Here is a 40,622-nt window from a genome sequence, read left to right as displayed (position 1 = left end):
GGGTTTCCGCGGCGTCCCGCGTCCCCTGTCGTCAAGCATGAGCGCCCCGGCGGATCTCCGCGCGGGGCCGGTGGCGCAGCCCGATCGGAGCGGGGACCCCTGCCCCGGCGGCGCGGCCCCGGCACGGGGCTTGCCCCTGGAAACAGGACTGGCTTTCGCGCCCGTTCTGAGGGATCACGCGGGGTCGCTTGTCTCGCGTGAGCCCCGCCCGAGCACCGCCCCGAGGCCATCGTGTCGCGTCCCGAATCGTCTTCGAACCGCCTGTCCGGATTGCTGCCCGCCTTGGGCCGCAAGACCCTGGTGATGGGCATCCTCAACGTCACGCCCGATTCCTTCTCCGATGGCGGCCTGTTCGACGCGGCGCCGGCCGCCCTCGCCCAGGCCGAGGCCCTGGTGGCGGAGGGGGCCGACCTCGTCGATATCGGCGGGGAATCGACCCGGCCCGGCCATGTCCCGGTCCCGGCGGAGGAGGAGCAGGCCCGGGTCCTGCCCGTGATCGCGGCGCTCGCCGGCCGCCTCTCCGTCCCGATCTCCATCGACACCTACAAGGCCTCGACCGCCGCGGTGGCGCTGAAGGCGGGCGCGGCCATCGTCAACGACGTCTGGGGCCTGCAGCGCGAGCCCGACATCGCCCGGGTCGCCGCCGCCCACGGCGCGCCGGTGATGATCATGCACAACCGCGAGACCATCGACGGCACCCTCGACATCGTCGCCGACATGCTGCGCTTCTTCGAGCGCTCGCTCACCATCGCCCGGCAGGCCGGCATCCCGGATACCGACATCGTGCTCGATCCCGGCATCGGCTTCGGCAAGAGCTGGGCGCAGCATCTGGAGGCCCTGCGGCGCCTGCCCGAGATCCGGGCCCTCGGCTTCCCCCTCCTCGTCGGCGTCTCCCGCAAGAGCCTGCTCGGGCGCCTGCATAATGCGGAGACCGCGCCGAAGGACCGGCTGATCGGCTCGCTCTCGGCCCATGTGCTCGCCGCGACGCTCGGCGCCGACATCGTGCGCGTCCACGACGTGCGCCAGCACGTGGAGGCCCTGCGGGTGGCGGATGCGGTGATGCGCCCGGAGGCCCGCCCGTGAGCGACCGCATCCTCGTCCACCGCATCGCGGTCTTCGCCTATCACGGCCTGCTGGAGGAGGAGGCGCGGATCGGCCAGCGCTTCTACCTCTCCCTGGAGGGGCGCCTCGACCTGTCGCAGGCCGGGCGCAGCGACGCCATGGCGCACAGCGTCAGCTATGCCGACCTGACCGAGATCGCCGTGCGGATCGCCACCACCCGCCGCTTCGCCCTGATCGAGGCCCTGGCCGAGGCGGTCGCGGCGGAGATCCTCGACCGCTTCCCCCGGATCGACGAGATCCGGGTCCGGGTCGACAAGCCGGCCGCGCCGGTGCCGGCGGTGATCGATGGAGTCAGCGTCGAGGTCCGGCGCCTTCGGGAGACACGGGGATGAGCCGCGCCTATCTCGGCCTCGGCAGCAATATCGGCGACAAGGCCGCGCTGATCGCGGCCGCCGTGGACAAGCTCGCCGCCGCCCCCGGCATCCGGGTCGTGGCCCGCTCCGGCGATTACCGCACCCCGCCCTGGGGCGAGACCGACCAGGACTGGTTCCTCAACGCGGCCCTTGGCATCGACACCGACCTGACGCCTCACGACCTGCTCGAGACCTGCCTGCGCATCGAGGCGGCCCTTGGCCGGGTGCGCGAGCGGCGCTGGGGACCGCGGCTGATCGATATCGACGTGCTGTATTTCGAGGGCGCGGAGGTCTCGGACGAGCGCCTCGTCCTGCCGCACCGCTACGTGCGCGAGCGCGCCTTCGTGCTGGTGCCGCTCGCCGAGATCGCCCCCGACCTGGTGATCGGCGGCGAGAGCGTGACGCAGGCCCTGGACAAGCTCGACCGCACCGGGATCGAGCGGGCCGAATAGGGGCGGCTTCCCGCCCCTATTTCGGGCCGTCCTCGAGGAGCTTGTTCTCCTCCTGGTCGAGGAGCGGCACGTCGTAATCGCGCAGGACCTTCTCGATATCCGCCCGGCGCTTGCGCAGGACGGTGTTGAGGCTGCGCTTCCACTCGTTCTCCTCGTGGCGCACCCCCATGGAGACGCGGAAGGCGAGCGGCGGCCGGTCGGGCTCGTGCAGGAGGGGCACCACCTCCATCGCGGTCCCGCTCTGCCGGGCGAGCCAGCCCGCGGCGGGCCCCCACAGGATCGCGGCGTCGAGCTTCTTGGCGGCGAGGTCGGCGATCACCTCCGCGGCCACCGTCTGGAATGTGCGGTCCGCCCCGAAGGCGTAGGGCGCGTAGGCATGGGTGTTCCCGGTCAGTCCGAGTGCGCCCAGCCGGTCCGTCGGCGGGGTACCGCCGATGATGCCGATCTGCTTGCCCTTGAGCTTGGGATCGTCGAGCCGGTCGACGCCGGACAGGTCGCCCTTCCGGGAGACCAGCACATAGGCCGAGCGGTAATAGGGATTGGTCGGCTGGACGATCTCGCCGCCGGAGGTGCCGATGATGACGTCGCACAGGCCGCTGCCCAGGGTGTTGCGGACGAAGCCCGGCCCCTGCGTCAGCCAGTAATAGCGCACCTTCACCTTGAGCTCGTCGGCGACGATCTCGGCGATCTTGTTCTCGAAGCCATCCCCCTTGCGCTCGGAGAAGGGCATGTTGCCGGGATCGCTGCAGACACGGAGGACATCCGTGGTGACGAGATCCGGCAGATTCTGCGCGAGCGCCTCGCGCGCCCCTGCCGAGATCAGCAGGAGCGCGGCGAGGGCCGCGGCGAAGGGGCTCTGGCGCGACATCAGCCGCCCAGGCACTCCTTCTCGGTCTTCTTGGCGGCTTCCGGCTTGTCTTCCTTGTCGCTCGGGCGGACGCGGCCCATAGCGCCGGCGGCGCGGGCTTTCAGGTAGACGTAGAGGTCGTCCGCGTAGCACATGACGTTCTTGTTGTCGCCGAAGGCGGGCATCACCTTCTGCTCGGCGGCGTTCACGTCCTGCTTGCCGCCGGCGAGGATGCCGATGAACTCCTCGTAGGAGAGGTGCTTCAGCGAGTCCTTGAGGGCCGGGGCGTAGGTCGAACCCATGCCGTCCGGGCCGTGGCAGACGTGGCACTCGGCGTGATAGCGGCGGTAGCCGGAATAGGCGTACCAGTCGACCTTCTTGCCCTCGTTGGTGACGTGGAAGGTCGGGTGGCCGTCCTTGTCGAAGTACTTGCCGTCATCAACCTTCACCGCGGCATCCTGCTTCAGGAGCTTCTCGTCCGGCTCGGCGCTCTTGTCATTGGGGTTCAGCGAGTTGGCGAGGGCCGCATCGGGCTTCGCATCCTCGGCCTGCACGGCGACAGAGGAGACCGTCCCGAGCGCCAGGGCGGCGACGAAAACCTGGAGCGCGGACTTCTTCATATTGAACAACGACGTCTCTCCCCGAGAGGTTGATGTTGATATTGCGCCGCAACAAGGTGCGGCGGGGTTCCCTCTAATAAGCGGGACATAATCATAAAGATGCCGGCGCGGAAACCCGCGCCGGCACCATTTGGTCGATGGCTGCTATGCGACTTAGTTGTTCGGCAGCGAGAAGACGGTCAGCTGGCCGCCGAGGTTGGTGTAGCTCGACAGGGCCGCGTAGCCGCCCACCGCGCCGAGGCCGGCATTCGGGTCGGTCAGGCCGGCCGCGAGGCCGATGCCCGCCCAGCCGCCGACGCCCGACAGGACGGCGATGTGCTGCTTGCCCTTGTGCTCGTAGGTCATCACGTTGCCGATGATGCCCGACGGGGTCTTGAACTTGTAGAGTTCCTTACCCGTCTTCGAGTCGACGGCCTTCAGGTAGCCCTCGAGGGTACCGTAGAAGACCACGTCGCCCGCCGTCGCCAGCGCGCCGTCCCAGGCGGAGAACTGCTCGGGGTTCGACCACTTGATCTTCCCGTTCACGCCGTCCCAGGCGATGAAGTTGCCCATGCCGCCATGGCTGTTCGGCGCGGGGTACATCGACAGGGTGGCGCCGACATAGGGTTGGCCCGGGGTGTAGCTCACCCGGAAGGGCTCGTAGTCCATGCAGACGTGGTTCGTCGGCACGTAGAACAGCTGCGTCTTCGGCGAGTAGGCCGCAGGCTGCTGGTCCTTGGAGCCGAGCGCCGCCGGGCAGATGCCCTTCGAGTTCACGTCCTCGCCGTTCTGCTCGGTCGAGTACTTCGACACGACCAGCGGACGGCCGTAGGTCTTGGAGCCCTTGTCCATGTCGACCTTGGTGGCCCAGTTCACCGCCGGGTCGTACTTCTCGGCGACGAGCAGCTCGCCGGTGGCACGATCGAGGGTGTAGCCGAAGCCGTTGCGGTCGAAGTGGGTCAGGAGCGGACGCTCCTTGCCGTCAACCTTCTGATCCGTGAGGATCATCTCGTTGATGCCGTCATAGTCCCACTCGTCGTGGGGGGTCATCTGGTAGACCCACTTGGCCAAGCCCGTATCCGGGTTACGCGCCCAGATGGTCATCGACCACTTGTTGTCGCCCGGACGCTGCTTGGGGTTCCAGGTCGAGGGGTTGCCCGAGCCGTAGTAGAACAGGTCGAGCTTCGGATCGTAGGAGAACCAGCCCCAGGTGCAACCGCCGCCGGTCTTCCACTGATCGCCTTCCCAGGTCTTCAGCGAAGAGTCCTTGCCGATCGGCTTGCCGAGGGCAGTGGTCTTCTCGGGGTCGACGAGGAGCTGGTCGTCCGGGCCTTCGGAGTAGCCGCGCCACACCTTCTTGCCGGACTTCAGGTCGTAGGCGGTGACGTGGCACTGCACGCCGAACTCGCCGCCGGAGATGCCGACGATGACCTTGTCCTTCACCGGGAGCACGGTGGCGGTGTTGGTCTCGCCCTTGGACGGGTCGCCGTTCTTGACCGACCAGTTGACCTTGCCGGTCTTGGCGTCAAGCGAGACCAGGGTGGTGTCCGCCTGATGCAGCAGGATGGCGCCGTCGGCATAGGCCAGGCCGCGGTTGACCGTGTCGCAGCACATGACCGGGATCACGGACGGATCCTGCTTCGGCTCGTACTTCCACACGATCTTGGCGCCCTGGTCGAGGTCGAGGGCGTAGACGATGTTCGGGAAGGGGGTGTGGACGTACATGATGTTGCCGACGACGAGCGGGGAGCCCTCGTGGCCGCGCAGCACGCCGGTGGAGAAGGTCCAGGCGACCTGGAGGTTCTTCACATTGCTGGCGTTGATCTGGTCAAGCTTGGAATAGCGGGTGTTGGCGTAGTCGACCGTCTGAAGCGCCTGTTCCGCCGGGTTGGCGATGGACTTCAGCACGCTTTCGTTGGCGAGGGCCGGGCCAGCAGCCGCAAGCCCCGCACCGAGTGCGAGGAGATGTACCGCTCTCATGGATTCCTCCGGCAGGTCTTTGACAGCAAGCCGCAAGTAAACTCGCGAATTGCTGCTGACCTGCTGTTTGCGACAGGGATTGAAATTCGCTTCAGAAACTCACGACACGCAGAAAGTCGCTCGTTAGGCTCTTGAGCCTCCCGTTCGTCCCCCATCGTTTCGGGTCGAGACCGCCATCCCTCGCGGCCTCCTCAGTCCGAAGCTTGAATGAACTCTAAGAAAATTTCGGGCGCCGTCAACTCGCTTCCTCAAGCTCAGGAGCCGGTTCCATCAAGTCGAAACGCGGTCAAAACGGGACGCCTCTTTGCGCTGCTTCGCACACGAAGTTATTGCATCGCACAATTACGAGATCGTGAGCGAAATTCCATTTGCCGCACCTTGGCCCCGACTCATGTTCAGGCCGCATGTCGAGCCGGATAACATCCGGTCCTCCATGTCTCTGGCGCCGCCTCCGAAGGTGAGAACCCGTGCAGGACGATCATTCCTCGAATGAGGGGCGTGGTGCGTTGCGGTATTGCGAGGACGCGCGCTCAAAACGGCTGGATGTCCGGAGGTCGGATTCCTCGTTTCCGGAGCTTATGGGGGATGCGTTCTCTCGCCGCACAAGCCTTCCGTAGAAACTACGGAGAGCGGCGCAAGGGACGGAAATTCGGGAGAAAGCCCCGTTCAACCCGCGATGATGCCGGGGAATCGGAGGGAGAGATCGGCCCGGGTCTCCTCGGCCCAGCTCCGGGAGCGCTCGTGCCGGAGCAGGTCCAGGGACACTGTGCCGAGAAGATGCGCCGGACGCGCCGAGACGAGGAGCAGCCGGTCGGCGATGGCGATCGCCTCGTCCACGTTGTGGGTCACCATCAGCACGCTCGTGCCGGCACGGGTCACCGTGTCGACGACGATCCTCCGCAGGGCGGCGGCGGCGGTGTCGTCCAAGGAGACGAAGGGCTCGTCGAGCACGAGCAGGCGAGGGTTCAGGGCAAGGGCTCGGGCCAGCGCCACCCGGCGCTGCATGCCGAGGGAGAGCGCGCCGGGATAGCGGTCGCGCCAGGGCGCGAGCCCGAGGGCCTCGAACAGCGCATCGAGGTCGCGTCCGCGCTCCGCCCGCGGCAGGCCGAGGCGTACGTTCTGCTCCACGCTGCGCCAGGGCAGGAGCCGCGGATCCTGGAACACCATAGCGATGCCGAGCGCCGCCGGATCCGGCATAACGCTGCCCGCGTAATCCCGGTCGAGGCCGAGCAGGATGCGCAGGGTCGTCGTCTTGCCGGCCCCCGAGGGGCCGATCAGGCAGGCGATCTCCCCGGCATGGATCGCGAAGGTCAGGTCGCGCACCGCCTCGACGGCCTGGGTGCGGGCGCGCCGGTAGACCTTCTCGGCGATCGCCACAGTCAGGAGCGGCGCATCCCGGTCCGTCCGCAGGGGAGCCACCTCAGCGCCAGCGGCGGACATGGGCATCGAGGGGCTGGAGGATCAGGGTGTCGATGGCGAGCATCACCGTCATGAAGACGAGGCTGTAGCCGATGACCGCGGTCACATCGAAGAGCTGGAAGTAATAGTTGATGGCGAAGCCGACCCCGTTCGGGCGTCCGAGCAGTTCGACCACCAGCACGATCTTCCAGGCGAGCGAGATGCCGGAGCGCGCCGCCGCGACCGCGAAGGGCTGGAGCTGCGGGACCAGCACATGGGCAATCCAGGTGCGCCGGTCGAAGCGGTAGGTCCGGGCCATCTCCTCGAGGCCCGGATCGAGGCCCCGGGCGCCCTCGCGCATGATCACCGCCACGTTCGGCAGCTTGTTGAGCGCCACCGCCACGATGGCCGCGGTCTCGGTCAGCCCGAGCCAGACATAGGCGAGCACGGTGATGACGAGGGCCGGGGTGTTCAGGACCACGAGGAGCGGCGTGTCGAGCAGCCGGTCGGCGGCCCGCGAGCGCCCGAGTGCGATGCCGAGCAGCACGCCGAGGCTCATGGCGATGACGAAGGAGACGCCGACCCGGGCGAGGGTGACCCCGACATTGAAGAAAAGCTGGCCCGTCTCGGCCTCGCGCAGCACGAAGGCGGCCACCGCCTCCGGCGAGGGCAGGGTGCGCACCTGCGCATAGACGGCCGCGCCCTGCCAGAGGGCGAGCAGCACCGCGAGAGAAGCAAGGCGAGCGAGGAGGGCCATCCGGTGCGGGGCGGCTCGGCCGGATTCAGCCGTTGCCGGAGGCGTCGAGGTAGAGATGGTCCGGCAAGGACTTGGCGCCGCCCGTGAGGGCATCGCCTCCGAGGCGCGCCAGCGTCGCGAAGATGCGCTCGCCGTCGGCCCGCTCGGCGGGAACCGGCCGGCGCGGGATGCCGTCGAGGAAATTGCGCTTCAGGGACGCGAAGGTCGCCGTGTCCTCGGCGGCCATCAGCGGGCGCACGATCTCCCAGGCCTCCGGCTCGTTGGCGAGCAGCTCCTTGGCGGCCATGGAGGCCCGGGCGAAGCCCTGCACCGCCTCCCGGCGCTCGGCCACCGCCTGCTGCTCGAACAGGTAGCCGATCAGCGCCACCGGCCCCTGCGCCCCGAAGGCGCGCATGATGTCGTCGGCGCTGACGAGGCGGCGGAAGCCCTTGGCCTCGAGGCGGGCGCAATATTGCCAGTAGAGCAGGGCGGCATCGAGCTCGCCGGTCTCGAGCTTCTGGGTGAGGAGCGGGGGCGCGCCGAAGGCGAGCTGCGCGGCGGTCTCGATGTCGATGTCGCCGGTCTCCTTGCCCTGGGCCTTCAGGAGGATCCAGTTCTTGTCGAGGGCGCCCCCGGCCACGCCGAGCTTCCGGCCCGCGAGATCCTTGAGGGACTTGATCGGGCTGTCGGCGGGCACCATCAGCGCGCCCTCGGTGGTGGAATAGGGCACGAAGCGCACCCCCCTCCCCTCGCTCCGCAGGCGCGCGGCCCAGATCAGGTCGCCGACGATGGTGTCGAGCTGCTTGCCCTGGAAGGCGATGCGGGCGGCGTCGTTCCCGGCGAGCTTGACGATCTCGAGGGTGAAGCCGTTGGCCTCGTCGAGCTTGCGCGCCTTGATCACGGCCGCTTCCCAGGAGGCCGTGCCGAAGGGCAGGACCCCGAGCCGGATCGTGTCGGAGGCCGCGCGGGCGGGGCGCAGGCCCGGCAGGGACAGCAACGCCGCCGTCGCGATGAGACCGCGCCGTGACAGCATGGCCGGAACCTCCCCTGTGCCTTGTCGGCGGCCTTGTCCTCGCTCGCGCGAACCGGCACCACCCTTCAAGAGCTTCTTATAAGACGCGGTTCCCCGGCGTCCACCGGGGCAAGCTGCCCTCCCCTGCGGCACGGCGGCCTTGCGGGCCAGTCCGCCCGCGTTAGCTCGCCCTCGAAACGGGACCTGAAGGAGGATGCGATGAGCGAGGCACGCAAGACCGTCATCGACGACGCGACCGTGGAGGCGCGGCTGAAGAGCGAACTGCCGACCTGGCGGCTGGAGGACGGCTGGATCCGCCGCACCTACAAGACGGCGGGCTGGAAGGGCACGCTGATGATCATCAACACGGTGGGCCACCTCGCCGAGGCAGCCTTCCACCATCCCGACATCACCGCCTCCTATGCCTGGGTCGAGGTCCGGCTCGTCAACCACGCCGCCAAGGGCATCACCGAATCGGATTTCGCCCTGGCCAAGAAGATCGAGGAGGTGGTGATGTGGCAGCCGGGCCGGGAGGACGGTCCTCTGCAGGGAACGCCGGACGATCCGCGCTTCGCCTATATCAAGTACGAGAAGTGAGCCTGAAGCCTTTGCCGTGACGTGTGCGCTCACGCCGAGCCGGTGTCCGGTCGGCGGAGAGCGCTCCAGGGCGCTCACTGCGGCTCCTTCACCCGCCGGCACTCGGTTTTGAGGTAGCTCGTCTTGCCGACCTCGTCGCGCAGGTCGGTGCGGGCAATGATCTCCTGCCAGCCGCTGGTGCAGCCGAGCTCGTTGGCGACCCGCACCTTGCGGACCTCGCTCGCCCGGTCGTCGGTGCATTCCCCCTGTGGGATGCCGTTGGCGCAGACGAGGACCACGGCGATGAAGGCGTTCATGGGGGTTCCGGGCTCCCGGCCTGTGACTCCGATGGAGGCTTCTACGCGCGGGGCCCCGCCGGGGTTTCCGGCCGTGGATTCGTCCCGCGATCGGGCAGGTCGACAAGGGTCCGGTTAACGATCCCGCAAGCTTCCGTTCGCGGTCGCGGTCGCCCGCGTGCTAGTCAAGTCTTGGCGAAGATGTGCGCAAGATCTGCGTAGATGACGTAGACGAGCCGCCCGGTTCTAGGCGGGCGCCACCTTCGGTCAGGGGCACGATCGGGGGCGGACATGGCGTCGGGCGGTGCGGAGACGGGCGGGCAGACGGGCCGGCTCCTGGAGCTCGACGCCCTGCGCGGCGTGGCCGCGCTCCTGGTGCTCGTGCTCCACTACACCGCCGGCTTCGACAACGAGGTCGGCTGGCACGGCCATCCGCCGCTGTTCCGCCTGTCCTCGGGCCATCTCGGCATCGCCCTGTTCTTCGTGATCAGCGGCTTCGTGATCGCGATGACCCTGGAGCGCTCGCGGAACGGGCTCGACTTCGCCGTAGGCCGCTTCGCCCGCCTCTACCCGACCTTCTGGACCTGCGCCCTGATCACCACGGGCGCGATCCTGGTCACGGGCTTCAACCCGTTCCACCTGACGGTCCCCGGCTTCGCCGCGACGCTGACCATGCTGAACGGGCTCACCGACCTGCCCTTCGTCGACCCGTCCTACTGGACGCTGACGCGGGAGCTCCTGTTCTACGCCTTCCTGGCCACGGCCTATTTCACCCTGGGGCCGCGCGCGCTCACCGGCGTGGTCTTCGCCTGGATGGTCGTCACCGCGCTCTACAACGTCTTCGTGATGGACGAGAACATCTATGCCTGCCGCACGGCGGCGGGCTGCGGCGGCATCCTGCTCAACGCCACCTTCGCCCATCTCTTCGCCCTCGGGGTGATGGGCTACAAGATCCACCGCGGCGAGCGCACGCCCTTCGTCTGGATCACCCTCGCCGCCGCGGCGGCTTCCGGCAGCGTCTATCTCTGGCCGCTGAGCGGCTTCCAGCCGATGAACGCGGTCAAGAGCGTGCTCTATCTCGGCCTCGTCCTGCTCGCCGCGGAGGGCCTCCTCCGCGTGCTGCGCTGGCGCGTGCTCGTGTTCTTCGGGACGATCTCCTACGCCCTCTACCTGCTGCATCAGGTGATCGGCTACGCGCTGATCGGCGCCCTGGTCGCCCGCGGGCTCGATCCGAACCTCGCGATCCTGGCCGCCTTCGCCCTCGCCACGGCGCTCGCCGCCGCGGTCTGCTTCGGCGTGGAGCGGCCGGCGCAGCGGGCGATCCGCCGGGCCTATGCCGTCTTCCGGGCCCGCGGACCCTCGGCCGCCCTCGCCCCGGTCGCGCAGGCCGGGCGCTCCTGATCGCGGTCGGGACCCTGGCCGGGCTCAGCCGAGGGTGAGGATCCGCTCGGCGGAGAAGGTCTTTCCCTCGACCGGGTTGGCGACCCAGCGGCAGCGGCCGATGGCGAGGTCGTGGCCGGCATGGAAATGGCCGGAGATCCAGAGGTCGGGCCGCTTCGCGTCGGGGAGATCGTCGAGGAGCGTCGTGGCGTAGAAGGCCGGCACCCACCAGGGCACTCCGGGCGCGTCCCGGAACGCGTCCGCCGCCAGGGGGCTCGCGGGATGATGGGTGACGACCACGGTGGGGCCGGCGAAGGGCGCGTCCAATGCGGCGAGCAGCGCCGCCTTGTCGGCCTCGTGCGCCCGCATCGCATCCTGCGGCGACCAGGGCGTGCCGTCCCCGTTGCGGATCGAGCCCCGGTATTCCCGCGAGCCGGTGACCGGATCGGTCATCCGCGCCGCCGCAAAGGCGACCGGGTCGGCCGGGCGGTCCGGCGTGGCCTCGGTGAGCCAGCGGCCGGCGAGCGACCAGTCGCTCCACAGGGTCGCGCCGAGGAAGCGCACCCCCGCGATCTCCACCCGCGCGCCCGACTGGAGCAGGTGCAGGGCCGCGCCCTCCCCCCTCAGCCGGGCGACCTCCGCCTCGAGGGCCGCCATCAGTTCGGGGGCGGTGCGGGGATCGCCGGTCGGCGCGTAGCGCTCGTGGTTGCCCGGCACCAGCACCACCGGCCGGCCCGCGGCGAGGTCGAGCACCGCCGCGAGCCCCTGTTCCGGATGCCCCTCCCAGAGGTCGCCGGCGCAGACCAGCATGTCGAAGGCCGCCGCGTCGGGGCGCGGGATCAGGTCGAGCCGGCGGCGTTCCAGATGCAGGTCGGAGAGGGGGAAGAGGCGAAGCACGGAATCGGGTCTCTCGTCGTCAGGCGCGCAGGTCGTCCGCCGCGGCCCGCCGTTCGGCCCGGGCGGCCTTGAGGATGTCGGCGGCGGAATCGGCGTTGAGGAGGGCGATGCCGAGGCCTGCCACGAGGTCGGGCCAGGGCGACAGGGTCGCGGCGGTGATCAGCCCGGCGGCGACGATGCCGAGATTGGCTGCGACGTCGTTGCGGGCGGAGAGCCAGGCGGCGCGGGTCAGGCTGCCGGCGCCCTCCCGGTGGCGGGCGAGCATCAGGGCGCAGGTGAGGTTGACCGCGAGCGCCCCGAGGCCGGTCAGGGTGAGCGGCACCGCGGCCGGGGCGGTGAAATCCGAGAACTTTTCCCAGGCGGCCCAGGCCGTGGCGAGACCCGGCACCAGCAGCACCCCGGCCAGCGCCGTGCCGAGGCGCGCCCGGTTGCGTGCGCTCCAGCCCAGGCCCGCGAAGATCAGCAGGTTGATCGCCGCGTCCTCCAGGAAGTCGAGGCTGTCGGCCAAGAGCGCGATCGAGCCGATGGCGAGCGCGACCCCGATCTCGACGCAGAAGGCGGCGAGGTTCAGGCCGGCCACCCGGGCGACGACCGGGCGCAGGCTCGGCGGAATCGGGCGTCTGGACACGGGCACGATCTCCGGAGGGCGGGCCGGATGCTGATGGCGTGTGCCGCGCGTGCTGTCGAGGTCGGGGATCGGCGCGGCGAAGGCGGGATCCGGCCCCTCGCCCGCACCCGGTCCGCATCGGGCGCCCTGTATATCGTATACGCGGACACACGGGCTGGATTTGCGCGCGCGCCTGTGCAAGGCGAAAGCTTCGCCGCGCGCCCCCGTGCGGCCGCGAGCGAGAAGAATCGAGGGGGAGGCGAGAGATGCTGCCCGAGCTGCGCGTTCTGTATTTCGAGGATCTGGAAGTCGGGCTGACGGAGATCCTGAAGAAGGAGATCTCCTCCTCCGACGTGGTGGGCTTCGCCGAGATCACCGGCGACCGCAACCCGATCCACCTCTCCGAGCATTTCGCGGCCCGCACCCCCTTCGGCACCCGCATCGCCCACGGCCTCTACACGGCGGGCCTGATCTCGGCGGTGCTCGGCACCCGCCTGCCCGGCCCGGGCGCCGTCTACATCTCGCAGACCCTGAACTTCCGCGCGCCCGTGCGCATCGGCGACACCGTCGAGGTGAAGGTCGAGGTCGCCGAGCTGATCCCCGAGCGCCGCCGCGCCCGCCTCACCTGCACCTGCTCGGTGGGCGACGAGGTCGTGCTCGACGGCGAGGCCCTGGTGAAGGTGCCCAAGAAGGAAGAGGCCGACCCGCTCGCCATGCGCATGGGCGGCGGCCGCGCCTGACGCGGCCCCGGACGCCCCTTCGGATCAGGCCCGGCCGCCGATGCGCCGGGCCGCCTCGAAGCGGTTGAGGAAGCGGGGCTCCTTCTCCGGGGCGATGCGGATGGCGAGGTGGATCCGCCCGCTCTCCTCCGCCCGCCGGTCGAGCACCTCGGCGTTCTCGTAGAGCCAGTTGAGCGCCGCCCCATCCTCCGGCGGCAAGGTGAGGGCGAAGGTCGAGCGCGCCTGCGCGATCCGCCCCTCGATCCGGGCGGAGAGCGCGTCGAGCCCTTCCCCCGTCAGCGCCGAGACGAGGACCGGGCCGGGCTGGCCGTCCCGGGCCTGGCCGGTGAGATTGAGGAGCCGGGTGCGCTCCTGCGCGTCGAGCAGGTCGGCCTTGTTCCAGACCTCGATGATCCGGTCGGCATTGGCGGCGATGCCGAGTTCGCGCAGCACGCCCTCCACGTCCTCGGCCTGGGCCTCCGAATCGACGTGGCTCACGTCGCGGACATGGAGCAGGATGTCGGCCTCGATCACGTCCTCCAGGGTCGCCCGGAAGGCGGCGATCAGCGAGGTCGGCAGGTCGGAGATGAAGCCGACGGTGTCGGACAGGATCACCGTCTCGCCATGCGGAAGCTTCGTCGCCCGCGCCGTCGGGTCGAGGGTGGCGAAGAGCATGTCCTGCGCCTTCACCTGCGCCTTGGTGAGCGCGTTGAACAGCGTCGACTTGCCTGCGTTCGTGTAGCCGACCAGCGCCACGATCGGATAGGGCACCCGCGCCCGGCTCTGCCGGTGCAGGCCGCGGGTACGGGTGACCGCGTCGAGGTCGCGCTCGATCCGGGTCATCCGCTCCTGGATCATGCGGCGGTCGGCCTCGATCTGGGTCTCGCCGGGGCCGCCGAGGAAGCCGAAGCCGCCGCGCTGACGCTCCAGGTGGGTCCAGGAGCGCACGAGCCGCGACTTCTGGTAGGCGAGATGGGCGTGCTCGACCTGAAGCGTACCCTCACGGGTCGAGGCGCGGCGCCCGAAGATCTCCAGGATCAGCCCGGTGCGGTCGATGACCTTGGCGCCCCAGGCCTTCTCCAGGTTGCGCTGCTGGACCGGCGAGAGGGCGCAATCCATCACGACGAGGCCGATCTCCTCCGCCTTGACGAGGCCGGCGAGCTCCTCGACGCGGCCCTTGCCGAGATAGGTCGAGGGCCGGATGCGCGGCAGCTGGACGGCGCTGGCCTGGACCACGTCGAGGTCGATGGCCGCGGCAAGCCCCACCGCCTCGTCGAGCCGCGCTTCGCCGGAGCGCGTGGGCTCGGTGCCGTCCGCGGCGGCCCGCTGCGCCGCGCGGCTGAGATAGGGGCCGACGACGAGGGTCCGGGTCGAGGCGGCGATCTCGCCTTCCGGTGCGGCCTGCGCCTGCAGCCGCGCCTCGCCGGGGAGCAATGGTTCCGTCATGACGTCCTCGTGACACCCTTCGGCATATGGGGCCCGGGGCGCGGTTCCGCAGCCTCATGCGTTGAAAACCCGCCATGCCATCGCCGGAACGCCGAGTCGATGCCGGGCGCGCCCCGGATCCCGAGAGGGCGGGAGGGACCGCTGCCATTCGCCGCCCTGGGCAGGGGCGGCGGGATTGGCTATGTCGCGCTTCGCGGCCCGGGAGGGCCGGGAAGGCCGCGAGGGAGGCGGCGGGAAGCGTGAACGACCGCCGCGAGACCGACCGCATCGAAGCCGAGCTGCATCGCCAGTCCTCGAGCTCCGATCCCTTCGCCGCTGCCGTGCGGGCGACGCGAATGCCGATGCTCGTCACCGATCCGAGCCGGCCCGACAACCCGATCGTCTTCGTCAACGACGCCTTCACCAAGCTGACCGGCTACACGCGCGCGGAGATCCTCGGGCGCAATTGCCGCTTCCTGCAGGGACCGGAGACCGACCCGCGGGACGTTGCCCGGATCCGCGACGCGGTCGAGCGGCGGGTGCCGATCGAGATCGACCTCCTCAACCACAAGAAGAGCGGTGAGGTCTTCTGGAACCGGCTCCTGATCTCGCCGGTCTTCGACGAGGATGGGGTGCTGACCTACTTCTTCGCCTCGCAGTTCGACGTCACCCTGGAGCGCGACCGCCTGGTGCGCCTGCAGAACGACCGCGACGCCCTGGAGCAGGAGGTCGAGCGGCGCACGGGCGAGCTGACCCGCAGCGAGGGCCGGCTGCGCTTCATCCTGGAGGCGGGGCGCTTCGGCACCTGGACCCTCGACCTCGCGGACCGGCGGCTCGTCACCTCCGACCTCTGCCGCGAGAGCTTCGGCCGCCACGCCACCGATCCCTTCACTTACGACGATCTCGTCGCCGCGGTCGTTCCCGAGGACCGGGAGCGGATGCAGGCGGCGATGCACCGCTCGATCGCCCGCAAGGCCGATTACGACATCGAGTACCGCGTCCGCACGCCCGCGGGCGAAGTCCGCTGGCTGCAGATGCGGGGTCAGACCGCCTACCGGGCGGATGGCGAGCCCCTGAGCATGGCCGGCGTCTCCCTCGACGTGACGGAGCGCAAGCGTGGCGAGGAGCATCGCGCCCTGCTCGCGGCCGAGCTGAACCACCGGGTCAAGAACTCGATGGCGACGATGCAGTCCATCGCCCACCAGACGCTGCAGAACGCGGCCTCGCTGGAGGAGGCCCGCAAGACCCTGGACGCCCGCCTGCATTCCCTCGCCTCGGCACACGACGTCCTGACCCGGGAGAGCTGGGAGGGGGCGACCCTCGCCGAGATCGTGGACGGCGCCCTGCAACCGTTCCGGGTGCCCTCCGGTCGCCGCTTCAAGACCGGCGGCCCGGACGTGCGGCTGCCGCCGCGGCTGGCGCTCGCTTTCGTGATGGCCCTGCACGAGCTCGCCACCAACGCGGTGAAATACGGCGCCCTCTCCAACGAGGAGGGCCGGGTGATTTTGAACTGGGAGGTGGACGGCGTCGCCGAGCCACGGCTCCTGGTGCGCTGGGAGGAGATCGGCGGTCCGCCGGTGACGCCCCCGAGTCGCCGCGGCTTCGGCAGCCGGCTGATCGAGCGGGTCCTGGCGGCCGAGCTCGAAGGCAGCGCCCGTCTCGACTACCGGAGGCAAGGCCTGGTGCTCACCGTCGACGCGCCGATGCCCCGGCTCAAGCGCGGCGAGGCCGATCACGGCTGAGCGCCCCCGGAGCTGCGGGGCGCAAACACCTTCGTCGGCCCGGCTGCGGAACCAATTGCGTCGCAGCCCTCACAGCCTGTATAGCGTTGTCTTCCCCATTCAGCGTGAGACGGTTCGCTTGGGTCCGGCCGAGGCCGGAGACGGCGCCCCTTCGCCCCGGCAAGGCGTTTCCGCCACGCGAGAGAGATTCGGAGTCCGCGCCATGTCCCAGGGTCCCCTGATGCCGAAGGCGACGGCCGTGTGGCTGGTCGAGAACACCTCCCTCGCCTTCGAGCAGATCGCCGATTTCTGCAAGCTGCACCCCCTCGAGGTGAAGGGTATCGCCGACGGCGAGGTCGCGGCCGGCATCAAGGGACTCGATCCGGTCACCACCGGTCAGCTGACCCGCGAGGAGATCGAGAAGGCGCAGAAGTCGCCGCATTACCGGCTCAAGATCGCCGTCTCCAAGGTGAAGCTGCCGGAGGTGAAGCGCACCACCAAGGGGCCGCGCTACACCCCCCTGTCCCGCCGCCAGGACCGGCCGAACGCCATCCTCTGGCTGCTGCGCAACCACCCCGAGCTCAAGGACGCACAGATCATCCGGCTCGTCGGCACCACCAAGGCGACGATCCAGCAGATCCGCGACCGCACCCACTGGAATTCCGGCTCCCTGCAGCCGATGGATCCGGTGACCCTCGGCCTGTGCTCGCAGATCGACCTCGATTTCGAGGTCCAGCGGGCCGCCAAGGACCGGCCCGCGGTCAAGCCCGGCGAGGGCGGTGCCACGCTCCTGCCCACCGAGGTCTCCACGGCGCCCGCAGCCGAGACTGAGCAGGGCGAGGAGAGCGAGGACGATCTCAACGCCGATGCGGTCTTCGCCAAGCTCAAGGGCATGCAGCGCGTCGACGAGGACGACGAGGACTGATTTCTTAAGCCCTCGGTTCCGACGGGGAGCGAGGCGGGGGCTCCCGCTGCGGGTGCCGGCGAAGATGCCGGCATGGATGTCGCGCCGGGCCGGCCGGCGTTCCGGCCGCTCGGCGGATCAATGGATCAGCCAGACGTGGAAGCCCCCGCTGCGGCCGAGCGCGCGCGCCTGCGCGCCTATCTCCTGCTCACCTTCACCGCCTTCCTCTGGGGCTGCAACGCCGTGGCCGGCCGCTGGGCGGTCGGGCAGGTCTCGCCCCAGGCGCTGACGACCCTGCGCTGGGCGATCGGCTTCGCGGTGCTCGCGCTGTTCGCGGGGCGGCGGGCGGTCTCGGAACGGCAGGCCCTGGCCCGGCGCTGGCGGTACGTCCTCGCCATGGGCGCGGTCGGCTATACCGCCTTCGCGAGCCTGTTCTATCTCGCCGGCAACTACACCAGCGCCGTCAACGTGGCGCTGTTCCAGGGGGCCATCCCGGTCCTCGTCCTCGTCATGAATTTCCTCGCGCGCGGGGTGCCGGTCGGCCTCGGCCAGTCGCTCGGCGTCTGCGTGACGCTGGCCGGGGCGGCCGTCGCCGCCACCCACGGGGATTGGAACGTGCTCAGGACCCTGTCCTTCAACCAGGGCGACCTGATCATGCTCGTGGCCTGCCTGTTCTATGCCGGCTACACCGTGGCGCTCGCGGCCCGGCCGAAGGTCGACGGCGTCGCCTTCTTCACCGCCATGGCGGCGGCGGCCTTCCTGACCTCCCTGCCGCCCCTCGCCGCCGAATGGGCGCTCGGCCGCCTGATCTGGCCGACGCCCTGGGGCTGGGCCATCGTCGCCTTCGTGGCGGTCGGGCCGACCCTCGTCGCCCAGCTGTTCTTCATGCGCGGCGTCGAGCTGATCGGGCCGAACCGCGCCGGCCTGTTCGTGAACCTCGTCCCCGTCTTCGGTGCCCTGCTCGCCGTGCTCGTCGCCCGCGAGCCCTTCGGACCGGGCGAGGCCCTGGCGCTCGCCCTCGTGCTCGGCGGCATCCTCATCGCGGAGCGCACCGGCCGCAGGAAGGCCTGACCGCGGGCCGGGCACATCCGGGCCTCCGGGGCGTTGTCCGCGGTCGGTTCCGGCAGAGGCGGATATGGGACAGGGCGCGCGGCAAGAGATCGGGGCGATGCGGGAGGGGGGAGGCGGTCGCCTGCGGCCGTGGCCCGTGGCAGGCGCCCTCGGCCTGCTGCCGCTCGCGGCGGCGGGGGCCTGGATCGCCTGGAGCCATCTCGCGAAAAACCGGCCCCGGCCGCTGCATCCGGCCCTGTCCGGCCGGCTCACCCGCTTGCACAGCCGGGTCGGCCGCCTCGGGCTCTATGCCGCGGACACGCAGCCCGGCTGCCCGCTCCTCCTGATCCATTCGGTCAACGCGGCGGCGAGCGCCTACGAGGTCCGGCCGCTCTACGAGCATTACCGCCGGGAGCGTCCGGTCTACGCCCTCGACCTGCCGGGCTTCGGCTTCTCCGAGCGCGCGAACCGGATTTACACGCCCCGGCTGATGGTGGATGCGATCCGGATCGCCGCCACCGAGATCTCCGGCCGCCACGGCGGCATCCCCCTCGACGCGATCGCCCTATCCCTTTCCTGCGCCTATCTCGCCCGGGCCGCCCTGGAGAGCCCGGGCCTGTTCGCGACGCTGGGCCTGATCAGCCCCGTGGGCTTCGACGAGCGCCTGTCCGGAGAGGGACCGCCCGACGCGGATCGCGGCCGCCGCATCGCCCGGGAGCTCGCCGCCTTCCCGCTCTGGGGACGGCCGCTCTTCGACGCCCTCGTGAGTCCGCCGAGCATGCGCTTCTTCCTGGAGAAGACCTGGGGCTCGCGGGATATCGACGAGGGGCTGTTCGCCTACGACCAGCTCACCGCCCATCAGCCGGGCGCCGAGCACGCGCCGTTCTCCTTCCTGTCGGGCTATCTCTTTCCCGACGACACCACCCGTCTCTACGAGAGCCTGAAACTGCCGGTCTGGATGCTGCGCGGGGCTCGGGGCGACTTCGTCGATTACCGTCGGATCAGCGCCGTGGCGGGCCGGCCGAACTGGACGCTGGAGCGGCTGCCGACCGGCGCCCTGCCGCATTTCGAGGCGCTCGGCGCGGTGGTGCGCGCCTACGACGCCTTCTCGGAAAAGGTGCGGCCGTCCTGAAGTTCTATGTCAGGTTGTGTACCGAGATGACTTGATCCCCGGACATGTCCCGGCGCAAGGTCCGCCGAACAATTCCGCGGGAGACGGGATCACTTGATGTTCGAACGCGCCAGTGAGCGTATTCGGCGCTGGCTCGACGCCGTCGGACACCTGCAACTGCTGGCGATCCTCGCGTTTCTCGGGCCGGCCCTGGTGCTGGCCGTCGTCACGCTGCAATCCCGCACGCTTCTTCTGCAGAGCGCGGCAGACCGGGCCGGCCGACTCGCCGACCTGCTGGCGCAGCATGCGACGACGACCTTCGATACCTACAACCTCACCTTCAACCGTGTCGAAGACTATCTCAGGGACGCGCCCAGGCCCCTGGAAGAAGCGCCGCTTCACCGGCTGCTGAGTCAGCTCGACGGCGAGGTCCGCAGCACGGATGCGCTGGTCTATTACGATCCGTCCTGGAACACGGCGGCCCACAGCCGCTTCATGCCCACCGCCCGCACCTATGTCGGCGACCGCGATTACATCCGGATGGTCGAGGCGCAGAGCGCGGGCGGCGAGACGCTGCTGTCGGGCAAGCAGGGGCTCGTGGTCAGTCGGCCGTTCCGCAGCCGTATCACCGGTGCGGTCATTCTGGTCGCGGCGCGGGGCCTGCACGATGCGTCCGGCCGTCTGCAGGGCGGCCTCGGGGTGGTGCTGTCGCAGAGCGTCTACCAGGACTTCTACCGCACCGCGGCGCTCTCGAAGAGCGACCGCGTGGCCCTGATCCGCGCCGACGGACGGGTGCTCGCCCAGATCCCGCCCGCGCCGGCCGCGCCCGAGCCGAGCTACGCGGCGGCGCCGGCCGTGAACGGGCTGGCCGCCTCCTTCGAGCGTCCCCTGCCCCTCATCGACGGCACGGCCGACACGGTGTCGGACGCCGACGGGATCCGGCGCATCGCCGGGCTGCGGCGGGTCGAGGGCTACCCGGCCTATGTCGAGGTCGGTCTGGCGGTGGAGGGCCTGCTCGCGCATTGGCGCCGCGGCGTGGCGGTGAACGCCGTCATCGCGGCCCTGACCAGCCTGGCGCTCTTCGCCCTGGCCCGCCTGGCGCTGGCCAAGACCCGGGCCGAGGCCGAGGCGCAGCGGCTGCTCCTGGCGGAGGCCGAGGAGCGGGCCAAGGCCGAGGCCGCCCTGCGCCAGGCCCAGAAGATGGAGGCCCTTGGGCAGCTCACCGGCGGCATCGCCCACGACTTCAACACCGTGCTCAACGTCGTCCTGGTGAATCTCGAGAATGCCCGGCGCTGGCTCGACGACGGAAGGGCGAAGGAGCCGGGCCGGCTCGACGGCTACGTTCTGGCCGCGACGCAGGGGGCGGAGCGGGGCGTCGCCCTGACCCGGCGCCTGCTCGGCTTCGCCCATCCCCAGGCGATGGAGGCGGGTCCGGTCATGGTCTCGCGCCTCGTCTTCGGCGTGCTGGAGCTGCTGGGCCAGGCCGCGGGCAGCGGCGTGCGCATCACCCTCGACTGCCCGCGCTCTCTGCCCCCGGCCCTCGCCGACGCCAATGCCCTGGAGACGGCGCTCCTCAATCTCGTGGTCAATGCCCGCGACGCCATGCCGAACGGGGGACGGGTCCACATCGCCGCCCGGGCCGAGACCGTGAAGCCGGGCGCCCTCGCCGCGATCCGGCCCGGCCGCTACGTCGTCGTCGGCGTGGAGGATACCGGGCGCGGCATGGATGCGGAGGCGGTGGCGCGGGCGACCGAGCCCTTCTTCACCACGAAGCCGCCGGGAATGGGCTCGGGCCTCGGCCTCGCCATGGTCGACCGCTTCGCCCGGCAATCCGGCGGCCTGCTCGGCCTCACCAGCCGCCCCGGCCACGGCACCCTCGTTGAGATCTGGCTGCCCGCCGCCGAGGTCCCGGCGCCTCAGCCGGTGGTGACGTCGTAGCGCAGCCGCGGCGCGACGACCCGCCGCTTGCGATTGCTGCCGCTGCGGCGGGCCGGTACCTTCGCCTGGAACCGGAACGGGGAAGATGGCGACCTACACAGCCGACATCGCCTGGGCGCTCGCCGAGGGCGAGGATTTCTTGGCTGGCCGCTACGGCCGCGGCCACAGCCTCGGCTTCGATGGCGGCGTGAGCGTGCCCGGCTCCGCCTCCCCGCACGTGGTCGGAAAATGGGCGGATCCGAAGGCGGTCGATCCGGAGGAGATGCTGGTGGCGGCCCTGTCGAGCTGCCACATGCTGAGCTTCCTCCATGTCGCGCGCCTCGCCGGCTACATGGTCACGGCCTATCGCGACCATGCCGTGGGCACGATGGCGGAGATCGCGCCGGGCCGGCAGGCGGTGACGCGGGTGGTGCTCCATCCCGCGATCGCCTGGACAGGCGCCCCACCGGACGCGAAGACCCTCGACCACCTGCATCACGAGGCGCATGCGGTCTGCTTCATCGCCAATTCGGTGAAGACCGAGGTGATGGTGGCGCCCGCCTCCGAAGCTCTTCCGCCCGAGGACGACAACCGATGACCGAGCTGACCCTCGCCGCCGCGCAGACCCTGGTCGCGGAGGCCCTGCGCACGGCCCGCGCGCGCGACCTCAAGCCGCTCGCAGTCGTGGTCTACGATGCCCGCGGCGCCCTCAAATGCCTGGCCGCGGAGGACGGCACCTCCCTGCGCCGCACCGAAATCGCCCGGGGCAAGGCCAATGGCGCCCTCGCCCTCGGCCTCGGCTCCCGAGCTCTGCACAAGCGGGCCGAGGAGCAGGCCTATTTCCTCACCGCGCTCGGCGAGATCGTCGGGCCGGACGGCATCGTGCCCGTGCCCGGCGGCGTGCTGATCCGCGACGGGCAGGGCCGGCTCCTCGGGGCGGTGGGCGTGTCCGGCGACACCTCCGACAACGACGAGATCTGCGCGCTGGCCGGCATCGCCGCGGCGGGCTTCTCCGGCGATACCGGCGCCTGATGGCGCTCGACCGGCGCCGCCTGCTCGCCGGGGCGGCCTGCTGGCCTGCCCTGCCCCGTGCCGCCGGCGCCGCCTCGACCACCCTCTACCGGCGCGGCAACGACGCGGATCCCGAGACGCTCGACCCGCACAAGTCCTCGACGGTGGCGGAGGCGCATCTCCTGCGCGACCTCTACGAGGGCCTGCTGACCTACGACAATCTCGGCCGGATCGTGCCCGGCGCCGCCGAACGCTGGGCGGTGTCCGAGGACCGGCTCACCTACACCTTCCGCCTGCGCGCGGACGGGCGCTGGTCGAACGGCGATCCCGTGGTCGCCGAGGATTTCGTCTTCGCCCTGCGCCGTATCCTCTCCCCCGCCACGGGGGCGAAATACGCCGAGGTGCTCTATCCCCTCCTCGAAGCCCCCGCGGTGAATCGCGGCGAGAAGCCTGTCGAAGCCCTCGGCGTCGCCGCCCCCGATCCCGCCACCGTCGTGGTGCGGCTCGGCGAGCCGGTGCCCTACCTGCTCGAGCTCCTCACCCACCAGACCACTCTGCCGGTGCATCGCCCCTCCCTCGCCCGCTACGGCGACGCCTTCACCCGGCCGGGCAACCTCGTCTCGAACGGTCCCTACGCGCTGCGGGACATGGTGCCCAACGACCGGATCACCCTGGTGGCGAATCCCCATCACCGGGATGCGGGGGCGCTGGCGATCCGCGAGGTCGCCTTCATCCCGACGCCGGATCTCGGGGCAGCGGTGCGCCGCTACGCCGCCGGCGAGATCGATTCCCTGTCCGATCTGCCCGGCGACCAGATGGCCTCGCTCAAGCGCCGCTTCGGCGACGCGGTGAAGCTCGGGCCGGCCCTCGGCGTGCTCTCCATCGCCGTCAACACGCGCAAGAAGCCCTTCGACGACCCCAGGGTGCGCCGGGCCCTCGCCCTCGTCATCGACCGCGAGTTCCTGGCGGAGGCGGTCTGGGGCGAGACCATGGCCCCGGCCTACTCCCTCTGCCCGCCCGGCCTCGACCATTACCGCACGCCCCCGGAGCTGCCCGGGCGGGAGACGCTACCCATCGACCGGGAGGAGGAGGCGCGCCGCCTCCTCGCGGAAGCCGGCTTCGGGGAGAGAAACCCCCTCGACCTCGAGTACCGGTTCAACGTCACGGACAACAACCGCAACACCGCGGTGGCGCTGGCCGATTTCTGGCGGGGCCTGGGGATCCGGACGCGCTTCACCGCTACCGACGCGAAGACCCATTTCGCCTATCTGCGCGACGGCGGCGATTTCGATCTCGCCCGGATCTCCTGGTACGCCGACTATTCCGATCCGCAGAACTTCCTGTTCCTGCTGCGCACCGGCAATGACGGGCTCAATCCCGGCCGCTGGTCGAATGCCGATTACGACCGGCTGCTGGCGGAGGGGGCGGCCGAGCGCGACGTGGGCCGGCGCGCGGACCTGCTTTTCGCCGCGGAGCGGATCGCCCTTGCCGAGCTGCCCTGGATCCCGCTCCTGCATTACCGCTCGAAGGCGCTGATCCCGGCCCGCCTGCACGGCTTCCATCAGAACCTGCGCAACGCCGCGCCCACCCGCTACCTGTCGCTGACTCCGTGACCGGCTTCCTGCTGCGCCGCCTCGCGCAAGGCGTTCCGACCTTCCTGATCGTCGTCGCGGCCGCCTTCTTCATGATCCGCCTCGCCCCCGGCGGCCCCTTCGACCTGGAGCGGCCCCTGCCCCAGGCAGCGATGGAGAATCTGCGGCGCGTCTACGGCCTCGACGCACCCCTGCCCGAGCAGTTCTTCTGCTACCTCGCCGCCCTGGCGCAGGGGGATTTCGGCCCCTCCTTCTCCTTCCGCGACCTGACCGTGGCCGATCTCTTCGCCCGCGGCCTGCCCGTCTCGATGACGCTCGGCGCCCTGGCCCTGGCGCTGTCTCTGTCTCTGGGGATCGCCCTCGGCAGCCTCGCGGCCCTGCAGCGCGGCCGGTTCGCCGACCGGGGCGTCGGCCTCCTGGTGGCGCTCGGGTTGGCGGCCCCGAGCTTCGTCGTGGCGCCGCTCCTCCAGATCCTGTTCGGCCTCACCCTGCGCTGGCTTCCCGTCGGCGGCTGGGAGGGCGGGGCGCCGGCAAACCTCGTCCTGCCGGTGCTGACGCTCGCCCTGCCCCAGGCGGCGGTCTTCGCCCGGCTGACCCGCGGCGCCCTCGTCGAGGCCCTGGCCGAGCCGCATGTGCGCACCCAGCGTGCCATGGGCCTGCCGCCCCTGCAGGTGCTGCGCCATGCCCTGCGGGCGGCCCTGCTGCCGGTCCTGGCCCTGCTGGGGCCATTGGCGGCGGCCCTGCTCACCGGCTCCGTGGTGGTCGAGACCATCTTCGGCCTGCCGGGAATCGGCCGCTACTTCGTCGACGGGGCCCTGAACCGCGACTACACCCTGGTGATGGGTACGGTGGTGCTGGTGGCGGGCCTCGTCATCCTCCTCAACATCGCCACCGATCTCCTCGCCGCCTGGCTCGATCCCCGCCAGAGGCGCGTGCCGTGAGAACCGCCCCCGCCGTCCTGATCGCGATCGCGCTTGCCTGCCTGCTCGGCCCCTTCCTCACCGGGCACGCGCCGGAGCGGATCTACCCGGACCTCGTGCGCATCGGCCCCGGCCTCGCGTCGCATCCGACACGGGAGGAGATCCACCCGGCCATCGACCGCCTCGCCTTCCGCATGCGCCTGCCCCTGGACGATGTGTCCGTGGCCGGTGGCCGGGTCCGCCTGACCATCGCCGCGGACAAGTCCGTGGATGCGCGCAGCCTCGTCTATCTGTCCCGCTCCGCCCTGTTCGGGCCGCCGGAAGTGGTGGAGCGCCGCGCGGACGGCACGCCCCGCGTGGTCGAGGCCGGGATCGCGCGGCTCTCCTTCCCCCTCGGCACCGACACGGTGGGGCGCGATCTCCTGACCCGCTGCCTCGTGGCCGGGCGGATCTCCCTCCTGATCGGCCTCGTGGCCGCCGCGGCCTCCCTGCTGATCGGCGTCGCCTACGGCGCGGTCTCCGGCATGGCTGGCGGCGGGGTGGACGCGGCGATGATGCGCGTCGTCGACGCCCTCTATTCCCTGCCCTTCGTGTTCTTCGTGATCCTGCTGCTCGTGTTCTTCCGGGCCGGGCTCTGGCTCGTGCTCGCGGCGGTGGCGGCGGTGGAATGGCTCGACATGGCGCGCATCGTGCGCGGCCAGACCCTCTCCCTCAAGAATCGCGACTACGTGCGGGCGGCCCGGGCGCTCGGCCTGTCGGCGCCGGCCATCCTGGCCCGCCACGTGGTGCCGAACGCGCTGGGCCCCATTCTGGCGGCCGCGGCCCTCACCGTGCCGCGGGTGATCCTGCTCGAGAGCTTCCTGTCCTTCCTCGGGCTGGGGGTGCAGGAGCCGGCGACCTCCTGGGGCGTGCTGATCGCCGAGGGCGCCCGGTCCATCGAGGCCGCGCCCTGGATGCTCGCCGCCCCGGCCGGTTTCCTCGTCGTGACGCTGCTCGCCCTCAACGCCCTGGGCGAGGCCCTGGAGGCGGCTTTGCCCGGCCGACATCGGCGCGCAGGCCCGATGCCGGCCGGCATCAACTCCCCGTGAGATCCCGGACCTATCCCGAATTGTTTTTCCGCGTTCAGCTTCAGGGACATAGCCTTCGTGTCGCGGCTCTTCCGCCGCGCCGTGGGACTCGACTCATGAAACGTCTCATCCTCGCCGCCTCGCTCGCCTCGCTCTGCGCGAGCCTGCCCGGCGCCGCCTTCGCGCTTAGCACGAAGGAGTGTTCCACCAAGTATCAGGCGGCCAAGCAGGCCGGCACCCTGAACGGCCAGAGCTGGAACGACTTCCGCAAGGCGCAATGCGGCGACACGGCCGCGGCCGCGCCGGCCACCACCGCCCCGGCGCCGACGACGCCCGCGCCGACCGCGACGGCGGCGCCCGCTCCGGCCGCCAAACCTGCGGCCCCTACCGCGGCCGCGACGCCACCCGCCGCCAGCGGGGCCGCCCTATTTCCCAAGGCGGTGGACCCGAAATACGCCAAGGACTCTCCTGGCAAGGCCCGGCAGCAGACCTGCCTGGACCAGTACAAGGCCAACAAGGCCTCCAGCGGCACCGCCAATGGCGGCATGAACTGGATCCAGAAGGGCGGTGGTTACTTCTCGGAGTGCAACAAGCGCCTGAAGGTCTGAGCCCGTCCCCGCCCCGTCAGGGCGCCCATTGCCAGAACACCGAGCCGGTGAAGGCGAAGACCGGCTCGCCGTGCTGGTTGCACGCGGTGTTGTGGTGGGTGGCGAGGCCCCAGCCGGGGCGGGAGGCCGAGGCGCGCTTGTCCACGAGCCGGCTGGAATAGCGGATCGTGTCGCCCGCATAGACGGGCTTGAGCCAGCGCAGGTCCTTGAAGCCCGGCGAGGGGCCGAGCTGGGGCACCGGTCCGGTCTGCGCGGTGAGCGCCATGTCCCGCCGCCAGGTCGTGAGAAGCCGCTTCATCCAGACGGCGGCCGTGTGCCAGCCCGAGGCGCAGAGGCCGCCGAAATGCGTCTGCGCGGCGGCTTCCGGATCGAGGTGGAAGGCCTGCGGATCGTAGGCGCGGGCGAAGGCGACGATCGTGTCCGGCTCGAAGCGATGGGCGCCGAGGTCGCGGGCCACGCCGAGTTCCGCTTCCCCGAGGAAGGGCACCGGCACCGCGTCCTCCGGCTCGGCCGGGGGCGCGGTGCCGGTTTCGAGAAGGGGAGCCAGGGGCGGCAGCGGCGCGGCGCCCCGCCGGGGGAAGATCACCGTGAAGGTCTGACTCATCACGGCCTCGTCCCGGCCGTTGAGCAGGGTCATCGCGAAGCGGACGAAGCCGCGATCCGGTCGCGAGCCGGAGGTGCGCGTGTCCTCGACGACGATCCGCGCCCGCAGGGAATCGTCCGGCAGCACGGGCTTGAGCCAGCGCAGCTCCGAGACGCCCGGCGAGCCCATGGAGGTGGCACCGCGGAAAGCGTCCCGCTGCAGGAGGCGCATGCCGAGGCTCGCGGTCTGCCAGCCGGAGGCGATCAGGGTGCCGACGAAGGTCTTCCGGGCCGCCGCCTCGTCGAGATGGAAGGGCTGCGGGTCGAACGCCTGCGCGAAGGCGATCATCGCCTCGCGGGAGACCGTGAGGGGCGCTCCCTCGATCACCTGCCCGCGGATGAAATCCTCGAAGGTGATCGTCTCGGCGCCCATTCCGGTTTCCCTTGTGCTTGCCGTCAGTTGGCGAAGCGGAAATGCAGCACGTCGCCGTCCTGCACGACGTAATCCTTGCCCTCGAGCCGCAGTTTGCCGGCGTCGCGGGCCCCGGCCTCGCCGTTCAGCGTCGTGTAGTCCTTGAAGGCGATGGTCTCGGCGCGGATGAAGCCCTTCTCGAAATCCGAATGGATCACGCCGGCCGCGCCGGGGGCGCGGGTGCCCTTGACGATGGTCCAGGCCCGGGCCTCCTTCGGCCCCACGGTGAAGTAGGTGACGAGGCCGAGCAGGTCGTAGCCCGCCCGGATCACCCGGTTGAGGCCCGGCTCGGTCAAGCCCACCGCCTCCAGGAACTCGCCCTGGTCGGCCTTGGGCATCACCGCGATCTCGCTCTCGATCTTGGCCGAGACCACCACCGCCACCGCGCCCTCGGCCTTGGCCCGGGCGAAGACCGCCTCCGACTGGGCGTTGCCCTTGTCGGCGTCGCCCTCGTCCACGTTGCAGACATAGAGCACGGGCTTGGCCGTCATCAGGCCGAGCTGGCGGAACAGGAACTCTTCCTCGGCCTTGCGCTCCACGAGGCGCGCCGGCTTGCCGTCGCGCAGCAGGGGCAGGGCGCGGTTGACGAGGTCGAGGAATTCCTTGGCCTCCTTGTCGGAGCCCTTGGCCTTCTTCTCCAGGGCCACGACCCGCTTCTCGAGGCTCTCCAGATCGGCGAGCATCAGCTCGGTCTCGATCGTCTCGATATCGGCGATCGGGTCGACCTTGCCCTCGACATGGGTGACATCGCTGTCCGTGAAGCAGCGCACCACATGGGCGATGGCGTCGACCTCGCGGATATTGGCGAGGAACTGGTTGCCGAGCCCCTCCCCTTTCGAGGCGCCGCGCACGAGGCCGGCAATGTCGACGAAGGTGAGCCGCGTTGGGATGATCTCCTTCGAGCCGGCGATCCGCGCGAGCTCGTCGAGGCGCGGGTCGGGCACCGCGACCTCGCCCACGTTCGGCTCGATCGTGCAGAACGGGTAATTGGCGGCCTGCGCCGCGGCCGTCTGCGTCAGCGCGTTGAAGAGCGTCGACTTGCCGACATTCGGCAGGCCGACGATGCCGCACTTGAAGCCCATGGTGGTATCCGAAATCCGTGAGAGCTGTCGCCGCCCGGGTCGTCCGGGCGGGCGGGTCAGAGCAGGTTGCGTTCCTTGGCGAGCGCCACGAGGTCGTGCTGCGGGCGCGCGCCGATATGCTGGATCACCTCAGCCGCGGCCAGGGTGCCGAGCCGGGCGCTGGTCACGTAGTCGAGCCCCCGGGCATGGCCGGCCAGGAAGCCCGCCGCGAACAGATCGCCCGCCCCCGTCGTATCGACGAGCTCGTGGACGGGAGAAGCCTCGACCGCGCGGACCTCGCCGCCCTTGACGACGAGGGCGCCCTCCTCCGAACGGGTGACGAGGCCGAGCAGGTGCCGGCCGTTGGCGTCGCGCTCCTCGCGCAGCGCCGCGACGGCGGCCTCGGCATCCTCGGTGCGGTACAGGCTCTTCAATTCGCTCATATTGGCGAACAGGATGTCGATGCTGCCGTCCCGGATCAGGCCGAGGAACTCGTCCCGGTAACGGTCGACGCAGAAGGCGTCGGAGAGGGTGAGGGCCACGGCGTTGCCGGCACCGTGGGCGATCTGCACCGCCTTGCGGAAGGCGTCCTTGGCCGCCGGCGGATCCCACAGGTAGCCTTCGAGGTAGGTCACCCGGGCGCTGCGCACGGTGGCCTCGTCCACGTCCTCCGGCGAGAGCTTCTGGCAGGCCCCGAGATAGGTGTTCATGGTGCGCTCGCCATCCGGCGTCACCAGGATGAAGCAGCGGGCGGTGGCCGGCCCGTCGGCGGCGTGCGCGACCGCGAAGCGGACACCGGTGGCCTTGAGGTCGTGGGCGAAGAGGCCGCCGAGCTCGTCGTCGCGGACCTTCCCGATAAAGCCGGTCTTGGCTCCGAGAAGCGCCGCGCCGACCGCGGTGTTGGCCCCCGAGCCGCCCGACACGATGGTCGCGGGACCCATGACTTCGAACAGAGCCTCGGCCCGTGCCTCGTCGATCAGCTGCATCGCGCCCTTGTGCACGCCCTGCTTCGCGAGGAAGTCTTCGTCGGTGCGCGCGATCAGGTCGACGATGGCGTTGCCGAGCACGAGGAGGTCGAGGGAATCGGGCATCGGGCCATCCTGTTCGGGGTGGAAGACCCCGGCCCTGTGGCATCGCCTCCCGGAAGCGTCAAGCGAAGCGGCCCGGTGGGATTTTCGCGGTGCGCGAAGCGGTCTTCCGCCCGGACAGGGAATTCGTCGATGCGCAGGCGCGCGCCGCCGCGCTATTGTAGCGTTCCGATCTCGCAGCGGGCGTAGTCGGCGCTCGCCTTCACATAGGCATTGAGCTTCTCGACATAGGCCTGCGCAAGGGGGCGGAAGGCCTCGATCTGGACGTTGTAGGCCTTGATCGCGTCGTTGTAGCTGTAGGCCTCCCAGCCGGGGCATCCGTCCTTCGCGGAGAGGCAGGCGGGTTTCTGCGGAAGAGCGGGTTTGGGGGGTCTGCCCTCGACCGGGGGCGGGGCCGGCGGCGTGCAGGCGGCGCGGGCGCCGCTCTCCGCCGCCATCAGCGCCAGGATCGCTGCGACCGCCGCCGCGCCTCTCGTCCGTCCCCGCATCCCCGTCCCTTCCCGCTCGTTCCGTCCGGTCTCAAGAGCCGGGACTTGTGGCGGGATTCAGGTTCGGTGCGGGCCGCGCCCGATTTCGGTGCGCCGGCACCTTCCGTCCGCGCCAGGCCGCGAGCAGGCTCGCCGCGAGGCCGAAGCCGAACACCCACCAGGCTGGGCTGACCTTGTAGGAGAAGTCCCCGTTGGCTTCGAGGACGAGGCTTGCCGGCACGCCGCTCTTGAGGGCGTACCAAGCCGCCTCGAGGCCCGCGGTGAGGAGGCCCGCCGCCGCCGCGAGCCCGAACAGGACAGGGCCACCCGTCGTCCAGCCCAGGCGCTGGAGCAGCCGGTAGCCCATCAGCAGGGCGAAGACGCCGGTGGCGAAGACGGGATCGGTCACGTCGAGCTTGGCCTGCAGGAAGTGATGCACGAGCCCGAGGACGGCGATGGCGTAGACGAGCCGGTGCAGACTGTTCCAGCGCCGGCCCAAGCGCCGGATCATGCCGTCGGTCGAGGTCACGCCCAGCACGATCAACCCGACGAAGGCGAGAAAGCCGATCGTCAGGTAGACGCGCAGGGCGATCTCCGCCGCAACCGTGCCGAGGGCGAAGTTCTGATCGGCGGCGTAGAGCGTGAGGTGGATCAGGGCATAGGCGAGAACCGAGAGCCCGAGCATGCGCCGCACCAGGATCAGGCGCGGCCAATCGCCGATCCGGCGCAGCGGCGAGACCGCGAGCGTGATCAGCAGCAGGCGCACCGCCCATTTGCCGGTCTCGTAGATCAGCGCGGTGAGCGGCTTCGCCCCGAGCGCGTCCGCGTAGAAGGCCCCGGCGAGGTAGAGGCCCGGGGCGAGCAGCAGGAGGAAGGTGACGAGCTTCAGGGGCGAGAGCCGCCCGGCGCGGTCGAGCCAGGGAAGGGCGAGGACGTGTTGCGCAGGCATGCGGAATCCGCTGGTGGTGTCGGAGAAGGATGTAGGCGCGGCCTTCGGCGAGGATGAGGCAGTGTCGGGCGGCGGCTGCGTCGCAGGGCGAAGGCCCCGAACGGGTCTTCGTCCGCCGGCTTTCCGGGTTACGGGCCCCTCCCGAAAAGTTTGGAGCCTGCGCGGCTGCCGGGGGGCGTCGTTAACGCAGCGCCCGCAAATCTGCTCTACATCGCGCCCATGCCCGCACAGAACGACAGCGCCGTCGCAAGCCTGACCGAAGAGGAGGCCCGCGCCCGCCATGCCGCGCTCTCCGAACGGATCGAACGCGCCAACCACCTCTATTACAACGAGGACGCGCCCGAGCTGACGGACGCGGAATACGACGCCCTGCGCCGGGCGCTCGAGGCGATCGAGGCCGGCTTCCCCGAACTGACCGGCACGACCGAGGCGAGCGCCGGGGTCGGCGCCAAGCCCTCGGGACGGTTCGAGAAGGTACGGCACGCCGTGCCGATGCTCTCCCTCGGCAATGCCTTCGCCGACGAGGAGGTGGAGGAATTCGTCGCCCGGGTGCGGCGCTTCCTCAACCTGCCCGCGGACGCCCCTGCCGCCTTCACCGCGGAGCCGAAGATCGATGGCCTGTCCCTCTCGCTGCGCTACGAGGGCGGCCGCCTCGTCACCGCGGCGACCCGAGGTGACGGCGAGGTCGGCGAGAACGTCACCGCCAATGCGCGCACCGTGGAGGATATCCCGGAAACGCTCTCCGGCGAGGGCTGGCCGGAAGTGCTGGAGGTGCGCGGCGAGGTCTATCTCTCGCATGCCGATTTCGCGCGCATCAACGAGCGCCAGGAAGCTGACGGGCTGCCGACCTTCGCCAATCCACGCAACGCTGCGGCCGGCTCGCTGCGCCAGAAGGATCCGGCGATCACGGCCTCGCGGCCGCTGCGCTTCTTCGCCTATGCCTGGGGGGAGGTCTCGGAACCGGTGGCCGAGACGCAATCCGGCGTGTTGGAGCGGTTCCGGGCCTTCGGCCTGCCGGTGAACCCGCTGACCGTGCTCTGCGCGGATGCCGAGGCGATGCTCGCCCATTACCGCCAGATCGAGGCGCAGCGGGCCAGCCTCGGCTACGACATCGACGGCGTCGTCTACAAGGTCGACGACCTCGCCTTTCAGAAGCGGCTCGGCTTCGTCAGCCGGGCTCCGCGCTGGGCGCTCGCCCACAAATTCCCCGCCCAGGAAGCCACGACGGTGCTGGAGGCGATCGACATCCAGGTCGGCCGCACCGGCTCGCTCAATCCGCTCGCGCGGCTCCGGCCCGTGACCGTGGGGGGCGTCGTCGTGTCGAACGCGACGCTGCACAACGAGGGCTACGTGCAGGGGGTGGGCGGCGACGGCGAGCCGATCCGCGAGGGGCGTGACATCCGCGTCGGCGACACGGTGATCGTGGTGCGCGCGGGCGACGTCATCCCGAAGGTGATGGACGTGCTGCTCGACAGGCGGCCGCCCGAGGCCGTGCCCTTCGTCTTCCCCGAGACCTGCCCGGCCTGCGGCAGCAAGGCGGTCCGGGAGTTCAATCCCCGCACCAAGAAGCTCGACGCGGTGCGCCGCTGCACCGGCGGCCTGATCTGCCCGGCCCAGGGGGTGGAGCGCCTGAAGCACTTCGTCTCGCGCAACGGGTTCGACCTGGAGGGCTTCGGCCAGACCTATATCGAGGTGCTGTTCGAGGCCGGCCTCGTGAAGCAGCCGGCCGATCTGTTCCGCCTCACCTTCGAGCCCCTGAAGGCGGCGATCGTCGCACGGCGCGAGGCTCTGTCCGCGCAGCGCCGCGCGGAGGGAGAGCCGCCGCCGAAGAAGCCCACCAAGAAGAAGGGCGAGGAGGAGGACAAGGCGATCAAGAACCTGCTCGCCTCCCTGGATGCGCGCCGCACGATCCCCCTCAACCGCTTCCTGTTCGCCCTCGGCATTCCTCAGATCGGCGAATCGACCGCGAAGGCCCTGGCCAAGCGCTTTCCTGACATGACCGCGATGATGGAGGCGGTCGCGGCGGCAGGACGGGCGCGGGCCGGGGAGGACTGGCTGGCGCTCTCGGCGATCCCGCGGATCGGCCCCGGCACCCGCGACAAGCTGCTCGCCGCCGAGCCGAATGCCGGCGAGGTGCTCGGGGGCCTGTCTCCGGGCGCGCGCCTGTTCGGCCGCCTCACCCCGTCGCAGGCGGAGGCCGTGCTCGCCCATTACGGCGACCGGGAGACGGCGGAGGCGGCCCTCCTTCGGGCGGCCGGCCAGCAGCCCGGGGAGGCCTATCACTGGCTCGCCGATGACGGCGAGATCGGGCCGGTGGCGACCGATTCGCTGATCGCCTTCTTCTCCGAGCCGCACAACGACGCGGCCGTACGCGCCCTGCTCGCCGAGGTTGCGACGCAGCCGATGGAGAGCGCCGGCACGGCGACCGCCTTCGCCGGCAAGACCGTGGTCTTCACGGGCAGCCTGGAGCGCATGACCCGCAACGAGGCCAAGGCGACGGCGGAGCGCCTCGGCGCCAAAGTCTCGGGCTCGGTCTCGGCCAAGACCGATCTCGTGGTGGCGGGGCCCGGCGCCGGGTCCAAGCTGAAGGACGCCGAGAAGCACGGCGTCCGCGTGGTCAGCGAGGAGGCCTGGCTGGCGATGATCGAGGGCGCCTGAGGCGCGGGGCCGGAGGTGGGATCCGGCCCCGCGGTGCCGTGGTTCAGCAGGCCAGGCGGGCGAGCCGGGCCGCCTGCACGATCGCCCCGGTGTCACGCACCGTTCCCCGGTGCCAGCCGGCCTTTCCCCGCTCGATCAGGGCGGCCGGCCGGGAGATTTCCAGGAGGATGTTGGAGCCGGCGATCAGCGTGCCGTCGCGGTCGCGCAAGGGGGTCGGATAGGGCATGAAGACGGCCCGGCTTCCGTCCGGCCGCTCCAGGATCGCCTGAACGCCGCGCACCGGCCGCTCCTCCCGAAGGGCGAGGGCCATCGGGCAGCGGTCATGCGGCAGGGGAGCGCCCTCGGTGTCGTAGAGCTTCCAGGCGCCACACCAGCGGGCCTTGCCCAGGACGGGCCGGTAGCCCCACAGGGCGGCAGCGGCATCGTTGTAGAAGGTCAGCCAGCCCTCGGCGTCGGTGGTGTAGAGGGCGGCAGGAATCTGCCGGAACAATTCGGCCCGAGAGGGCTCGTAGTTCCAATCCGAATCCGGTGCGTCGAAATCGTAATCGAGGCCTTCGAGGTCCATCGCTGCTCCCCACGACGGCGGGCATCGGTCAATGCCCGTCAAAGCATTCCGAGTGCCCCCCTCTGTCGTGGGTTTCCAGCGAACCGCCCTGCCCCGAAGGGCCGACCGACTTACCGGTGGGCGTGTGCGACGCCCGAACTCCAGATCGTCCAACCGTTGCGAGATTGTGCCGAAGCGGCTCCCGGGGGCGGTCGCTGCCTCGACGCCATGAACGGCAGATGCCGAACTGGGCTCTCCCGCACGGCCTTGTTGCGGACGGAGCTAGAATGCACGTTGCGCGACAGTGATCAAGCGGAAATGGCCATCAAATCGAATTGATGCCAGATCAGCCTGAAGCCATCTGCTGTCTTCGCCCGAAGACTGGATTGTTTCTTAATTTACATCACTGTTTTGCGGCTGCTCAACCGCTCTTTGCGTCGCAACAATAGCGTGATTTGCCGGCGAATCGTGCCGCGCTCGAATATCATTTCTCGGTGACCATTGATGTATGATGGAATCGTTCGCGGCGGGGCAGGCGCTCTCGGACCGATCGAGCCGCGGCAGGCCCTCGCGTCTTGCGGCGCAGCCGGCCCCTCCCCTATTTTCGCGCCATGAGCGCCGTCGCGATCGACTTCGAGACCGCCAACGAGCGGCGCGACAGCGCCTGCGCGGTTGGCCTTGCCTGGATCGAGCACGGCCGGGTGGTGCGGCGGGAAACGCGCCTGATCCGGCCGCCGGAGCTGCGCTTCGCGCCGGGCAACATCCGCATCCACGGCATCCTGCCGGCCGATGTGCGCGACGCCCCGGCCTTTCCGGAGGCGATCGCCCCTTTTCTCGACGACCTGCGCGGACGGCTCCTGCTGGCCCATAACGCGCCCTTCGACATGGGCGTGCTGCGCGCCTCCCTCGCCGCCTGGGGACAGCCGGTGCCGGCCTTCGCCTCGCTCTGCACCCTGCAGGTGGCCCGGCGGGTGTTTCCCGATCCGGCCGGATGCGGCCTCTCCAAGGTCGCCGCCCGCCTCGGCATCCGCTTCGAGCACCACGATGCCGGGGAAGACGCCTATGCCTGCGCCGAGATCGCCCTTGCCGCCCTGCGCGAGACGGGCCTCGACGACCTGCGGACCCTGGCCAAGAGGCTGGCGCTGCCCATCGTCACCCAGGCGCCGGGCTACCACCCCAACCTGGAGGCCGCCGCCTCGACCGCCTCCCGCGCGCTGCTGGCGACGCGCGAGCGCAAGGCCGCGCCCGACGATGCTCTCCGCTTCACGATGCGCGGCAGCACGGGCAACCGCTACGAGGTGGTGCTGGAGGAGCATGCCCTCGGCCCCTATCTGCGCTGCTCCTGCCAGGCCGGGCGCAACCGCCGCCGCTGCCGCCATGTCGACGCCGTGGTCGAGGGCGACGTGACCGATCTGCTCTCCGGCAATTTCGCCGATGTCGAGCGCCTGCGTCGGCGCCTCGACGGGGCCGAGGTCGGCCCCGTGCGGGCGCGGCGGGTGGCGGCGGCCTAGGGCCGCTGCGCGCACCGCCTCAGACGTGGATCGCCCGCTTGTCGACGGCGAGGGCGGCTTCCTTCACTGCCTCGGTCAGGGTCGGATGGGCGTGGCAGGTGCGGGCGATGTCCTCAGCGGAGGCGGCGAATTCCATCGCCACCGCGACCTCGGCGATGAGGTTGCCCGCATCGGCGCCGACGATGTGCACGCCGAGGACGCGGTCGCTCTCTGCATCCGCCAGGATCTTCACGAAGCCGTCCGTGGTGCCGTTGGCCTTGGCCCGGCCGTTGGCGGTGAAGGGGAACTTGCCGGCCTTGTAGGTGATCCCGTCCTTCTTCAGCTCCTCCTCGGTGCGCCCGACCGAGGCGACCTCGGGGAAGGTGTAGACCACGTTCGGGATCACCCCGTAATTCACGTGGCCCGACTGCCCGGCCAGGATCTCGGCGACCGCCACGCCCTCGTCCTCGGCCTTATGGGCGAGCATCGGCCCGGCGATCACGTCGCCGATCGCGTAGATGCCGGTGATGTTGGTGGCGTAGTGCTCGTCGGTCTGGATGCGGCCCTTGTTGTCGACCTGCACGCCGACATTCTCCAGCCCGAGGCCCTCGGTGTAGGGTACGCGGCCGATCGAGACGAGGACCACGTCCGCCTCCAGCGTCTCGGCCTCGCCGCCCTGGGCCGGTTCCACGGTGACGCGGGCGCCTTTCTCGGTTGTCTCGACGCCGGTCACCTTGGTCGAGAGTTTGAAGGCCATGCCCTGCTTGGCCAGGATCCGCTGGAACTGCTTGCCGACTTCGCCGTCCATGCCCGGCAGCACCCGGTCGAGATACTCGACCACCGTCACCTCGGCGCCGAGCCGGCGCCAGACGGAGCCGAGCTCCAGGCCGATCACGCCGGCGCCGATGACGAGGAGCTTCTTCGGCACCTCACTGAGTTCGAGGGCCCCCGTCGAGGAGACGACCACCTTCTCGTCGATCGTGACGCCCGGCAGCCGGGTCACGTCGGAGCCGGTGGCGATGACGATGTTCTTGGCCTCCAGCATCTGGTTGCCGCCATCCTCCGAGATCACCTCGACCCGGCCCGCGCCGGCGATGCGGCCCTTGCCGTGATAGCTGTCGACCTTGTTCTTCTTGAGCAGGAACTCGACGCCCTTGGTGTTGCCGGCGACGCCCTCGGCCTTGAAGGCCTGCATCTTCTTCAGGTCGAGCTTCACTGGGCCGACGTCGATGCCGAGATCGGCGAAATGCTTGTTCGCCTCCTCGAAGGCCTCGGAGGCATGGAGCAGGGCCTTCGAAGGGATGCAGCCGACATTGAGGCAGGTGCCGCCATGGGTCGCCCGCTTCTCGACCACGGCGGTCTTCAGCCCGAGCTGGGCCGCCCGGATGGCGCAGACATAGCCCCCGGGGCCTGTGCCGATGACGACGAGATCGTAAGCGCTCATGGAAGTCGACTCGCAGCAAGTGGGGCGGGTCGAAGTCCCGCCATCGGATAAGATAAGCAAGCGGAAGCGTCCGGCCGTGCGTCAACACGGCCGGCGGACGGCAGCGACCGCGCCTTAGAGGTCGAGCACCAGACGCGCCGGATCCTCCAGCGCCTCCTTGACGCGAACGAGGAAGGTCACGGCCTCCTTCCCGTCGACGATGCGGTGATCGTAGGAAAGCGCCAGATACATCATCGGCCGCGCCTCGATCTTGCCGGCGCGGACCACCGGGCGCTCCTCGATGCGGTGCATGCCGAGGATGCCCGATTGCGGGGCGTTGAGGATCGGTGTCGACATCAGCGAGCCGTAGATGCCGCCATTGGTGATCGTGAAGGTGCCGCCCTGCATCTCCTCGATGGAGAGCTTGCCCTCGCGGGCCTTCTTGCCGAAGCCGGCGATCGTCTTCTCGATGCCGGCGATCGAGAGATCGTCGGCGTCCCGCACCACCGGCACGACGAGGCCCTTGTCGGTGCCGACGGCGATGCCGATGTGGTAATAGTTCTTGTAGACGAGGTCCTGCCCGTCGATCTCGGCGTTCACCGCCGGCACGTCCTTCAGCGCTCCGATCACCGCCTTCGTGAAGAAGCCCATGAAGCCGAGCTTCGTGCCGTGCTTCTTCTCGAAGATGTCCTTGTACTGGGAGCGCAGGGCCATCACCGCCGACATGTCGACGTCGTTGAACGTCGTCAGCATCGCTGCCGTGTCCTGGGCGCTCTTGAGGCGCCGGGCGATGGTCTGACGCAGCTTGGTCATGCGCACGCGCTCCTCGCGCGCGGCATCGTCCGGGGCGGAGGGGGCCCGCGGCGGGGCGGGGGGGGCCTTGCTCTCCTGGGCCGGCGCCTTGTCGCCGGCCTTGCCGATGGCGGCGAGCATGTCGCCCTTGGTCACCCGTCCGTCCTTGCCGCTGCCGTTGAGGCTCGCCGGGTCGATGCCGGATTCCCGGGCGAGCTTGGCCACAGCCGGGCCGCTCTCCTCGGCGGAGCGTCCGCCGGTCGGCGGGGCATCGGAATGGCTGCCGTAGGAGGCCGAGGATTCCTGCGGGGCGCTCTCCTCGGTCTTCTTCTTGTCGGCGGAGGCCGTCTTCGGCGCTTCGCTGCGGCTGTCGGCTTTCTCGCCGCCCTTGGCCGGCTTGGCGGTTTCCTTAGCCGCCCCCTTGCCGCCCTCGATGATCGAGCCGAGCACGGCGCCGGGCTCCACGGTCTCGCCGTCCTTGACCAGGATCTCGCCGAGTTCGCCGGCGGCGGGCGCGTTCACCTCCAGGGTGACCTTGTCCGTCTCGAGCTCCACCAAGGGCTCGTCGGCGGCGACCGTGTCGCCCGGCTGCTTGAACCAGCGGCCGATCGTGGCCTCGCTCACGGATTCGCCGAGCGTCGGGACGAGGATGTCGGTTGCCATGATCGTTCGTCCCCGGGCGGGGACCTCCTCTTCAGATGCGTGAGTCGCGTGAGCGCGGAATCATTGCGGGCGCAGGATCAGGAAGGGCACCGGCGCCCCCCTGTCGGCGAAACCGGCCTGCGTCAGGATGACGGGGTCTGCGGCACCCAGGCGCCGTGGCCGCGAAGAGCGCCGTCTCGGCCGCCGTCGCATCGAAGGGAAAGCTCGGGCGGGGCGGCTCCAAACGGAGCAGGAAAGACGGCATCGCCGGCCTCAGACCGCCAGAGCCTCGTTGAGGAAGGCCTGGAGCTGGGCGAGGTGCTTCGACATCAGGCCGGCTGCGGTGGAGGCCGAGGCGGGACGGCCGACATAGCGCGGACGCTTCACCGCGGAGCCGGCCTGGCCGAGCACCCATTCGAGATAGGGCTCGACGAAGGCCCAGGAGCCCATGTTCTTCGGCTCCTCCTGGCACCAAACCACCTCCGCATTGCGGAAGCGCGTCATCTCGTTGGCGAGCGCCTTGAGCGGGAACGGATAGAGCTGCTCGACGCGCATCAGGTAGACGTCGTTGACGCCCCGCTTCTCGCGCTCCTCGTAGAGATCGTAATAGACCTTGCCCGTGCAGAGCACGACGCGGCGGATCTTATCGTCGCGCACCAGCTTGACGCCGCTCTCGTCGTGCTCGGCGTCGTCCCACAGGATGCGATGGAAGGTCGAGCCCTCGGCCAGCATGTCGAGGGAGGAGACCGCCCGCTTGTGGCGCAGCAGCGACTTCGGCGTCATCAGCACCAGCGGCTTGCGGAAGTCGCGGTTCAACTGGCGGCGCAGGATGTGGAAGTAGTTCGAGGGCGTCGTGCAGTTGGCGACCTGCATGTTGTCCTCGGCGCACATCTGCAGATAGCGCTCCAGGCGGGCCGAGGAATGCTCCGGCCCCTGGCCCTCGTAGCCATGGGGCAGCAGAAGCACGAGGCCGGACATGCGCAGCCACTTGCGCTCGCCCGAGGAGATGAACTGGTCGATCACGACCTGCGCGCCGTTGGCGAAGTCGCCGAACTGCGCCTCCCACAGCACCAGGGAATTCGGCTCGGCCAGCGAATAGCCGTACTCGAAGCCGAGCACCGCCTCCTCGGAGAGCATCGAGTTGATGACCTCGAGGCTCGCCTGGCCCTCGCGCACGGAGTTGAGCGGCGTGTAGCGCTGCTCGTTCTCCTGGTCGATCACCACCGCGTGGCGCTGGGAGAAGGTGCCGCGCTCCACGTCCTGGCCGGACAGGCGGACGCGGTGGCCCTCGATCAGCAGGGAGCCGAAGGCCAGGGCCTCGGCCGTCGCCCAGTCGATCCCCTGCCCCGTCTCGACCGACTTGGCGCGGTTGTCGAAGAAGCGCTGGATCGTGCGGTGCAGGTGGAAGCCGGGGGGCGGCGTGGTGATGCGCTGGGCGATCTGGCGCAGGGTCTCCGCGGGCACGCCGGTGCGGCCGCGGCGGGGATCGTCCACGTCCTCGCGCACCGCCTTGAAGCCGGACCAGCGCCCGTCGAGCCAATCCGCCTTGTTGGCCTTGTAGCTCCCGGCCAGCTCCAGCTCGTTGTCGAGCATGGCCCGGAACTCGGCCTTGCGGTCGTCGAGCTGCTCCCGGGTGACGTCGCCGCGCTCGACGAGTTTGTTGCCGTAGGTCTCCAAAGCGGTCGGATGCTTGCGGATCCGCTGGTACATCTTCGGCTGGGTGAAGGCCGGCTCGTCACCCTCGTTATGGCCGAAGCGGCGATAGCAGAGCATGTCGATCACGACCGGCTTGCCGAATTGCTGCCGGTACTCCGTCGCGATCTTGGCCGCGAAGGTCACCGCCTCCGGATCGTCGCCGTTGCAGTGGAAGATCGGGGCTTCCACCATCTTCGCCACGTCGGAGGGATAGGGCGAAGACCGTGAGAAGCGCGGATCGGTGGTGAAGCCGATCTGATTGTTGATGATGAAGTGGATCGAGCCGCCGGTACGGTGACCCTTCAGGCCGGACAGGCCGAAGCACTCCGCCACCACGCCCTGGCCGGCGAAGGCCGCGTCGCCGTGGATCAGCAGCGGCAGCACCTTGCGGCGCTCGACATTGGGCTTGGCCTTCTGGTCCTGCTTGGCGCGCACCTTTCCCAGCACCACGGGATCGAC

The 40,622-nt window shown here is 70.1% G+C and carries 38 protein-coding genes (1 of these 38 cut by a window edge); 19 read left to right on the top strand and 19 right to left on the bottom strand.

Features of this window, described 5'->3' with window-relative positions; genetic code table 11:
• The first annotated feature begins 303 nt into the window (after window positions 1–303).
• From folP to folK, 3 genes are read left to right on the top strand one after another with little or no spacing between them, the layout of a single operon-like run.
• Window positions 304–1,083 carry a dihydropteroate synthase gene (folP, locus tag MFF21_RS09525; protein WP_238310927.1) on the top strand — a complete coding sequence of 260 codons (780 nt, stop codon included), beginning with the start codon at window positions 304–306 and terminating at the stop codon, window positions 1,081–1,083.
• Window positions 1,080–1,454, top strand: coding sequence for a dihydroneopterin aldolase (gene folB, locus MFF21_RS09520; RefSeq protein ID WP_238310903.1), 375 nt, complete (start codon window positions 1,080–1,082; stop codon window positions 1,452–1,454). The genes folP and folB overlap by 4 nt, the downstream gene beginning before the upstream one ends.
• On the top strand, window positions 1,451–1,927 hold the full coding sequence (folK, locus tag MFF21_RS09515; RefSeq protein ID WP_238310902.1) for a 2-amino-4-hydroxy-6-hydroxymethyldihydropteridine diphosphokinase: 477 nt from the start codon (window positions 1,451–1,453) through the stop codon (window positions 1,925–1,927). Before folB ends, folK begins: the two co-directional genes overlap by 4 nt.
• A gap of 16 nt (window positions 1,928–1,943) precedes the next feature.
• Here the strand turns inward: folK and xoxJ are convergent, their stop codons facing one another.
• The 6 genes from xoxJ to MFF21_RS09485 form a co-directional block, all read right to left on the bottom strand.
• The gene (gene xoxJ, locus MFF21_RS09510) at window positions 1,944–2,795 is read right to left on the bottom strand and encodes a rare earth element methanol dehydrogenase accessory protein XoxJ (RefSeq protein WP_238310901.1); all 852 of its coding nucleotides are present in this window, start codon (window positions 2,793–2,795) and stop codon (window positions 1,944–1,946) included.
• Window positions 2,795–3,394 (bottom strand): c-type cytochrome, methanol metabolism-related, encoded by a 600-nt coding sequence (locus tag MFF21_RS09505; protein WP_238310926.1) that lies wholly within the window; start codon window positions 3,392–3,394, stop codon window positions 2,795–2,797. Before MFF21_RS09505 ends, xoxJ begins: the two co-directional genes overlap by 1 nt.
• Window positions 3,395–3,547: 153 nt before the next feature.
• Window positions 3,548–5,353: a lanthanide-dependent methanol dehydrogenase XoxF1 gene (gene xoxF1 / locus MFF21_RS09500; protein ID WP_238310900.1), complete on the bottom strand. Its 1,806-nt coding sequence runs from the start codon at window positions 5,351–5,353 to the stop codon at window positions 3,548–3,550.
• Between the two features lie 666 nt (window positions 5,354–6,019).
• Window positions 6,020–6,793 carry an ABC transporter ATP-binding protein gene (locus MFF21_RS09495; protein ID WP_238310899.1) on the bottom strand — a complete coding sequence of 258 codons (774 nt, stop codon included), beginning with the start codon at window positions 6,791–6,793 and terminating at the stop codon, window positions 6,020–6,022.
• The gene (locus tag MFF21_RS09490; RefSeq protein ID WP_238310898.1) at window positions 6,774–7,508 is read right to left on the bottom strand and encodes an ABC transporter permease; all 735 of its coding nucleotides are present in this window, start codon (window positions 7,506–7,508) and stop codon (window positions 6,774–6,776) included. Before MFF21_RS09490 ends, MFF21_RS09495 begins: the two co-directional genes overlap by 20 nt.
• Window positions 7,509–7,533: 25 nt before the next feature.
• Window positions 7,534–8,520: an ABC transporter substrate-binding protein gene (locus tag MFF21_RS09485; RefSeq protein WP_238310897.1), complete on the bottom strand. Its 987-nt coding sequence runs from the start codon at window positions 8,518–8,520 to the stop codon at window positions 7,534–7,536.
• A gap of 198 nt (window positions 8,521–8,718) precedes the next feature.
• Between MFF21_RS09485 and MFF21_RS09480 the strand changes: the two genes are divergently transcribed.
• Window positions 8,719–9,096 (top strand): 4a-hydroxytetrahydrobiopterin dehydratase, encoded by a 378-nt coding sequence (locus tag MFF21_RS09480; protein WP_238310896.1) that lies wholly within the window; start codon window positions 8,719–8,721, stop codon window positions 9,094–9,096.
• 74 nt (window positions 9,097–9,170) lie between these two features.
• On the opposite strand, the gene MFF21_RS09475 is transcribed toward MFF21_RS09480, so the two are convergent.
• On the bottom strand, window positions 9,171–9,392 hold the full coding sequence (locus MFF21_RS09475) for a hypothetical protein (RefSeq protein WP_238310895.1): 222 nt from the start codon (window positions 9,390–9,392) through the stop codon (window positions 9,171–9,173).
• Window positions 9,393–9,662: 270 nt separating this feature from the next.
• Between MFF21_RS09475 and MFF21_RS09470 the strand changes: the two genes are divergently transcribed.
• Complete coding sequence (locus MFF21_RS09470; RefSeq protein WP_238310894.1) at window positions 9,663–10,772, top strand: acyltransferase family protein; 1,110 nt, start codon at window positions 9,663–9,665, stop codon at window positions 10,770–10,772.
• Window positions 10,773–10,796: 24 nt separating this feature from the next.
• Here MFF21_RS09470 and MFF21_RS09465 read toward each other — a convergent pair whose 3' ends face one another.
• On the bottom strand, window positions 10,797–11,648 hold the full coding sequence (locus tag MFF21_RS09465; protein ID WP_238310893.1) for a metallophosphoesterase: 852 nt from the start codon (window positions 11,646–11,648) through the stop codon (window positions 10,797–10,799).
• A gap of 19 nt (window positions 11,649–11,667) precedes the next feature.
• On the bottom strand, window positions 11,668–12,276 hold the full coding sequence (locus MFF21_RS09460) for a cation efflux transmembrane domain-containing protein (protein ID WP_238310892.1): 609 nt from the start codon (window positions 12,274–12,276) through the stop codon (window positions 11,668–11,670).
• Window positions 12,277–12,521: 245 nt separating this feature from the next.
• On the opposite strand from MFF21_RS09460, the gene croR reads away from it, so the two are divergent.
• On the top strand, window positions 12,522–12,995 hold the full coding sequence (gene croR, locus MFF21_RS09455) for a 3-hydroxybutyryl-CoA dehydratase (RefSeq protein WP_238310891.1): 474 nt from the start codon (window positions 12,522–12,524) through the stop codon (window positions 12,993–12,995).
• 24 nt (window positions 12,996–13,019) lie between these two features.
• Here croR and hflX read toward each other — a convergent pair whose 3' ends face one another.
• A complete protein-coding gene (gene hflX / locus MFF21_RS09450; protein ID WP_238310890.1) occupies window positions 13,020–14,420 on the bottom strand; it encodes a GTPase HflX in 1,401 nt (466 codons plus the stop codon).
• Window positions 14,421–14,659: 239 nt separating this feature from the next.
• On the opposite strand from hflX, the gene MFF21_RS09445 reads away from it, so the two are divergent.
• From MFF21_RS09445 to MFF21_RS09395, 11 genes are all read left to right on the top strand, one after another.
• Window positions 14,660–16,141, top strand: coding sequence for an HWE histidine kinase domain-containing protein (locus MFF21_RS09445; protein ID WP_238310889.1), 1,482 nt, complete (start codon window positions 14,660–14,662; stop codon window positions 16,139–16,141).
• 202 nt (window positions 16,142–16,343) lie between these two features.
• Window positions 16,344–17,045, top strand: a complete 702-nt coding sequence (locus MFF21_RS09440; protein ID WP_238310888.1) for a DUF1013 domain-containing protein — start codon at window positions 16,344–16,346, stop codon at window positions 17,043–17,045.
• A gap of 120 nt (window positions 17,046–17,165) precedes the next feature.
• On the top strand, window positions 17,166–18,095 hold the full coding sequence (locus MFF21_RS09435) for a DMT family transporter (protein WP_373324971.1): 930 nt from the start codon (window positions 17,166–17,168) through the stop codon (window positions 18,093–18,095).
• A 97-nt stretch (window positions 18,096–18,192) separates the two neighbouring features.
• Complete coding sequence (locus tag MFF21_RS09430; RefSeq protein WP_373324970.1) at window positions 18,193–19,206, top strand: alpha/beta fold hydrolase; 1,014 nt, start codon at window positions 18,193–18,195, stop codon at window positions 19,204–19,206.
• A 96-nt stretch (window positions 19,207–19,302) separates the two neighbouring features.
• Window positions 19,303–21,123, top strand: a complete 1,821-nt coding sequence (locus tag MFF21_RS09425; protein WP_238310885.1) for a sensor histidine kinase — start codon at window positions 19,303–19,305, stop codon at window positions 21,121–21,123.
• 85 nt (window positions 21,124–21,208) lie between these two features.
• Window positions 21,209–21,700, top strand: a complete 492-nt coding sequence (locus MFF21_RS09420) for an OsmC family protein (protein ID WP_238310884.1) — start codon at window positions 21,209–21,211, stop codon at window positions 21,698–21,700.
• Window positions 21,697–22,134: a GlcG/HbpS family heme-binding protein gene (locus MFF21_RS09415; RefSeq protein WP_238310883.1), complete on the top strand. Its 438-nt coding sequence runs from the start codon at window positions 21,697–21,699 to the stop codon at window positions 22,132–22,134. Before MFF21_RS09420 ends, MFF21_RS09415 begins: the two co-directional genes overlap by 4 nt.
• Window positions 22,134–23,726 (top strand): peptide ABC transporter substrate-binding protein, encoded by a 1,593-nt coding sequence (locus MFF21_RS09410; protein WP_238310882.1) that lies wholly within the window; start codon window positions 22,134–22,136, stop codon window positions 23,724–23,726. The genes MFF21_RS09415 and MFF21_RS09410 overlap by 1 nt, the downstream gene beginning before the upstream one ends.
• Complete coding sequence (locus MFF21_RS09405; RefSeq protein ID WP_238310881.1) at window positions 23,723–24,646, top strand: ABC transporter permease; 924 nt, start codon at window positions 23,723–23,725, stop codon at window positions 24,644–24,646. The genes MFF21_RS09410 and MFF21_RS09405 overlap by 4 nt, the downstream gene beginning before the upstream one ends.
• Window positions 24,643–25,713, top strand: a complete 1,071-nt coding sequence (locus MFF21_RS09400) for an ABC transporter permease (protein WP_238310880.1) — start codon at window positions 24,643–24,645, stop codon at window positions 25,711–25,713. Before MFF21_RS09405 ends, MFF21_RS09400 begins: the two co-directional genes overlap by 4 nt.
• Window positions 25,714–25,808: 95 nt before the next feature.
• Window positions 25,809–26,300 (top strand): hypothetical protein, encoded by a 492-nt coding sequence (locus MFF21_RS09395; protein WP_238310879.1) that lies wholly within the window; start codon window positions 25,809–25,811, stop codon window positions 26,298–26,300.
• 16 nt (window positions 26,301–26,316) lie between these two features.
• Here MFF21_RS09395 and MFF21_RS09390 read toward each other — a convergent pair whose 3' ends face one another.
• The 5 genes from MFF21_RS09390 to msrQ form a co-directional block, all read right to left on the bottom strand.
• Entirely contained in the window at window positions 26,317–27,315 is a 999-nt protein-coding gene (locus MFF21_RS09390; protein ID WP_238310878.1) for a MaoC family dehydratase, read from the bottom strand.
• A 23-nt stretch (window positions 27,316–27,338) separates the two neighbouring features.
• On the bottom strand, window positions 27,339–28,436 hold the full coding sequence (ychF, locus tag MFF21_RS09385; protein WP_238310877.1) for a redox-regulated ATPase YchF: 1,098 nt from the start codon (window positions 28,434–28,436) through the stop codon (window positions 27,339–27,341).
• 56 nt (window positions 28,437–28,492) lie between these two features.
• The gene (locus tag MFF21_RS09380; RefSeq protein WP_238310876.1) at window positions 28,493–29,506 is read right to left on the bottom strand and encodes an adenosine kinase; all 1,014 of its coding nucleotides are present in this window, start codon (window positions 29,504–29,506) and stop codon (window positions 28,493–28,495) included.
• 152 nt (window positions 29,507–29,658) lie between these two features.
• Entirely contained in the window at window positions 29,659–29,991 is a 333-nt protein-coding gene (locus MFF21_RS09375) for a hypothetical protein (protein WP_238310875.1), read from the bottom strand.
• A gap of 31 nt (window positions 29,992–30,022) precedes the next feature.
• Complete coding sequence (msrQ, locus tag MFF21_RS09370; protein WP_238310874.1) at window positions 30,023–30,919, bottom strand: protein-methionine-sulfoxide reductase heme-binding subunit MsrQ; 897 nt, start codon at window positions 30,917–30,919, stop codon at window positions 30,023–30,025.
• A gap of 219 nt (window positions 30,920–31,138) precedes the next feature.
• Between msrQ and ligA the strand changes: the two genes are divergently transcribed.
• Entirely contained in the window at window positions 31,139–33,577 is a 2,439-nt protein-coding gene (gene ligA, locus MFF21_RS09365) for an NAD-dependent DNA ligase LigA (RefSeq protein WP_238310873.1), read from the top strand.
• A 43-nt stretch (window positions 33,578–33,620) separates the two neighbouring features.
• Here ligA and MFF21_RS09360 read toward each other — a convergent pair whose 3' ends face one another.
• The gene (locus tag MFF21_RS09360) at window positions 33,621–34,142 is read right to left on the bottom strand and encodes a PAS domain-containing protein (RefSeq protein ID WP_238310872.1); all 522 of its coding nucleotides are present in this window, start codon (window positions 34,140–34,142) and stop codon (window positions 33,621–33,623) included.
• A gap of 590 nt (window positions 34,143–34,732) precedes the next feature.
• On the opposite strand from MFF21_RS09360, the gene MFF21_RS09355 reads away from it, so the two are divergent.
• Window positions 34,733–35,632, top strand: coding sequence for a 3'-5' exonuclease (locus MFF21_RS09355; protein WP_238310871.1), 900 nt, complete (start codon window positions 34,733–34,735; stop codon window positions 35,630–35,632).
• Between the two features lie 19 nt (window positions 35,633–35,651).
• On the opposite strand, the gene lpdA is transcribed toward MFF21_RS09355, so the two are convergent.
• From lpdA to MFF21_RS09340, 3 genes are all read right to left on the bottom strand, one after another.
• Window positions 35,652–37,055 carry a dihydrolipoyl dehydrogenase gene (gene lpdA / locus MFF21_RS09350; RefSeq protein ID WP_238310870.1) on the bottom strand — a complete coding sequence of 468 codons (1,404 nt, stop codon included), beginning with the start codon at window positions 37,053–37,055 and terminating at the stop codon, window positions 35,652–35,654.
• A 114-nt stretch (window positions 37,056–37,169) separates the two neighbouring features.
• A complete protein-coding gene (gene odhB / locus MFF21_RS09345; protein WP_238310869.1) occupies window positions 37,170–38,489 on the bottom strand; it encodes a 2-oxoglutarate dehydrogenase complex dihydrolipoyllysine-residue succinyltransferase in 1,320 nt (439 codons plus the stop codon).
• Between the two features lie 252 nt (window positions 38,490–38,741).
• A protein-coding gene (locus MFF21_RS09340) for a 2-oxoglutarate dehydrogenase E1 component (RefSeq protein WP_238310868.1) crosses the window boundary here: on the bottom strand, window positions 38,742–40,622 show its 3' portion. Its footprint extends 1,104 nt past the window's final position; the window shows 1,881 of its 2,985 coding nt (coding positions 1,105–2,985); the start codon falls outside the window, past its right edge — the gene reads right to left on this strand; its stop codon occupies window positions 38,742–38,744.

The sequence above is a fragment of the Methylobacterium organophilum genome, from assembly GCF_022179465.1.
Classification (GTDB): Bacteria; Pseudomonadota; Alphaproteobacteria; order Rhizobiales; family Beijerinckiaceae; genus Methylobacterium; species Methylobacterium organophilum.
The sequence above is the reverse complement of the archived record's forward strand: the minus strand, read 5'-3'. Positions and strand labels throughout refer to the sequence as shown.

Bases quoted from the DNA above. Each gene is read 5' to 3' on its own strand.
- folP (WP_238310927.1), top strand. From the start codon at position 304: ATGGGCATCCTCAACGTCACGCCCGATTCCTTCTCCGATGGCGGCCTG.
- folK (WP_238310902.1), top strand. From the start codon at position 1,451: ATGAGCCGCGCCTATCTCGGCCTCGGCAGCAATATCGGCGACAAGGCC.
- xoxJ (WP_238310901.1), bottom strand. From the start codon at position 2,795: ATGTCGCGCCAGAGCCCCTTCGCCGCGGCCCTCGCCGCGCTCCTGCTG.
- MFF21_RS09505 (WP_238310926.1), bottom strand. From the start codon at position 3,394: ATGAAGAAGTCCGCGCTCCAGGTTTTCGTCGCCGCCCTGGCGCTCGGG.
- xoxF1 (WP_238310900.1), bottom strand. From the start codon at position 5,353: ATGAGAGCGGTACATCTCCTCGCACTCGGTGCGGGGCTTGCGGCTGCT.
- MFF21_RS09495 (WP_238310899.1), bottom strand. From the start codon at position 6,793: ATGTCCGCCGCTGGCGCTGAGGTGGCTCCCCTGCGGACGGACCGGGAT.
- MFF21_RS09490 (WP_238310898.1), bottom strand. From the start codon at position 7,508: ATGGCCCTCCTCGCTCGCCTTGCTTCTCTCGCGGTGCTGCTCGCCCTC.
- MFF21_RS09485 (WP_238310897.1), bottom strand. From the start codon at position 8,520: ATGCTGTCACGGCGCGGTCTCATCGCGACGGCGGCGTTGCTGTCCCTG.
- MFF21_RS09480 (WP_238310896.1), top strand. From the start codon at position 8,719: ATGAGCGAGGCACGCAAGACCGTCATCGACGACGCGACCGTGGAGGCG.
- MFF21_RS09475 (WP_238310895.1), bottom strand. From the start codon at position 9,392: ATGAACGCCTTCATCGCCGTGGTCCTCGTCTGCGCCAACGGCATCCCA.
- MFF21_RS09470 (WP_238310894.1), top strand. From the start codon at position 9,663: ATGGCGTCGGGCGGTGCGGAGACGGGCGGGCAGACGGGCCGGCTCCTG.
- croR (WP_238310891.1), top strand. From the start codon at position 12,522: ATGCTGCCCGAGCTGCGCGTTCTGTATTTCGAGGATCTGGAAGTCGGG.
- hflX (WP_238310890.1), bottom strand. From the start codon at position 14,420: ATGACGGAACCATTGCTCCCCGGCGAGGCGCGGCTGCAGGCGCAGGCC.
- MFF21_RS09440 (WP_238310888.1), top strand. From the start codon at position 16,344: ATGTCCCAGGGTCCCCTGATGCCGAAGGCGACGGCCGTGTGGCTGGTC.
- MFF21_RS09435 (WP_373324971.1), top strand. From the start codon at position 17,166: ATGGATCAGCCAGACGTGGAAGCCCCCGCTGCGGCCGAGCGCGCGCGC.
- MFF21_RS09430 (WP_373324970.1), top strand. From the start codon at position 18,193: ATGCGGGAGGGGGGAGGCGGTCGCCTGCGGCCGTGGCCCGTGGCAGGC.
- MFF21_RS09425 (WP_238310885.1), top strand. From the start codon at position 19,303: ATGTTCGAACGCGCCAGTGAGCGTATTCGGCGCTGGCTCGACGCCGTC.
- MFF21_RS09420 (WP_238310884.1), top strand. From the start codon at position 21,209: ATGGCGACCTACACAGCCGACATCGCCTGGGCGCTCGCCGAGGGCGAG.
- MFF21_RS09415 (WP_238310883.1), top strand. From the start codon at position 21,697: ATGACCGAGCTGACCCTCGCCGCCGCGCAGACCCTGGTCGCGGAGGCC.
- MFF21_RS09410 (WP_238310882.1), top strand. From the start codon at position 22,134: ATGGCGCTCGACCGGCGCCGCCTGCTCGCCGGGGCGGCCTGCTGGCCT.
- MFF21_RS09395 (WP_238310879.1), top strand. From the start codon at position 25,809: ATGAAACGTCTCATCCTCGCCGCCTCGCTCGCCTCGCTCTGCGCGAGC.
- MFF21_RS09390 (WP_238310878.1), bottom strand. From the start codon at position 27,315: ATGGGCGCCGAGACGATCACCTTCGAGGATTTCATCCGCGGGCAGGTG.
- ychF (WP_238310877.1), bottom strand. From the start codon at position 28,436: ATGGGCTTCAAGTGCGGCATCGTCGGCCTGCCGAATGTCGGCAAGTCG.
- MFF21_RS09380 (WP_238310876.1), bottom strand. From the start codon at position 29,506: ATGCCCGATTCCCTCGACCTCCTCGTGCTCGGCAACGCCATCGTCGAC.
- MFF21_RS09375 (WP_238310875.1), bottom strand. From the start codon at position 29,991: ATGCGGGGACGGACGAGAGGCGCGGCGGCGGTCGCAGCGATCCTGGCG.
- msrQ (WP_238310874.1), bottom strand. From the start codon at position 30,919: ATGCCTGCGCAACACGTCCTCGCCCTTCCCTGGCTCGACCGCGCCGGG.
- ligA (WP_238310873.1), top strand. From the start codon at position 31,139: ATGCCCGCACAGAACGACAGCGCCGTCGCAAGCCTGACCGAAGAGGAG.
- MFF21_RS09360 (WP_238310872.1), bottom strand. From the start codon at position 34,142: ATGGACCTCGAAGGCCTCGATTACGATTTCGACGCACCGGATTCGGAT.
- MFF21_RS09355 (WP_238310871.1), top strand. From the start codon at position 34,733: ATGAGCGCCGTCGCGATCGACTTCGAGACCGCCAACGAGCGGCGCGAC.
- lpdA (WP_238310870.1), bottom strand. From the start codon at position 37,055: ATGAGCGCTTACGATCTCGTCGTCATCGGCACAGGCCCCGGGGGCTAT.
- odhB (WP_238310869.1), bottom strand. From the start codon at position 38,489: ATGGCAACCGACATCCTCGTCCCGACGCTCGGCGAATCCGTGAGCGAG.